Genomic DNA, 54,664 nt, shown 5'->3' on the forward strand with positions numbered 1-54,664 from the left:
CCCCGCCGGTCTGCCGCGCGGTCAGATTCATCCCGATGCCGGTCGCGAACTGGTGCGGTGGAACCGAACTCGCCGCCGCCGCGCCGAGTACGGTGAGGATCAGTCCGATGCCGCCACCGCCGAGGACTCCGGCGGGCACCCATGCCTGCCAGAATGCCGGGTCGGTGTTCCACACGTCGGTACTCATGTACAGCGTGGCTGCGGCGAACATGAGGGAGCCCGTAATGCCCAGCAACCGTTGATAATTCGCGGGTGCACGCCCGGCTGCCACAGCCGTGAACATGGAGACGATGGCGCCTACGGTCATCGCCGCCGCCGATTCGAGAATCGAGTAGTGCCACACAGCCGCGAGCCACAACGGTCCCGCCAGCAGCCAGGCAAACATGGTGGCACCGAACAGGAACGACGTCACGTTGGTGAGCGCGTACCGGCGATTTCGCCACAGTTCCACCGCGATGGCCGGGCTCCGATGGCGGCGCGATCGCAGCAGGGCCAGTGCCAGAAGTGTCGCCCCGGCTCCCGCGCACAGCAAGGTGCGCCATGAACTCCATCCCCACTGCTGGCCCTCGGTGACCGCTGCGACCACGGCGCCGATGCCCAGTGCCGTGGAGGCCGCTCCGAACCAGTCGGGCAGCCCCCGCTCACGTGGGCGGGTGCCGGCGCCGGAGACGGTGAGTCCGAGTCCGATGAGCACCGCGACAACCGGGACGTTGATGATGAAAACCGAACGCCACCCGAACCATTCGACGAGAGCGCCGCCGACTGCGGGACCGACGGCTGCGGCAAACCCGCCGGATGCGGTCCATGCCGCGATCGCGACGCCTATTCGCTCCGGCGCGGTGACACTCAGTACCAATCCGAGGCCGGCGGGGACCATGAGCGATGCAGTTGCCCCCTGCAGAAACCGCCCGGCGATGAGCCACCCGGCGTCCGGCGCGATTGCGCACAACAGCGAGGTGAGTGCGAATCCACCCATGGCGTACAGGAGTACGCGGCGCCGGCCAAGGGCATCGGCAAACCGGCCCGCCGGGGTGAGCAAAGCTGCGAATGCGACCGCGTAGCCGCTGACCACCCAGGTCAGCGTGGCTGTGGTGGTCGCGGTGAAGTCACGGGCGATGGCGGGGAAGGCGATGTTGACGACCGACAGGTCGAGGAATGCGACGAAGGCCGCACCGCAGGCGACGACCAGCGATCGTGTGGTTCGGCCGGCGATGGGGCCGGTGGACTGCGAGGTGGTGCCGGGCTCGGATATCTCGGTCATGGGATTCCCTCTCGGAATCAGGGACAGCGGTGCATGAGCCAAAACAGGACGAACGATCGTGCGTATTGTTGATAAAAGTACGACCGATCGTTCGACTTTGCAAGACCCCGATGTCACGATGGTGAGGTGGCCGAGCTCATGAACACGTCCGACCAGCGGCTGGTCAAGGGTGCACGTGCCCGCGCGACGATCGCGCGACACGCCGCCGACGTCGCCTCTGTCGAGGGCCTCACCGGTCTGAGCTTGGGCAGGCTGGCCGCGGACCTGGGCCTGAGCAAGAGCGGCGTCGCCACGTTGTTCGGCACCAAGGAGAACTTGCAGCTTGCCGCGGTCCAATCGGCCCGCGACGTCTTCATCGAGCACGTCGTGAAGCCTGCATTCGCCGAACCGGGCGGAATGCCGCGGCTGAAGGGATTCGTCGACAACTGGTTCGCCTACATCGAGGAGCCGGTTCTGGCGGGTGGCTGTTTCCGCGTCGCCACCACCGTCGAGTTCGACAGTCGCACCGGTCCGGTCCGCGATGCGGTCGACGCCGACCGCCGCGATTGGTTCGCCTTGCTGGAGAAGGAGATTCGCCGCGCCCAGGGGCAAGGCCATCTTGAAACGCGCGACGCCCACACAGTGGCCTTTGCGCTGGACGCCATTGTGGCCGCTGCCAACACGGGGGCCCGCATGGGTGATCAGTCGGCGATTCCGACCGCCCGGGCGATTGTCGACGGCCTCTTGGCTTGAGCGATCCGGTCTCTTCGGGGGTTGGCTTCTTTGCGACTGCGAGCGATGGCACGTCGGCCGGTGGACCAGCGGAAAGGTGGATACTGTTCCTTCTGCGGTAAGCATTGCGGTACCATCGTTCGCGGGATGTTGATGTGTTGCCCGGAGGTGAGGGGTTTCTGTGATAGGTAACCCTAATTTCCGGAATAGTGACCTTGACCTCACTCGATAGGGCATGCTATTCAAGTGCTCAGCACTGCAATGCAAGTGCTCAGCAATTGGCGGGAACGGACACAGCCCAACGTCCGGTTTCAACCGCGAACGTGAATGGCAGTGGCCAGTCATGCACTACGAGGGAGGCGTACCAAGTGAGTGACTTCGATTCGATCGACTTCTTCACCGACCAGTCGATAATTTCTGACCCGAATCCGTACTTCGACCATCTGCGGTCCAAGTGCCCGGTTCTGGTCGAGCCCCACCACGGGGTGGTGGCGGTGACCGGACACGACGAGGCGCTTGCTGTCTTCCGCGACACCGAGAACTTCTCGTCGTGCATCGCGGTCGGTGGGCCGTTTCCCGACCTGCCGTTCACCCCGGAGGGTGACGACATCAGTGATCTCATCGCGCAGCACCGCCCCGAGATGATCATGCACGAGCACATGGTCACGATGGACAATCCGGATCACAAGCTGTCCCGCGGCCTGCTGAACCGCCTGTTCACGCCCCGGCGTGTCAAGGAGAACGAAGAGTTCATGTGGCGGCTGGCCGACACGCAACTCGACGAATTCGTCAAGTCCGGTAGTACCGAGATCTTGAAGGACTATGCAAAACCGTTCGCGCTGTTGGTCATCGCGGATCTACTCGGTGTTCCCGAAGAAGATCACGACGAGTTCCGTGCCCGGCTGGGGTCGCCGCGTCCAGGTGCTGTGGTCGGCGCGCTCGACAAGGATGCACTCGAGCAGAATCCGCTCGAATGGCTCGACACGAAGTTCAGCAAATACATCGAGGATCGAAGGAGAGAGCCCCGCGGTGACGTACTGACCGCGCTGGCAGAGGCCAAGTATCCGGACGGTTCGACACCCGAGGTCATCGATGTGGTGCGGTCGGCGACATTTGTGTTCGCCGCCGGTCAGGAGACCACGGTCAAGTTGCTCAGCGCCGGGCTGCGTTTCCTGGCCGAGGACCCGGAGCTGCAGCAGCGTATCCGGGACGACCGTGAGCTCATCGGCAACTTCATCGAAGAAACCCTGCGATTGGAGGGCCCGGTCAAGTCGACGTTCCGGCTGGCCAAGAAGACCACCACCGTGGGCGACCTGGAGGTCAAGGCCGGAACCACCGTGATGCTCTGCGTCGGTGCGGTCAACCGTGACCCGTCACGATTCGACGACCCCCACGATTTGGACCTCGAACGCCACAACGTGAAGGAGCAGATGGCCTTCGGCCGCGGCATACACTCCTGCCCCGGGGGACCCCTTGCGAAGGTCGAAGGTCAGGTGTCGTTCAACCGGTTCCTCGATCGAATGGGCGATATTCGGATCAACGAGGAGAAGCACGGTCCGGCGGATGCTCGCGTCTTCAATTTCGAACCGACCTACATATTGCGCGGTCTGACCGAGTTGTACCTCGACTTCACCCCGCTCGACTGACGCGGCGATGACCGAACTGAAGAACGACGGCACCGTGAGCCGCGTAGCAGTCATCACCGGTGGCGCCTCTGGCATCGGATTGTCGGTGGCAACGCACCTGGCAGCGGCCGGACATCGAGTGGCGATTTTCGACCAGCACGGCGACGAAGCAGAAAAGGCCGCGCGGGAGCTGCGGACCAGCGGGGCCGAGGCGATGTCGGCGGAGGTCGACGTCACCGACCGGGCCGCGATCGATACCGCCCTCGGGCAGGTGCGGGATGCGTTCGGTCCCGTTCAGATCTTGGTGACCAGTGCCGGAATCGAGGCGCAGCTGCCCTTCACCGACATCACGGCGCAGGGGTGGGAACGGATGCTCGCGGTGAACCTCACCGGGACGTTCAATGCGGCACAGGCGGTCATACCGGATATGACCGCGGGCGGCTGGGGAAGGATCGTCACCATCTCGTCGTCCAGCGCCCAGGGCGGTGCTCCACAACGGGCGCACTACGTTGCTTCGAAAGGCGGCGTCATTGCCCTGACCAAAGCGCTGGCGTACGAGTACTCGCCGGAAGGGATCACCGTCAACACGATTCCGCCGTCGATCATCGACACACCCATGGCTCAGCAGGGAGTCCAGAACGGATACATCCCGGCGATCAGCGATCTTGCCGCGATGACACCGGTGCGGCGGGCGGGCCTGCCGGACGACGTCGGTGCGGCCGCAGCTTTCCTGTGTAGCGAGCAGGCGGGGTTCATCACCGGACAGACCATCGGCGTGAACGGCGGTTGGTACATCTGACGAGGATGTGCGGTCGGGGGAACTCGGTCGATCGTCGCAATTGGTGATCGGCATCAGTCATACGAAAAACTTGTCGCCTCATGATCGCAATCGGTAGAAGGGCTTGAGCCGGTTGCGATCAAGAGGGATCAAGGGGGAAGTAAGAGAAATGCAGCGTGAACGCTCGTCAACTGTTGTGAACCATCGTGTTCACACCACTGTCGCCGAAAGTTGTTGATGGCCATCATCGATCAGCCCTCAGCGACCGGATCCAAGGACACGGTGCACCGCGAACGGGGTACCGAACCAGCGGATCGGGCGCCGAAGCGATCTGCAGTAGGTGAGATCACCGGATGGATGCGCGGCTACGTCCGACGTCATCCCGTCGCCTCGCTCGAGACGGTCGGTGGCCAATGTGTCTTGGGACTGCGGGCAATCCAGTATCTGATCATCGACATCGTGCGATTGCGGTTTCCGTTTGTCGAGTTCATCCGTCAGTCTGCGTTCATGGCGTCGGCGTCCGCGATGCCGACCGTCTTTGTTGCAGTTCCGATCGGGATGACGCTGTCTATCCAATTCGCCTTGCTGGCAGGGCAAGTGGGTGCCACCTCGATGGCGGGTGCGGCCAGTGGCCTCGCGGTGATCCGTCAGGGGGCACCGATGGTTGCCGCGTTGTTGATGGCCTCGGCGGCAGGATCGGCGATCTGCGCAGATCTGGGGTCGCGAAAGATCCGCGATGAGATCGATGCGATGGAGGTGATGGGGCTCTCAGTGATCCAACGCCTGGTGGTGCCGCGGCTGGCGGCTGCGATCCTGGTGGGCGTCAGCCTCACCGGAATCGTCTGCTTCGTCGGCTTCTTCTCGGGCTACCTGTTCAACACGTTCGTGCAGAACGGGACCCCGGGTACGTTCGTTTCCACCTTTGCTTCCTTTGCCACGGTTGGCGACTTCTACCTGACGATGATCAAAGCGGTGGTCTTCGGCGCGATTGTCGCCATCGTGGCCTGCCACAAGGGTTTGAACACCCGGGGCGGCCCGGCCGGTGTCGCGAACGCGGTCAACGCGACCGTTGTCGCCTCGATCATCCTGCTCATGGTGGTGAACGTCGGCTTCACGCAGCTGTACGTTCTGCTTTTCCCGCGGACGGGGTTCTAAATGGCCTCGAAGTACTATCCGTCCGGGGCCCGCCCTTTCGTCAAGGCCGCAAATGCCCAGGGTGTCCTGGTCATGCGACTGGGCCACATGGTTGCCTTCCTCGTACGTGCGATGGTGTCGATTCCGTTGACGCTGCGTCACTACCGCAAGGAGTTCCTTCGGATTCTGTCTGATGTCACCTGGGGCAACGGCTCGATTGTTGTCGGCGGCGGCACCGCAGGGGTGATCATCGTGCTCGGTGCGGCGGCCGGTGCGCTGGTGGCGATCGAGGGCTATCAGGCGTTGCACCTGCTCGGCCTGGAACCGGCGACCGGAATGGTCGCATCGACCGCGGTCACCCGGGAACTGGCCCCGATCATGGCCTCGTTGGCGTTTGCCGCACAGGCCGGTTGCCGATTCACCGCACAACTCGGTGCAATGCGGATCTCAGAGGAGATCGACGCGATGGAGGCACTCGCCATCCGGCCGATCCCGTACCTGGTTACCACCCGGTTGCTGGCGTCGATCGTCGCCATCGTCCCGCTATACCTCGCCTGCCTGACGCTGAATTACGTGACTGTGCAACTGATCGTTGGCTTTTCGAGTGGAATGCCGGCCGGAACCTACGAGCACTACTTCCGGTTGGTGCTCGGCGGGACCGACGTCCTGTACTCGTTGATCAAGGCGATCATCTTCGTGATCGTCACCTCGACCATCCAGTGCTACTACGGGTTCTACGCTGCCGGCGGGCCCCAGGGTGTGGGCACGGCCGCCGGCCGGGCGATGCGGGCGAGTATCTCGGCGATGATCGTTCTGAACCTGCTGCTGACGATGGCCCTGTGGGGCGTCGGCACCGGCGCAAGGCTGGGTGGCTAGCGATGGCAGTCGAGTTCGACGCAGATCCGCGGGGCCACTCCAACATTCGGTTGTATCTGATCGGCATCGGCAGTCTGGTTGTGGTCGTGCTGCTCCTGGTGGCGTTGATGGCGAAGGTGAACGGCAAGTTCGACGACGTCATGAAGGCGACTGCCGTACTCGCCGATGTCGGAGACGGCTTGCCCAACAACTCTGACGTGAAGTATCGAGGGGTACTCGTCGGGTCGGTCACCGGGCTCGAACCGGGTCAAGCAGGAGGAATGAACCATGTCGATCTTGCGCTCGATCCCGGGTACGCCCGCGACATCCCCTCGACGGTGACCGCACGAGTGGTGCCCAGCAACGTCTTTGCCGTTTCTTCGATCCAACTGATCGACAACGGTGCGGCACCGCCGCTGACCGAGGGGGCAACCATCAACCAGGACGAGAGTGCCTCGACGATCCAATTGCAGACTGCGATGACCAAGCTCCGCGAGATCATCGCCGCGTCGGCCCGGGTCGGATCCGACGACACGGTGGGGCTTCTCGCCGTCGTGGCAGAGGCGACCGATCGTCACGGAGGCGAGATCGCCGATGCCGGAGCCGCACTCGACCGGATCACCAAGGAGATGGACGCGATCGTCGGCCCCGGTGATGGTCCGTCGACACTGAACTCACTCAGCGGCGCGGTGCGCGGGTTGAACGAGTCGGCACCCGAACTACTCGACGTGATGCACAGTGCGGTGGTTCCGATGAAGACGCTCGCCGAGAAGAACCAGGGATTGAATGCGTTGTTGGCAGGGGCGTCAACCACATTGGCCACTGCGAATACGGCATTGGTGAACAACACCGACACGATCATCGGGATCACCACCAAGCTGTCGCCGGTACTCGGTGTGCTGGCTGACGGTTCGCCGTCGTTCACCCAGATCACCAGCAGTCTCGCGTACATCTCCGACAAGTGGTTCGAGGAGTTCTGGCCCGTCGGTGCTCAGAACGGCACCGGAAAGTTCCTGTTCCAGTTCACCCCACGCCGGATGTTCACCCGTGCCGACTGCCCGCGGTACGGCGCGTTGGAAGGACCGAGTTGCCAGACCGCGCCGGCCGGTGACGGGATCTCGGTGATCCCGTCCCGCAACGGAACCGGCGGAGGCGCACAGAACTTCATGTCGGCGCCGATGGGCGGCAACGTCGGCTCGGTCGGCAGTGCTCAGGAGCAGGATGTGCTCGGCAATATAATCGGTGAAGAGCCGACCGCTGCATCGACCCTCTTGCTCGGTCCGCTCGCGCGCGGGACCGAGGTCAGCGTCGATCCGGGCGACGGGGGGCCGCAGTCATGAGCTATCGCAAACCCCTCATCGGGTTGATCATCTTCCTCGTCATCTCGATTGCGTTGACCTGGACGGTGTTCAACACCCTGCAGCGAAGCGTCGACGGTCCTTCGACGGCGTATTCAGCAGTATTCAGCGATGTTTCGGGCCTCGGTGTCGGAGACGACGTCCGGATGGCTGGTGTCCGGGTGGGCCGGGTCGATTCGATCGAGCTCGACGGACTGGTCGCGAAGGTCGGATTCCGGGTCGAATCAGATCAGAAGATCTACGGGAACACGAAGGCCTCCATCACGTACGAGAACATCATCGGCCAGCGCTACCTGGGGCTCTCACTCGGTGAGTTCGGTGATCCGTCGGTCATGGGCGGTGGCGAGATCCCACTGGAACGAACCGAGCCGTCGTTCAACATCTCGGTGTTGCTCAACGGATTCGAGCCACTGTTCAGCGTGCTGGATCCGAATCAGATCGACAACATCACCACCTCGATCATCCGGGCGTTGCAGGGTGACAACGGTTCGATCACCGCACTCGTCGCACAGACGTCTGATCTGGCGGAATCTTTTGCCGGCCCCGATCAGATCCTCGGCGACATCATCGGGAACCTCGACGGCATCGTCCGCACCTTCGCCGAGCAACGCGGCTCGGTCGACACGGTGATCACACAGTCGCAGGCGATGTTCACCCAGTTGTCGGATCGTCGCGAAGAACTCGTGACGTCGCTCGATTCGATCTCATCGGTGGTGGGCCGGGTCGCAACCCTCGCCAATGAGGCTGCGCCGGACATCAACCAGTTCCTCAACAGGCAGCCGGGTTTCGCCCAGCACTATATGGACAACCTCGACGCGTTCGCCTATCTCGGTTTCAACGTGCCGATTCTGCTGAAGGGGTTGGCCCGGGTCACCCAGGCCGGTGCATACATCGACACCTACCTGTGCACCCTGAACGTCACGTACATACCAGCGCTGAGCAATGTCATCCCGTCGATCGTCGATGCCGCCACTCCAGGTGGCAAGGCGAAGTACAGCCCGGCGTGCCAGTGAGGACATCATGCTGAAATCAATGGCTTCGAAGGCGGGACGGATCATCCGCCGGCCGGTGGAAAAGCACAACAAGGCCGTTCTGGGCGCGATCACCGTGGGCATCATCTTGGTCATGCTCATCGCTCTGCTACAGATCGCAAACGCGGGGATCGGCAAGACCGAATACGACGCCGACTTCGCGCAGGCCGCGGGCGTCAGTTCAGGTGATTCGATCACCGTGGCCGGGGTGCAGGTGGGAACTGTCAAGGCCACGCGTCTGGCGGGCGACCATGTGGTGCTCACCCTGGAGGTCGATGATGACGTGAAGCTCGGAGCCGACACCACCGCGTCGATCCAATTGACCACACTGCTCGGATCGCGGTATGTCGAACTCAAACCTGCCGGAGCGGGAAGCCTTCCGGACGGCCGGCTCAACTTGGCCCACACGCAGGTTCCCTACGATCTGCAACAGCTGATCGACAGTGCGACAACAACATTCGAGCAGGTCGACTTCGCGGATATCGGCGAGACGATGAGTACGCTGTCCGACCAACTCGAGGGTACGCCGGAGCTGATGCCGCAGGTGCTCACCAATGTGGAGAGCCTCTCGTCGATCATGGCAGACCGACGGTCGCAGGTCGGGTCGCTGCTCACCAGCACCAGGCAGCTCACCGATGTGATCCGCAAGCAGCAGGGCAATCTCGGGTCCCTGGTGGCCCAGGGACGAGAAGTGCTGCAGGAGATCAATACCCGCCGTTCGACGATCAACCAGTTATTCAGCGCGACAACGGAATTGGTGGACCAACTGAAGACGATCGTGGTCGATGACCGCCCGGCGATCGACGAGCTCATCGTGAACCTGACCGGAATGCTGCAGACTCTGTCGAGCAACGACGACCTGTTGCGCAATGCGCTGCAGATCCTGCCCGTGCCCATCCGGAACTTCGCCAACGTCTCCGGAACCGCGAACGAAGCCGACTTCACGTCGATCGCCGGTCCGTTCGTGGACTCCTGGATGTGCGCGGTCAGCGGTCGCGCCAATCAGTTGAATCTTCCTGAATATCTCAAGGACTGTAAATGAGGACCGGCAAGGGAATCGCCAAGGTCGCGATCATCGTGGTGCTGATCGCGGCGGTGTGCTTCGGTAGTGTCCGCGCGGCCACCGCGGCGGAGGGATCTATCAGGGTGACAGCGAATTTCGACAACTCCGTCGGTCTGTACGAGGGCAACTCGGTGTCGGTACTCGGCATGCCGGTGGGCAAGGTCGAGACGATCGCCGCGAAGGGAACCCACGTCGAGGTGGTGATGAAAATCGAGGGCGATGTCACGATCCCCGCGGACGTGAACGCGGTCACCGTCTCGACATCCATCCTCACCGATCGGCATGTTGAACTGTCACCGGCGTACACCGGCGGTCCGACGCTGAAGAACAATGATCAGATCGGAATGGACCGCACCAGGACCCCGGTCGAGTTCGACCGCTTGCTGGCGATGGCCGACGATCTAGCGGTCGAACTCCAGGGCGACGGCCAGGGAGCGGGTCCGGTGGGACAGCTCCTCGATGTCGGCGCGGCGATCACCGACGGCAACGGTGAGGATCTCCGGTCAGCTCTGACCCAGCTCGCCAATGCACTCCGGATGGGCGATGACGGTGGCGCCGAGACCAAGAACGCGATCACCGGGATCGTCGACAACCTGTCGGTACTGACCGAGGCGGCGGCCACCAACGACGGTCAGATCCGTGAGTTCGGCTCTGCGATCAGTCAGCTCAGTGCGATCCTTGCCGATCAGGATCTCGGTTCAGGTGACACCGGGTCGCAGATCAATCAGATCCTGGTGCAGGCGGAAGACCTGCTCCGTGACAATCAGGGCAATCTGAAAACGACTGTCACTGATGCCAATACGCTGATGACATCGCTGTCGGACTACCAACTGGAAGTTGGTGAGTTCCTTGACGTCACCCCCATGTTGCTGGACAACGTGTACAACATCATCGATCACGACAACAAGGTCGCCAGGGTGCACGCGCAGATCGAGAAGGTGTTCTTCGACGGCCAACTCTTGAAAGAAGTGTGCAACGTGCTGGGACTGCGCCAATTGGGTTGTGCGACCGGCACGTTGTCCGATTTCGGGCCAGATTTCGGGGTTTCGGCCATGCTCGAGGGCCTCGCAGGGGTGGCAGAATGACACGCCGCATCCGGATCGCGTTGGGCGGGCTCGTCCTTGCGGTGGCCATGGTGGGCACCGGTTGTTCGGTGGATCTCGAATCAGTGCCCCTGCCGGCGCGAAGTGTTGGCGGCGACACCTACACGGTGTATGCCACGTTCGAGAATGCGCTCAATCTCCCCAATCAGGCGAAGGTGAAACTCGCCGGCGCCGACATCGGCGAGGTCGAGCGCATGCGCGTTCAGGACTACACAGCCGTCGTCACCTTGAAGATCAGCGACAAAGCGACGCTGCCGGTCGGTACTCGTGCCGAATTGCGTTCGGCGACACCGCTCGGCGACATCTTCGTGGCCGTTCAGCCACCGGAGGACGCGCCCGCCGAGGGTCCGGTGCTGCAGAACGGTGATTCGATCGAGATCGAGCAGACCTCGGCGGCGGCGACCATCGAGGAGGTGTTGACCACCTCTTCACTACTCGTCAACGGTGGGGTGATCCGCAACCTGACAAAAGTGATCAATGGACTGGGAACGGCAGTGGGCGACAAAGGCGATCAACTCGGCGCCCTGATCGAGCAGTCGACCAGCCTGATCGGCAAGCTCTCGCAGCGGTCCACCGAGATCAGCAACACCCTCGACCAGACCAATCGGCTGGTGCTGACGTTGTCGGCGGGGCAGAGCACCATCACCGATGCGATCGCGGCGGCGGGACCGGCGTTGTCCGTCCTCAACGCGAATACGGGGCAGATCCTCGGGCTTGTCAAACAACTCGCCGACGTCACCACCCAGCTCGCCAAGTTCCCGTCGATCGCCGGTACGAATGATCGGGGAATGATTGCCGACCTCAACACCCTTGCCTCCGAACTCAATGCCGCGGCCACCAATCCCGAAGCAAGCCTCGACAAGGTGAACGCCCTGCTGGCACCGGTCATCAAGATCACCAACGGGACCGCGGCGCACCCGTTCGCCGATCTGGAAGACCTGTCGATCGGCGCGATCGCCGATCCGGGGCACACCGCTGACCCGGGTAGCAGGATCCCCACGCTGGAGACGGACGGCGCCAACGCGATCGGCACCCTGACCCATACGCTCGAACGGCTCAGAAGCCATCTGACGACGGGACCGGCCCGATGACCCAACAACTGGAATATGCCAGGGGACCGCTCGAGACGCCGGCCAAGCTGGTGGTCACCGGTGTGCGTAAAGGTGTAGACCACCGCCTCGGGATATCTGTCGTAGCGTTACTCGTTGTACTCGTCCTCGGCGTCACCTATCTGGTGTTCGGCGTGTTCCAGGCCGATCCGACCACCTCGAAGATCACGGTGCGCGTGAACCTTTCGCTGTCGGGTGGGTTGTTGCCCAATCAGGACGTGACGGTACGTGGCGTGCCCGTGGGCAAGGTCGATGCCGTGGAACTGTCCGACGATGGTGTGGTGGCCGTCGCGAAGATCGACGGTGGTGTCAAGATCCCCTCGGGTGGTGAGGTCCGGGTGGCCGGACTGTCGCCGGCGGGCGAGCAATACCTCGATTTCCGGCCCGCCACCGACGCGGGCCCGTATCTGACCGACGGTTCGGTGGTGGAGTCGGATCAGACCACAACCCCGGTGGCGATGGCAGACCTGCTGGGCGACCTGGACGGCATGCTCGCCCAGATCAGTCCGGAGAAGGTCGAGACGATCATCACCGAACTCGGCGTGGGGCCGGAAGGACCCGAGAAGCTCGAATCCATCATCACCGGGGGAACGTTCCTCATCTCGACACTCGATTCGGTTCTGCCGCAGACGGTCAGCCTGATCAACAACAGCCGGGTGGTGCTGGGCACATTGCGGGAAATGAGTCCCGGCCTACAGCGAACCTCGGAGAATCTGGCGGGGACCATGGACGGCATCGCGTCGATGGATGCCGGGTTCCGGACCTTCGTCGATCAGACCCCGGCAACACTTCAGGCAGTGGATTCCATCATCGCCGACAACTCGCCGACCATGGTTCAACTACTCGGAAACCTGACAACGGTCGCTCAGCTGACATACCTGCGGGTGCCTGCACTCACGGAGTTCTTCTTCCCGCAGGACCGCACCGGCTCTGCGCTCGACGCGATCTCGTCTGTCATGCGCGACGGCGGTATCTGGGCTGCGGTGAACATCTATCCGCGGAGCAGTTGTCAATATGACACCCCTCGCCGCCCACACTGGCAGGTCGATTTCCCGGAGCCGTATCTCTATGCCACGTATTGCACCGAAGACGATCCGGCGCAACTGATTCGTGGCGCCGCCAACGCCCCGCGCCCTGAAGGGGTGTCGGCGGGTCCTCCGCCAGGCGTCGATCCGTTGGCCACCGCGTCACCGACACCGATCGGACCGGAGTCGATTCCGTTGCCGTACGCCGGGCCGGTGTTGCCATCAGCGCCGTGACGACCGCAGACGACGACCACGACACAGCCAGTGGTCAACACGACATCAGCCGACAATCCCGAGGAGAAGAACGATGAGCAAGCTCAGCGGAACGATCACCTCCACTCCGGAAGAGAAGTGGGGCCTATTGGACGACACGGTGGACGCCGAGGCCATCGAACCCGACACGTCGGCAGTTGTTGCCACGTCTGTTGCCACGTCGAGTGATGCGCCCGAAGAGCCGACGGCCGCGAAGGCCTCGGCTGCGGCGGTCGCCCTCGAAAAGAGCAGTGCCGAGAAGAATCAGATGGTTGAAGAAGACCTTGCAGACGATCCGGTGGGACCAGAGGACAGCGGAGTCGACGGTGGCGCAGAGGACGGTGGCGCAAAGAGCGGTGGCGCAAAGGGTGGTCGCACAGATGACACGTCGGAGCCCAAGCCGGCCAAGGGCCGCTGGCGGAAGGGGCGGTCCGACGGGACTCCGGCGAACAAGGCCGAAGCGACAAGTGATTCGGGCGATGGGCGCCGTTCGTGGCGTGCGGTATTCACGATTCGGCGTGTTGCTGTGGGTGCGCTGGTTGTCGTCGCCATCGCCGCAATTGTTGTCGCCACGATCTTGGGTCTGAAGTTGAACGAGCAGAACAACATCGACACGGCCGCCGATGAAGCCCGGGCTGCCGCCGAGCAGTATGCGGTGACCTTGACCAGTGTCAGCTCGGATAATCTGGACCAGAACTTCGCGGCCGTGCTCGATGGCGCCACGGGAGAGTTCAAGGACATGTACTCGCAGTCGAGTGGGCAGCTGCGAGATCTTCTCGTCGAGAACCAGGCCAACGCGCAGGGCACGGTCATTGATTCAGGTATCAAATCGGCCACCACCTCCAAGGTCGAGGTGATGCTGTTCGTCGACCAGAGCGTCACCAACACCGCCACGCCGGACGCGCGCATCGACCGCAGTCGCGTCCTGATGACGATGGAGAAGATCGACGGACGCTGGCTAGCCTCCAAGGTCGACCTGCCCTGAGCTGACCAGCACCCGGAAACGCTCCGGTTATACGAAGACGCTCCACGTGTATGTGGAGCGTCTTCGTATAACCGGAGCGTTTGGGGGAGGAGCCTAGCTCCAGAGCGTCACATGAACTTTCGGCCGAAACCGGGTGACCCCCACGCCGGAGCCGCGGATCATCGCCTGCGTGCATCGGGGTGTCGTGATGAACCTCAACAGCTCCGTGACCGCGGGTTGGCGGGCCGGGGGAGGCAGCGTGAAAGCGCACCATTGGCGAGGCACCTGGAGTCCGGGCGCTTTGATCTGGACCAGGCGTCCCGCGGCGAGATCGGCGGCGACCGCAAACCCGATGGTCACGGTTACCCCGCCGGATCGGTGGACTTCTTCGAGCGCGGCGGCATCGCTCTGAAATATGCGTTGAGCGGACTCCTCGATCCTCATCTCCCGCAGCATCTTTGCCTCCGCACCGGTGGAACTTCCGGCGCTGGGCCCGAGCAGCCACGGCTGTTCGCGCAGCAGGGCGGGGGTGGGCTCCGCCGATGCGAGGGGGTTGTTCGACGCAGCGACAACGATGAGTTGGTAGTTGAGGAACGGTCGCACCGCGATGGTGGCGCCCGGTGAGGCGGCCTGCGGCCCCAGTGCGATGTCCACGGTCCGGGATTCGATGAGATTCTTGAACTCGGCGGTCGGATGGACGCTCAGCTCCACCGAGAGATCGTTGGCGCGGGCGGCGAACAGTTCGATGAGGCCCGGTGCCGAATGTTCGGCAAATGAACTCGATGCCGCGATGTTGAGCAGACGTCGACCGCGCGCGGCCTCGCCGACCTCGATCACGGTCTGTTGCTGCAGGCCGAGTATCTCGGTGGCCCGGGTCGCCAGCCGGAGCCCGCCGGGTGTGAATGCCAACCCGGCTGCGGTGGGCGAGAACAGTGGGTCGTCGAGTTCCTTGCGGAGTTGCGCGACGTGAGTGGACACCCCGGCGTCGGACATACCCAATTCCTGGGCCGCGCCGTGCACAGAACCATGCCGCACCACGGCGGAATAGGCTCGAAGCTGCGCGGGTGTCACATTCTGAGCCTACGTTGGAAGCCAGGCCCGATACGTCGATTCGCGAAGGGCCAAACTGCTTGGAGGAGTTTGAGAATGCAGGACGTGCTTGCCGATCTGATGCGTATCTGGCGGTCCGGTGAGACAGCCGGTGTCGGCACGGTCGTGCGGACGTTCCGGTCCGCGCCGAGGCCCGCGGGCGCGCTCATGGTGGTCGCGCCCGACGGTACGGTCAGCGGTTCGGTGTCGGGTGGATGCGTGGAGGGCGCGGTCTACGACCTGGCCGGCGAGGCCGCCCGCAGCGGCCGGCCGGCGTTGGAGCGCTATGGGGTCTCGGACGACGACGCGTTCGCGGTGGGACTGACATGCGGCGGCATCCTGGATGTTTTTGTCGAAGCGATCTCGCAGGAGACATTTCCTGAACTCGGCCAGATCGCCGACGACATCGCCGATCATCAACCCGTCGCGATCGCGACGGTGATCGAACACCCGGATGCCGAATGGGTGGGACGAAGGCTGGTGGTCCGGCCGGCCACGGTCGCCGGGCACCTCGGTTCGTCCCGCATGGACAGTGCTGTGGTCGATGATGCGCGAGGCCTGCTCGCAGCCGGGCGCAGTGAGGTCTTGCACTACGGTCCGGACGGACAACGCCGCGGCGACGGGATGACGGTGTTCGTTTCCAGTCACGCCCCGCGTCCCCGGATGTTGGTGTTCGGGGCGATCGATTTCGCCGCTGCCGTCGCGCAACAGGGATCGTTTCTCGGATACCGCGTGACCGTTTGCGACGCTCGTCCGGTCTTCGCCACGTCTGCCCGGTTTCCCACGGCTGACGAGGTCGTCGTCGACTGGCCACATCGCTACCTCGCTGCGCAGGTGGAGGCCGGTGCACTCGACGGTCGCACGATCATCTGCGTCCTGACGCACGACCCGAAGTTCGACGTCCCGCTGCTCGAGGTCGCACTCACGATGCCCGCAGTGGGATATGTCGGTGCGATGGGGTCGCGGCGCACGCACGACGACCGGGTCGAGCGGCTCCGCGCCGTGGGATTGACCGATGCCCAGATCTCCCGCCTGGCCAGCCCGATCGGGCTGGATCTGGGTGCTCGCACACCGGAGGAAACCGCGGTGTCGATCGCGGCCGAGATCATCGCCCGCCGGTGGGGTGGCGGCGGGCGGCCGCTGACCGACACCGACGGTCGGATCCACCACGAACAGGAGTCCTCTGCCGTCCAGAGTCCGGTGCTACCGGCAGCGAATTAAGTGATCCCTTAATTCGGTCTTGACCCTGGCGCCGGCCGGGGTCATTGTGATCACCTCCACGAGTGTGAGGTAGGTCACATGCAGGTTCCGGGACCCTTTGAGTACGAACGCGCCACGGGCGTCGCGCACGCCATCGGACTGCTCGACCGGCTCGGGGAGGAGGCGCGAGTGGTCGCCGGCGGGCACAGCCTGCTCCCGATGATGAAACTGCGCCTGGCCAACCCCGAGTACCTGATCGACATCAACAACCTCTCCGCCGAGCTCGGGTACGTCATCTGCGACCCCACGCTGGTCCGCATCGGGGCGATGGTCCGGCATCGCCAGGCACTCGAATCGGACGAGCTGGCGGCGGTCTGCCCGATCTTCCGGGACGCCGAACGGGTGATCGCCGACCCGGTGGTGCGGAACCGGGGCACGGTCGGCGGATCGCTCTGCCAGGCCGACCCGGCCGAAGACCTGACCACGGTGTGCAAGGTGCTCGGGGCGACATGTCAGGTGCGGGGACCGGGCGGTGACCGCGAGATCTCGATGGACGACTTCTTGGTGGGACCGTATGAGACCGCGATGGCGCCCAATGAGCTGCTGATCGAGGTGCGGATTCCGGTCCGGTTGGGAACCTCGAGTGCCTACGCGAAAGTGGAACGGCGAACCGGTGATTGGGCAGTGGCCGCTGCGGGTGCGTGCGTCACCATCGAAGGCGGGGTGATCGCGGCGGCCCGGGTCGGGCTGACTGCGGTGAACCCCGACGCAACCGGTCTCGGGGAGGTTGCTGCCGGGCTCGTCGGCAACTCACCGAGTGACGAGCTGTACGCCCAGGCCGGGCGCCTCGCATCGGCGGCATGTTCGCCGATGACCGACAGCCGTGGAACCGCGGCATACAAGCGGCATCTCGCCTCCGAGCTCACCGTGCGCACACTCCGCAAGGCCGTCGAACGAGTGATGGCCGAGACCACCCCGGAAGGGAACTGATCATGCAGGTGAATCTGACCGTCAACGGTGAGGCAGTCGAGGCCGACGTCGAGCCCCGTATGCTGCTGGTCCACTTCCTCCGGGATCAGCTGCGGCTGACCGGAACCCACTGGGGATGCGACACCAGCAACTGCGGCACCTGCGTGGTGGAGGTCGATGGCGAACCGGTGAAGTCGTGCACGATGCTGGCCGTCATGGCCGACGGGCGCTCGGTACGCACGGTCGAAGGCCTCGAAGTCGACGGCACGCTCGACCCCGTGCAAGAAGGTTTCATGCAGTGCCACGGCCTGCAGTGCGGGTTCTGCACACCCGGGATGATGATCACCGCCCGAGCGCTGCTCGACCGGAACCCGGACCCGGACGAGGACACCATCAGGGAAGCCATCTCGGGCCAGATCTGCCGATGCACCGGCTACACCACCATCGTGCGATCGATCCGCTGGGCAGCTGAGCACGGGGCCGACGCGGCAACCGAACCGAGCAGTCCGGCCACACCCACCTCGCCCGTCGGGAGTTCGTCATGACCACGGTCCATCCACGCCCAGAGGACACGGTCGACAACGACCACAAGCCCTGCGGGCACGGCAAGATGCTGCGCAAGGAAGATCCCAGGTTCATCCGGGGCCGCGGCACATTCGTCGACGACGTCACGCTGCCCGGAATGCTGCATCTGGCGATTCTGCGGTCGCCGGTGGCGCACGGACGCATCGTCGGCATCGACGCGACTGCCGCACTGGCCCATCCGAAGGTCAAGGCAGTGGTCACCGGTGCCGATCTGGCCGAGAAGGGCCTGGCCTGGATGCCCACCCTGTCCAACGACGTGCAGGCCGTTCTGGCCACCGACAAGGTCAGGTTCCAGGGACAGGAGGTGGCGTTTGTTGTTGCCGAGGATCGCTATTCGGCGCGCGACGCCCTGGAACTGATCGACGTCGACTACGACATCCTCGAGCCTGTTGTCGATGCGCGCCGGGCGCTTGCGGACGACGCCCCCGTCATCCGGACCGATCTGGAAGGCAAGACCGACAACCACTGCTTCGACTGGGAGACCGGCGATGCCGCCGCGACGGAGGCGGTGTTCGCACGCGCCGATGTGGTGGTGAAACAGGAGATGGTCTATCCGCGAGTGCATCCCGCACCGATGGAGACGTGCGGGGCTGTGGCCGATCTGGATCCGGTGTCGGGCAAGTTGACACTGTGGTCGACGAGCCAGGCACCGCACGCGCACCGCACGCTCTATGCGCTGGTGGCCGGGCTCCCCGAACACAAGATCCGGGTCATCGCACCCGACATCGGAGGCGGATTCGGCAACAAGGTGCCGATCTACCCCGGCTACGTGTGCGCGATCGTGGCGTCGCTGGTGTTGGGCAAGCCGGTGAAGTGGATGGAGGACCGCAGCGAAAACCTCACCAGCACAGGCTTTGCCCGCGACTACATCATGGTGGGGGAGATCGCCGCGACCAAGGAGGGGAAGATCCTCGCGATTCGGTCGAACGTGCTGGCCGACCACGGCGCCTTCAACGGCACGGCGGCGCCGGTGAAGTACCCGGCCGGATTCTTCGGCGTGTTCACCGGTAGTTACGACATCGAGGCGGCCTACGCAAAGATGACGGCGGTGTACACCAACAAGGCGCCCGGGGGTGTTGCCTACGCCTGTTCGTTCCGGATCACCGAGGCCGTGTACTTCGTGGAACGCCTTGTCGATTGCCTCGCGCAGGAACTGCACGCTGATCCGGCGCAGCTGCGTTTGCAGAATCTTCTTCGCCCCGAACAGTTTCCGTACAAGAGCAAAACCGGATGGCTGTACGACTCCGGTGACTACGAGAAGACGATGCGCTTGGCGATGGAGATGATCGGCTACGACGAGCTGCGGAAGGAGCAGAAGGACAAGCGGGCACGCGGAGAGCTGATGGGCATCGGGATGGCGTTCTTCACCGAGGCGGTCGGAGCCGGTCCGCGCAAGGACATGGACATTCTGGGTCTGGGAATGGCCGACGGATGTGAGCTGCGGGTCCACCCCACGGGCAAAGCCGTTGTGCGACTGTCGGTCCAGAGTCAAGGGCAAGGGCACGAGACCACCTTCGCCCAGATCGTCGCCGAAGAGCTGGGTATCCCACCGGACGACATCGATGTGGTGCACGGCGACACCGACCAGACGCCGTTCGGTCTGGGAACCTACGGCAGCCGGTCCACGCCGGTGTCGGGTGCGGCCGCGGCCCTGGTGGCCCGAAAAGTGCGCGACAAGGCGAAGATCATCGCATCCGGAATGCTCGAGGCCTCGGTGGCCGACCTGGAGTGGGAGAAGGGATCATTCCACGTCAAGGGTGACCCGTCCGCCTCGGTGACGATCTCCCAGATCGCGATGCGGGCACATGGCGCAGGTGACCTGCCGGAGGGCATCGAAGGCGGTCTCGATGCCCAGATCTGTTACAATCCAGAAAATCTCACCTACCCCTACGGTGCCTACTTCTGCGTTGTCGACATCGATCCCGGTACCGCGCAGGTGAAGGTGCGCCGGTTCCTGGCCGTGGATGATTGCGGCACGCGGATCAATCCGATGATCATCGAAGGTCAGGTCCACGGCGGTATCGCCGACGGTATCGGCATGGCGCTCATGGAGATCATCGAATTCGACGAGAGCGGGAACTGTCTCGGTGGGTCGCTGATGGACTACCTGATCCCGACGTCCCTGGAGGTGCCACATCTGGAGACCGGGTTCACGGTGACACCGTCACCCCATCATCCGATCGGTGCGAAGGGGATAGGCGAGTCGGCCACAGTCGGATCGCCGCCGGCAGTTGTCAACGCGGTCATCGATGCGCTGGCGCCGTACGGGGTTCGCCATGCGGACATGCCCCTGACGCCGTCCCGGGTGTGGGAGGCCATGCAGGGCCGGGCCACCCCGCCCATCTGAACGGAGAAGATCATGGCCGCAACGATCAGGGTGGATGAACGCGTCAAACAATTGATGTCCCGGCGTACTCCGTTTGTGCACGCAACAGTGGTGCGGGCTCAGCAGCCGACCTCGGCCCATGCCGGGGACGAGGCAATTCTGTTGTCCGACGGCACCATCGAAGGTTTTGTCGGGGGACAATGTGCGCAGAACTCGGTGCGCCGGGCCGCACTCGGCGCGCTGCAGGGCGGTGAGAGCGTCCTGTTGCGGGTGCTACCCGACGGTGACCTGCATTTCCCGGAGGCCGCCGGTGCATCGGTGGTGGTGAACCCCTGCCTGTCCGGCGGTGCCCTCGAGATCTTCCTCGAACCGCAGATTCCGAGTCCTCTGGTCCGAATCTGTGGGTCCGCACCGATAGCCCAGGCCCTGTCCCAGATGTGCGAACTCGTCGGTTTCGAAGTCGATCAGGGTGACACCGACCACGAACTGACCGACACCACCGCGGTGGTGATCGCGAGCCACGGTGGCGCGGAAGCCGAGATGATCCGCTCGGCCCTGGACGCCGGCGTGGACTACATCGGGCTGGTGGCCAGCCGGGTTCGGGGCGAGTCGGTGCTCGTGGGCGTCGCACCGACCACGGCCGAGCGACTCCGGATTCATACGCCGGTCGGCCTCGACATCGGTGCGAAGACCTCCTCGGAGATCGCGGTATCGATCGTCGCCGAACTCATCGCCGCCATCCGTGGGGGAGGTGTCGTCGCGGTGTCCCGCACCGCCGTCGCCACCCGTGAGGCGGTGGATCCGGTCTGCGGGATGACGGTGACCATCGGACCGGACACCGTGCACGCCAGGCAGGACGACGTCGATCACTGGTTCTGTTGCACGGGTTGTCGTGATGCGTATCTTTCGGAGATCGGAACCCCATGACGGCCGGTCATCGATCGGCGGTGGTACTCGCCGCCGGTGACTCGCGCCGCCTCGGTGTACCGAAACAGCTTCTGCCGTATCGGGAGACAACACTTCTCGGGGCAACGCTCGATATGGTCCGCAGCTGTGGGTTCGACCAGATCGTCGTGGCACTCGGCAAAAACGCCGAAGCGGTGCGCGACCGGGTCGATCTCGCCGGCGTCGACGCGGTTGAAGTCGAGGCCAGTTCTTCCGGCTGTGGATCTTCGCTGCGAACAGCTGTCGCAGCGGTGAACCCGCTCGCCGACGGTTTGGTTCTCTTTCTCGGTGATCAGCCCGGGATCGCGCCGACCACGGTCGGGCGCCTGATGTCTGCGGCGGAAGACGGACCGGGCGCAGCAGCGCAGATTGTGGTGACCCGATACCGAGGTCGGGCCGGACATCCGTTCTGGTTGGACCGCACTGTGTTTCCCGCGGTTACGCGGCTGGGTGACAAGGGTCTGTGGAAACTCATCGCCTCCGGGCGTTATCGCACCGCGACGGTCGAGGTCGACACCGCGGTCCCTCGGGATGTCGATACCTGGGATGACTACATCGATCTGCTGTCGGCAGCGCCGACATGATCGAGGCATTCACCGATGTCGCCGATGTGGTCCGCCGGTTCGACGAACACGACCATTTGCTGGACGTCGGCAGCGCCACGGCGTTCTACCTGGCCACCACGCTGGGCCGGCCATTGCTGCTCGAAGGTGAACCTGGCGTTGGGAAGACAACCGCAGCAAAGACTCTGGCCGCAGTGCTCGGGGCGCCGCTGGTTCGGTTGCAATGCTACGAAGGCCTGACCGCCAGCGAGGCCCTGTACGACTGGAACTACCAACGTCAGTTGCTGAGCATCAGGCTTGCCGAATCGCGCGGGACCGACATCTCCGAAGCCGACCTGTTCACCGACGACTTCTTGATCGACCGTCCGATCCTGCACTGTGTCCGGTATCGCGGCGAGATACCGCCGGTCCTGCTGATCGACGAAATAGACCGCGCCGACGACGAATTCGAGGCCCTGCTGCTGGAGTTCCTGGGAGAGGCGTCTGTCACGGTTCCAGAACTGGGCACGTTTGTCGCCAAGACACCGCCCATCGTGGTGTTGACCTCGAACCGAAGCCGTGACCTCCACGACGCGCTCCGCCGCCGATGCCTCTACCACTGGATCGATTTTCCGGAGCCGGCGCGTGCGGTGTCGATCGTCCGCCGCACGGTCCCGGGAGCCACCGCAGCACTGATCGACCAGGCGACACGATTCGTGTCCCAGGCCCGCGAACTCGACCTCGACAAGCCACCCGGGATCTCGGAGACGATCGACTGGCTGGCGGCACTCGTGGCCCTCGGTGTCGCCGACCTGGTCGCCGACGAGGCGTCGGCGGGACTCAGCGCGCTGGCCAAGACCCCCGACGACCGGGTTGTGGTCCGAGACGCGTTCGCGGACTTCGCCGGTGGCCGCAGCACCGCGTGAGAAGGGGATGCCAAACGTGACTGCTGCGACGGGGGGAGCGACCCCGATGCTGCGAGGCGTGGATCTCGCTGCGTTTGCCGTCGCGTTGGACGCCCGGATGCGTCGTGGCGGCGTCGGGGTCTCGGCCAGCGGACCGACCAAGTTCGTTGAAGCCCTGCGCCACCTGGCGCCCCGCACGAGACCCGAACTCTACTGGGCTGCTCGTCTGACCCTCGTCGACCGGGCCGACGACCTGATGCTGTTCGATGCCGTCTTCGATGCGGTGTTCGCCGATTCGGTCCTGGGCCTCGATCCGCCGGCCAGAGCGGCATCGGTTCCAGATGCGGGGCAATCGATTCCGGATCCAGGTGGGGCTCGGCCGGGCCCGTCTGACAGCGAGTCCGGTGGTCTGCCGTGGGCCACGCGACGTACTGCCGTGGGTGGGGTCGAACCGATCTCCGACGCGGTGCGACTGCCCGATCTGCTGCCGAGCCGCCTGGTGTCGCGGGCCGACGAGCCGTTCGAGTCCTTCGACAGCGACGACCTACGGACCGTCGGCGCCTGGCTGGAACACGCGGTGGCGCACTGGCCCCGGCGGACATCCCGGCGCCACGAATATGGCCGACGCGGCGCGGCCGTCGACTTCCGCGCGACGATGAACCGTTCCCGCCGAACCGGATTCGACGCCGCGGTCCTGATGCGCCGTCGGCCGCGCCGCCGCCGGCGGCGGGTGGTCCTCATCTGCGATGTCAGCGGATCCATGCAGCCGTACACAACGACCTACCTGCATTTGATGCGGGCCGCGGTCGACCGGCGTTCGATGATCCGGCCCGAGGTGTTCGCCTTTTCGACGTCAGTGACGAAGCTGACGGCGATCCTTGCGGGGCGGTCGCCGGAAGCCGCGGTTGCGAAGGCGAATGACAAGGTCGCAGACCGGTTCGGTGGGACTCGCGTCGGCCATAGCCTCGCCGAACTCGTGGGCTCGCCGGCGGGGCATTCGCTGAGGGGGTCGCTGGTCGTGATCGCCTCAGACGGGTGGGACAGCGACGACCCGGACGTTGTCACGCGCGCCATGGCGAGGATCGCCCGCCGCGCCTGGCGGGTGGTCTGGATCAATCCCCGTGCGGGCGAGCAGGATTACGAACCGAAGGCAGGTTCGATGGCCGCCGCGCTGCCGTATTGCGACGACTTCGTCCCGGGCCGCACGCTCGCGGATGTGCGTGACCTGTTGCTGCTGCTCGAACAGCTCGGCGATCCGCGAGCTAGCGGAAGGTCTTCGTGAGGAACTCGACGACGTTGCCGGTGTCGAGGCGCTTGCTGCTGTAACCCAGATATCCGTCCGGACGGATAACGAAGATCGAATGATCTTCGGCACCATATGTTTTGGCGAAGCTTCCGGAGTCGTCGTGGATGATGGGCAGGGTTGTCGCACCGATGGCGGGGGTGGCCGCGGCAACAAGGTAGACATCGAGCTCCCCATGTGCGGCCGTCTGTAGGACGGACACCGCGGATTCGAGGTCGACCAGTTCGGCCGAATCGACCGCCTCACTCAGGTAGATGATCGCGGTGTGCCGCAGGCGATCGAGCAGCGAGAACAACCGGAACGGGTCGGTCACGATGTCGCGGGACAGCCCGGTCGCATCCGGCGCCCGCACCCCGGGCTTGAGCAGCGCGCCCTCGGTGGCAGACCCGACGATCGGGCTGTCGGAATAGTCGATGAGCAGCTGGGCTTCTCGGAGCATCAGCTGCTCCGGGCTGCTGGAGCCGGTCTCGATGCCCTCCCGTGCGCTGCGAACGGTGCGTCCCACCACTTCTTCGCCGATCGGCCGACGTTCGGCGTCGTAGCTGGCGGTCAAACCTGCCGCTGCCTTGCCGTCGACCGCCAGAGCCAACTTCCAGGCAAGGTTGTGCGCATCCTGAACACCGGTATTCATGCCTTGCGCGCCGGTCGGAGGGTGAATGTGTGCGGCGTCGCCGGCCACGAACACCCGGCCGCGGCCGTAGGAGTCGACGATCCGGTGACTGATCCGGAAGACCGACGACCAACGCAGGTTTCGGGCGGTGGCCGGTTCCGGCGAGAGCCGGTCGATGACGGCCTGGATATGGGAGAGTTCGGGTTTCCGGTCGCCCTCGAATCCGTGCGCGATGGCGCCCGGTGCGGATGGTTTCGCCGAGGCCAGTTCTTCGGGCACGAGCATCGACATCCGGTAGCGGCCACGGCCGGGCAATGGAATGCAGACGAGCAGGTCGTCGGTGGTGCCCTCGGTCTGGTGCATCACCCGGACCCCGTACCCAGGCGGTTGTGCCCAGTCGACCTCGACGTCGCCGAGCATGTACTGCTCATCGAAGGCGGCGCCCTCGAACGTCAGTCCGAGAGTCTTACGGGTGATGCTGTGGGCGCCGTCGCAACCCACGAGGTACTGCGCGGTGACGATCTCCTCGCCGTCGGGACCGGCGAGTACCGCGGTGACCTCATCGTCGTCCTGGTCGAATCGGGACAGAGAGACTCCGCGCTCGATCGGGAGATCCAGGGTCGCGAGTCGTTCGCGGAGGATCCGTTCGGTGTCGTACTGAGGGATCGACGCGAACCTGAAGGGCACATCGGTGGGTAGGGAGAGGTCGATGCGGGACACCTCGGTGCCGTTCACATATACAACCTGGCCCCGCATCTCGGTCGATGCGTCGAGGACCTGACGCAGCACCCCCATCCCCTCGAAGATCTCGAGTGTGCGGGGCTGGACGCCGACGGCCTTGGCGTATTGCGGTGGCTCGAGGAGTGGATCGACGATGCGGCACCGGACCCCTCGACGTCTGAGTTCGATGGCTGCTGTCAGCCCGATCGGCCCGGCTCCGGCTATCAAAACGTCAGTGTCGACCACGCCTGCCCCACTCTCCTAGTGCCGTCTCTGCCCGAATTGTGCCAGTACAGAACCCCGCACTGCAGTGCATTCGGTCACATTCGCTTCTCGTCGCCGCAGGTGGGGCGCCTTCGCAAAACCAATTCGGTCGTCGGGGAATGAAATCGGACCGGGGTCCGGTTAGATCAGATGTAGCCCGGACCAACAACTTCTCAAGGAGCAACACATGAGCGCCACCACCATCACCACCACCAATCTGGAAACCGGCACCTGGACCATCGATCCGACGCACTCGGCCGTTGCCTTCTCTGTGCGCCACCTGATGGTGAGCAAGGTTCGTGGAAACTTCGACACCTTCTCGGGTGCCATCACGGTCGACGAGAACGGTGTCCCTTCGGTCACCGCCGAAATCGATGTCGCCTCCATCAACACCGGCAACGAAGGCCGCGACGGCCACATCCGCTCGGCAGACTTCTTCGAGGTCGAGAAGTACCCGACCGCGACCTTCACCTCGACCGCGGTCAAGGCCGACGGCGATGACTACCTGGTCGACGGCGACTTCAACCTCCACGGCGTCACTCGCCCGATCACCCTCAAGCTCGAGTTCAACGGTGTCAACCCCGGCATGGGCAACGGCCCGGTCGCCGGCTTCGAGGCCTCGGTTGTCATCAACCGCAAGGACTTCGGCATCAGCATCGACATGCCCCTGGAGACCGGCGGCAGTGTTGTCGGCGACAAGATCACCATCACCCTGGAGATCGAGGCCGGCAAGTCTGCCTGAGTCCTCGACTTCAGCAACGGCACACTGACTGCCTGATCGGTCGTTCCCAGACCCTGATCAGGTCAGGCGGCGGCCGCACAACCGGAAGATCCCGGATGTGCGGTCGCCGCTGTGCGTTCTGCCCCCTGCGTGTTCGGCCCTGTGCGCTCAGCGCGGACCGACACCGGTCATCAGCACATCGATGAGGGCTTCGATGAACTCCGGATCCACCGGTTCCCGCGTCAACAGCACGCGAGCGTAGATCGGGGCGTGGATCACTTCGAGAACCAGCGCATAGTCAGGTTCCGCACTGAAGTCGATCTCGCCGCGGTCTGCCGAGCGCCGGAAGATCGCTTGCAGCACTTCGATTCGGGTCTCGAGCATCCGGCGTTGCAGCTCTGTGAGCGGATCGATGTCGACCGGCATCGCGGCGATCCGCAGGAGGGTCTTCACCTGTGGACTGGTCAGGGCCGTGTGCAGATCTGTGGTCAGCGCGACCAGGTCGCTGCGCAGAGAGCCGGTGTCGGGTGTGGGGAACGTCGGGTCGAAATGATCGATCAACGCATCGGTGACCAGCTGTTCCTTCGTCTTCCACCGGCGATAAATCGATGTGACGTGGACACCCGCCCGGTCCGCAACCTGCGCGATGGTGAGGTTGTCGAAGCCGACGTTGAGCAGTTCGTTCAAGGCAGCGGACATCACGCCATCCCGGACAGCGGCGCCGCGGCGGTGGGACCGGACCCGCAACGTCGACTCGGGAATGGGGTCGGAAGACCCGGATTGTCGCACCCATCGACTCTAACGCAACTCGAGTTGCATTATGTATAGTGGCCCGTAACTTCGATCGACGTCTGGCTGCGACTGCGGCCCCGTGATCTGCGGTGAGAGTAGGTGGACATTGACCGTGCCTCCGGCCGGCCGACGTTCCCGGCTCGCGGACGCCTTCAGGCGCATTCGCAGCATCGACAACCGCATCGATCACTTTTTTGTCGACGTGCCCGATCCGAGCCTGGACGGTCCGGCCAGTCGTCGGCAGGTCGCCAATCGCTTTGTGATCCTGGCGGCGATCGGTATCGCGATCAGCAATCTCGCGGCCGCCTTCGAGACCGTGGTCATGATCCAGCTGGTGATGACCGGCGGCGAGTTGAGTTTCCCGGGTATGGTCGACGCGGCGAATATTCCGATCCTGATCTGCTCCGTTGTCATCGGTCTGCTGGTCGGGGCCGCGGTGGGGACCGCCGTGCTGTATCCGCAACTCACGTGGTTCGTGAAAACCGTTCCGGCATCCCCGGAGCGGCGCAGGTCGATTCAGATGATGCCCCTGCAGCAGGCTGGTACCGCGTTGCTCACGTGGGGAATCGGAGCGTTGATCTACATCCCGTTCGGGCTCGGTGGCACCGCGGTCGAGTTCGTCGTGTTCGGTTCGGCGTTTCTGATGGCGGGCACATCGGCTGCCTGCCTCACCTACCTCTTTGTCGAACGGGTGTCGAGGCCCCTCGTGGCGATCGCCTTGCGTGACGGCGTGCTGGTCCGATCCATCCTCGGCGTCCGCGAACGTCTGGTGGCGGTCTGGATCGTCTTCTGCGCCGTGCCGTTGGTGGGCCTGATCGCCATCAACGTCGGTCGACTCCCGGGCTGGATTCCCGGGAGCCACCACGTCGTCGACATCCCGACGGTGGTGCTCGCCGCGTTCGGGTTGATCGGTGGCATCCGGTCGACCGTGCTGGTGTCCAGGTCGATCACCGACCCGCTCGGTGAGATCCGTGGTGGTATGGAGCGGGTCAAGGCCGGGCAGGCGCATCCGATTCTCGAAGTCTATGACTCCTCCGAACTCGGAATCCTGCAGCAGGGCTTCAACGACATGGTGTCGGGGCTGGCGGAGCGTGAGCAGATCAGGGAGTTGTTCGAACGGCACGTCGGTGACGGTGTCGCGAAGTTGGCGCTCGAACAGGGCGCGGGTTTCCACGGCGAGAACACCTTTGTCGGCGTGATCTTCGTCGATGTCCAGGGGTCGACCATGCTGGCCGAACGGGAAGCGCCCGAAACCGTCGCGAGCCTGCTCAATGGGTTCTTCGCAATCGTTGCCGAGGTGGTCGACCGGCACAGCGGGTTCATCAACAAGTTCGAGGGCGACGCGGCACTGGCGATCTTCGGTGCACCGAGCGCGGTCTCCGACCCCGCCGGCGCCGCGCTGGCCGCCGCCCGTGACCTCTATGCCGAACTCGAAGTACTTCGGCCACTACGCTTTTCGATCGGAGTGTCGGCCGGGACCGTGTTCGCCGGCAATATCGGGGCCGTCAAACGCTACGAGTACACGGTGATCGGCGACGCGGTGAACGAGGCGGCGCGGTTGTCCGAGGCGGCGAAATCGGTTCGTGCACACGTCTTGGCGAGTGGTTCGGCGATCGACACGTCCGACGATGAGCACGGCCATTGGGATTCACTCGGCTCTCTCGTCTTGCGGGGTCGTGCGGTGCCGACGAAGCTTTATACGATTCCGGTTGATCGTGACCAGGGGAGTCGTAGCCTGAAGTCGTTGATCGGCACCGCATTGAAGATGCCGACATCGATGATGTCGGGCGTTGTCGGGGAAGGAACCCGGTCGCTGTTCGGAGTACGCGACCGGAGATAGCAATCACATCGATGCTCGAACGACGAGGGGTTAGGTAGAGACGATGACATGGACCACGGCGGACATCGGCGATCAGGGCGGTCGCACGTTCCTGATCACCGGAGCCAACAGCGGACTCGGTGAACAGACGGCGCTGGCACTGGGGGCGGCCGGTGCGAATGTGATCCTGGCCTGCCGAACCGTCGCAAAAGCGGAGCCTGTCGCCGCGCGGATCGGTTCCAATGCCACCATCACCGAACTCGATCTCGCCGACCTGAGCTCTGTTCGCGCCTGCGCCGAGCGGACCGGTCCCATCGACGTTCTGATCAACAACGCGGGTGTGATGGCAATACCGCAGGGACGCACGGTCGACGGCTTCGAATCCCAGATCGGCACCAACCACTTCGGGCACTTCGCCCTCACCGGTCTGCTCCTTCCCAAGATCTACGACCGGGTGGTCACGTTGTCATCTGCGATGCACCAGATCGGCAAGATCAACCTCGAGGACCCGAACTACCGGCAGCGCTCCTACTCGCGATGGCCCGCGTACGGACAGTCGAAACTGGCCAATCTGCAGTTCTCCTACGAACTCGCGCGGCGGCTGGGCGCGGCCGGTTCACCGGTGAAATCGATGGCCGCTCATCCCGGATACGCGGCCACCGAACTGCAGTCGCACACCGAATCGCTGTGGGATCGCTTGATGGGGGTGGGAAACCTCATGGCGCAGTCTGCTGCCGACGGTGCGCTGCCCAGTCTGTACGCCGCGACCTCGGATCAGGCGCGATCCGGTGGCTTCTATGGCCCGACCAAACTCGGTGGGATGCGCGGGGCGCCGGGGCCTGCCAGCGGCAACAAGCGATCACGTGACGAACTGGTGGCGGCGGGCCTGTGGGAATTGTCGGAGTCGTTGACCGGCGTGACCTATCCCTTTGACCCGGCCCAGTCGAACTGATGGGTGGACGGTAGGCGACATCCCGTTGCCGGCCGTGACTCGATCGGGCTCGTTGCTCGCGATCTCACTGCTGATCGAATCCCTGCGGTCAACACCTCACACCATCATGCAGATCGTCTTCGACTCGAGGTAGTTGTCGAGCCCGGGTGCGCCGTTCTCCACGCCCCAACCGGACTGCTTGTGACCACCTTTGGGTAGCTCAGGCGAGAAGTAGGAGTGGCAATTGATCCATACGGTTCCCGCCTTGACGTTCGCGGAGAGTCGATGGGCGGCACTGAAATCGCGTGTCCAGACGCTGGCGGCGAGCCCGTAGTCGGTGTCGTTGGCCCAGCTGAGTACCTCGTCGATGTCGTCGAACGCGGTGACCGCCACCACCGGTCCGAAGATCTCCTCCCGCATCAGCGCCATGTCCGGGCCGGCGCCGGTGATCACGGTCGGCCGGTAGAAGCTGCCCTCTCCGTCGACGACCGTGCCTCCGGAGACCACTTCGGCTCCACCGGCCACGCCGTCGTCCACGTACTCGGCGACCCGCGCCCGGTGCGCCCGGCTGACCAACGGACCGAGATCGCTGGCCGGGTCGAGTCCGTGGCCGAGCCGCATCGAAGAGGCTGTGGTCGCCAGACCGTCGACGAGATCCTGGTATGCGCCGCGCGCGACGTATACCCGTGAACCGGACACGCAGACCTGCCCCGCGTTGGCGAAGATGCCGCGGGCGACGCCGGGCACCGTGATCGACATGTCGGCGTCGTCGAGGACGATCACCGGCGACTTGCCGCCGAGTTCGAGCGTGAGCCGGGTGAGGTTTCTGCCACCGGCGTTCTCCACCAGCTTCTTACCGACCTCGGTGGACCCGGTGAAGGTTACCTTGTCGACTCCGGGATGCTGCGCCAGCGCTCGACCGACGTCACCGTCGCCGGTGACGATGTTGACCGCTCCTGCCGGGATACCCGCGGCGAGAATCAGTTCGCCGAGGCGGATCGCGGTCAGACTGGTCTCCTCAGCAGGTTTGAGCACCACGGTGCAACCGGCCGCGAGTGCGGGCGCCAGTTTCATCGCCGCCATCAGCAGCGGCGAGTTCCAGGGCACGATCGCCGCCACCACACCGACGGGTTCACGCACGGTGTGTGCCATCATCTTCCGGCCGGCCGGCTGGTAGGTGATCGACGGTGTGATGGTGGTTCCCGAGATCTTGTTCGCGTAGCCGGCGTAGTACCGGAACTGTTCTGCTGCAGAAGGAATCTCGGCGAAACGGGAGGTGGCCCACGTCTTGCCCTGGTCGAGTGTCTCGAGTTCGGCCAATTCGTCGGCATGCTCATCGATCAGATCAGCCAAGCGCCACAACAACTTGCCGCGCGCGGTGGGGGTGCATTGTGCCCACCGCCCGGTCAACGTCTCACGCGCCGACCGCACGGCCTGGTCGACGTCCACCTCTGAGGCGCAACCGATCTCGGCGAGCAGCGCGCCGGTGGCCGGGTCGCGGCTCTCGAAGATCCCGTTGCCGGTCGCCACCCAGTCACCGGCGATCAAGATTTTCTTGGGTGAGCTACTCAGGAACTCGGCGCTGTGGCGGGGAACTGTGATCGGGGTGTTCACGCGTCTGCTCCTCGGCGGCTGCGGGCGGGCGGAAAGGGCAGGGCTCCATAGCGCAGCCCCTTCGCTTTGAGCCAGCGTCGATAGGTGATGGACGAACCGTCTGCCCGGGTGGGGATTTCGTCTCGCGGGTTCAGCGGCAGCAAGAGGGGCCGTTGATTCTCGACGATGATGCGGTCCTGCAGGAAGATCGTCTGCTCGAAGTGGAGGAGGTCGGTGTGGTCGGTTTCCTGATCGACCAGGTACATCACCGGCTGTGCGCGGCACAGGGTTTGGGTGATCGGCTGGATGAACAGAGCGATCGCGTCCTGCCGGGTCGGGTCGGCCGGTGACACCCGGTAGAGCACCACCAGGTACGGGGCGGGGACCCGGTAGGACAGTCGCGCGTACGCGCCCTCGGAACTCGCACTGACCTGCGGCTGGAAGAACGTGCAGTTTGTGGCCCAGACCTCGTCGACGTCGCGGCGGATCTCCGATTCGTACTTGGCCACCTCGGTATTCGACTCGCCGCCGAGGATTCCTGGATGCACAAACGGGAAATGTGCCATGTCGAGGAAGTTCTCCACCACCCGGCCGGGTGAGGTGCGCATCGTGATCCATCCGCACGGTACGTACCGCCGATCCGGTTCCAGCGATTCGGGGAGGTCGAAGACGTCCCCGGCCGGGGTGCCGAGCGTGGTCCAGACGAATCCGTAGCGGAGACGGACCGGCAGCTCGACGTCGTCGGCGTGAACCAGCGGGACGTCCGGACCGTTGGCCACACAGGTCACTTCGACGCCGAGAAGTGGTGTCGTGATGGCACCGTGGTCCAGTTCGGTGAGGGCGCACACGGCATACCATTGGTCGAGAACCACCGGATCATCACATCGGCCATCGTCGCTGTGATCGTCAATCGTGGGCACCGAAGACTCCTTCCAGATCGTCGTGTCCGGCGAGCCAGTCCGACCGCCTTTTGAACAGGCCCGGCACCGAGGCGCGGGCGCGGGCGATGATGTCGGGCAGATCCTGCGAAATGAGCTGTCCGTCGCGTACCACGACCCGGCCGTCGATCATCGTCAGATCCACATCAGACCCGCGCACCGCATGGACCAGATTGTGCTGCAGGTTGAAATACGGACCTTCCGGGAAAAACGGTGTCATCCGCGGGGTGTCGGTACGGATCGCGATCAGATCGGCCTTCTTTCCGGGCTCCAACGACCCGATGTCGGCGTCCAGTCCGAGACCACGGGCACCGTTGATGGTGGCCATCTCGATCACCTTCCAGCTGTCGAGGGCGGCGGCATCCCCGCACGAGAGTTTTGCGAGCAGGGAAGCGGTTTTCATTTCCTCGAACATGTCGAGGTTGTTGTTCTCCTTCTCGCCGTCGGTACCGAGCCCGACGAGTACGCCGGCAGCGAGCAGGCGTTCGATGGGTGCCACCCCGCTGGCCAGTTTCATGTTGCTCACCGGATTGTGGACCACGGCGACACCACGCTGCGCGAGCAACGCGATCTCGCTGTCGTCGAGCCAGACCGCGTGCGCGAGCATGGTGCGGGGGACGTCGAAGAATCCGAGTCGATCGAGCGCCGTCATCGGTCGGCTACCGAATCGCCTGTCGAACTCGCCGATCTCGATCTCCGACTCGCTGCAGTGGGTGTAGAAACCGGTGTCGTAGTCGCGTGCCATGTCGATGGCCCGGCGCCGGCCGGCGGCATCGGCATAGAAGACGTGCTCGAGTCCCACCCAGACCGATACCCGTCCGTTCGCGGCACCGTGACTGCGCTGCAGCAGCTGTTCGTTGTCGTCGAGGGTGTCGAAGTAGTCGAAGTCGGGGTGTGCCCCCGTGTAATTGACTGTGACAAGCCGGTTTCCGACCCCGGTGGCGGCGACAACGCTGCCGTGCATGTGCCGCCACATGTCCACCACAGTTGTGGTGCCGGCCAGCACACTCTCGGCGTAGCAGAGCCAGGACGCCGCCTCCGCCTCGGCAGCGGACACCACCCGGTGCATGGGATCGATGTGCACGCGCAGCCATTCCCAGACCGGAAGCGACTCGGCCGTTCCGCGCAACAGCCCGGAGTGACTGTGCGCGTTGATGAGTCCGGGCATCAGCAGCCGTCCGGGCAGTGCGGTCACCTCGGCGCCGGGGTACGTAGCGGTGAGCCGGCCGGTGGATCCGACGGCGACGATCCGGTCACCGTCCACCAGGACCGCGCCATCGGGGATGACGGTGCGGGCGGCGTCGACGGTGACCACGGCGTCGGCAGTGAGAAGAGTGCTCATGCGGCGCGCCTTCCGGCGATCAGATCTGCGGCGCGCTCGGCGAGCGCGACCACGGGGGCGTTGGTGTTGCACGAAGGCAAAACGGGGATCACCGAGGCGTCCACCACACGTAGATTGTCGATGCCGTACACGCGCAGGTCGGGGTCGACCACGGCGGCGTCACCGGTACCCATGGCACAGGTGCCCGCGGTGTGGAAGAACGTCGAACAACTCATCCGCACGAACGCTGCGCGGTCGGCTCCGGTGAGTCGGCGATCCGGTGCGATCGGGCGGTCGATGAGCTCACGGTAGGCCGCGGTCTCGGCCAAATCCATGATGGTGTCGAGTCCGGCAACCAACGCGGTGAGATCACGGGGATCGGAGAGGTACCGCGGATCGATCTCCGGTGGGGTCGCCGGGTCGGCGGAGCGCAGGGTCAGCTGTCCGACGCTGTGCGAGCGCATCAGCCCGGGGGAGACCGCAAAGATGTGGTCGGAGCCCGAAAGACTGTACTTCGCCGCAACCTCGGGTGTTGCGTGTGGACCCTGGACGACAAATGCATGCAGGTCGGGGAGGAGCTGCTCCGGTGAACTACACCAGTTCAGGATGGCCCCGCCGCCGTTGTCGCGCACCGACCCCATCGGCCGGCGTGCGGCGAAGTTCACCCCCATCAGAAGTGGGTGGTCCTGCAGGTTCTGCCCCACACCCGCCAAGGCGCTCCGGACCCGGATCCCATGCGCGCCGAGCTGTTCGGGGTCGCCGATGCCCGCAAGCAGGAGCAGATGGGGACTCGAGATCGCGCCGGCCGCCAGGATCACTTCCCGGTCGGCGCGAACCACGGATCCGCCGATCTGGACGCCGATGCAGCGCGGACCATCGAAAACGAGGGCGTGGACATGTGTACTGGTCCGCACGGTGAGGTTGGGCCGCTGAGCCGCGGGGTCGAGATATGCGCGGGCCGTACTCATCCGCCGGCCGCCGGAGATCGTCAGATTCGCCAGGGACGCGCCGAGGACGTCATCGCCGTTCGAGTCGTCGAGGACCGGAAAGCCCAGTTCCGCCGCCGCACCCAGCAATGCCTCGGCGACCGGATGAGGATCTGCGGGTGTGGTGATGGTCAGTGGTCCTGCGCCGCCGCGCAATTCGGAAGCGCCGCCCTCCCAGTTCTCGCAGCGCCGGAAGTACGGGAGCATCGCCTCCCAGTTCCAACCCGGCGCGCCATTGTCCTCCCAGGTGTCATAGTCGCGCGGATGTCCCCGGTACCAGAGCATGGCGTTGATGCTGCTCGAGCCTCCGAGTACCCGCCCGCGGGGTATCGGGACCACGCGCCCGTCGAGGTCCGGGTTGGCCGCGTAGGTGTGACCCCAGTCGTGGTCTCCCGACAACAGTGACGCCCAGCCGGCCGGCTCGTCGATCTCGCGGAGCCCGACGTGACTCGGCCCGGATTCCACCAGCAAGACGGTGACGTCGGGATCTTCCGAGAGTCGCGCCGCCAGAACACATCCCGCCGACCCGCCGCCCACGACGATGTGGTCGAACGTCTCAGTTGTGTTCACTCGGCCCCATAATGGTGATCTGTTCGGTGGCCTCCACATGCCGGACGAAGATGTACTTGTCCTCCCGACCGTCGCTGTGTTTGCGTTTGATGCCGGATTCGACCACGCTCGAGACCTTCGCGACCAGTACGTAGGGCTCGTCCGCCGTCAGGCCGGCCGCGCAGTGCTGTTCGAACTCCTCGAGAGTGGTTGCGGTGTAGGAATGTTCGATACCCGCGCCGCGGGCGATCGCTGCGATGCTGACGATGCCCTTCGACGTGTGCGTTGGCGGGCCCCCGATCGACTGGTAGCACTCGTTGTCCCAGACCACGGTGAACAGATTTCGGGGACGTTCGTTGGCAAGGGTGGCGAGTATGCCGAGGTTGAACAGCATCCCACCGTCGGTGTCGAGGGAGATGATGCGGCGGTGCGGCAGACCGGTCGCGAGTCCGAATGCCTGTGGGGTCACACATCCGAGTTGCTGCTGAAACAGGCTGGCGCTGCGCATGTGCGGTGCGGCGGTGTACCACTCGTCGACGCTGGCGCCCAGCGAGACGATCACCAGTTCGTCCGACAGTTTGTCGGCGAGTACCTTCATGCAGTCGAATCGGGTCATGCGTGCGCTCGAGTCGTTCATCGGACCAGTCCTCCGCCCAGGGCAATTGCCGAATGATGGTATGCCGCATAAGACCACTCGAAGGCGTCGTGGATCGCCCGCTCGATCTGGTCTTCCTCCCGCACGATGCGGTAGGGGATCCGCAGTGCATCGAGGATGGGTTCCATCGTGATGCCGTGCGGGACGGCCCACCAGTTGTTCTCACCCAGTTCGCCGCGGTAACTCATGAGCATGATCACCGGTATCCCGGCGCCCAGGCCCATGCGGGCCAGTGGTTCCACCGAGGCGCGCAGCCCTGAGTTCTCCATGATCAGCGCAGCTCGTTTGCCCGAGAGGAAGATGCCGCCGCAGATGGCCGCTCCCTCACCCTCGTTGGTGACCTGGATCGTGCGGATGTCGGGGTCGGCGTCCAGAGCCGGATAGAGCTCCTTGAACAGGGAGTCGGGGAGATAACACACGGTGCTCACGCCGGCCTTCTTGAGGCCACGGATCACCGCATCTACTGCGTTTTGTTGCATGGCAAGCCTTTTCTTCTCGGATGTCAGGGGAATACGGGGATACCGGGCATCGCGACGAAACCGGGCAGTGACTGCATTCGGCGCAGCCACCATCGCAGCGCCGGATAACGTCCGCGGTCGATGCCGATGTCCCGGGTGAGGGCCGCGCCGGGGAAGAGCGCGATATCGGCGATGCCGGGATGTGGTCCGGTGACCCAGTGGTTGTCTGTTCGCGCAACCGTGAGATGGTCCTCGAGGTGTTGTACCGCGACCGTTGCCCGGGCGGCGGCCTCATCGAGGGGAGCGGTGCTGTACAGGGCCAGGTCACGCGCGGCGTTGATGGCATCGAATGTGTCGGCGCTGAAGTTGAGCCAATCGGTGAGTTGTACGTCGTCCATGGAATTGCCTGGCGCCCAGTGGGTATCGGGAGCGAACTCCGTCGCCAGATACCGCAGGGCCTCCTCGGCGCCGCGGACGGTGTGGTCGCCGTGGCGCAGGACGGGGACCTCGCCTACCGAACCGGACGTCACCGGATAGCAGTTCACGGGCACCTTGGTGTAGTCGATACCGAGCAACGCCAGCCCGAGTCGCACCTTGTAACAGTTGAGGTCGAGTTCGAAGTCGTCGAGCCGCAATTCCGTCACGATGCCACCGCCACGTGTGCGTTCATCTCGTCGCGGAACTCCTGCGCCCACAGGATGATCTGGCGCAGGAGGTCCGGTTCGGCACCCTCGACGCCGACGCAGATGTGTATCCCGGTTGTTGCCTCGTCGCAGACCTGGAGGCCGATGACGATGTCGGATCCGTCGACGGTGGTGTGGACGAGATTGTCGGCGTGTTGCAGGGTGTCCGTCCGGTTGCTGAGCCACTCCAGGATCTGGGGAGGCGTCGCGTTCACGTACACCGAGCAGGCCGGCGTCGCAGGGTATTCCGGCGGCATGTCCGCTGCCGGTTCGATCTCGCCCCTGGTGGTACCGGAGCGGCCGTCCACCCACACCATTCCGTAACGCTCGGCGGTGCGGTACCGGTCCGCGCGGACCGAACTCGGCGGATCGAGGTCGGGATGGGCGGGTATGTGGCGACATCCTCCCGTGGACCCGTATTCCCAACCGTGGTAAAGACATACGAGCCGATCCTCACGGACGAAACCCAGGCTCAACCGCATGCCTCGATGTGGGCAACGATCGTCCCAGGCGTGGACGAGTCCATCGCTTCCCCGCCACAGCGCGATGGCGTGGCCCTGCAGCATTGTGTCCGTCGACGAACCGGAGGGCACGTCGCGGCTCAATGCCACCGGGGCCCAACCCGAGGCACCGGCGCGGTGGGATGAGAGCATCTCGGTGGTTCCTTTCTCTTGCGGGCCGGCCTTCGTCACCTCCGCCTCCACGTCGAGCACCTCGGAGCGCGCGATGATGAAGTCGCAGAAGGCAACCCGCATCAGATCCCCGCTCAGGATCAGGGTTGCCACAGTGTGACCACTCAGATCATGTCGAGGATCTTGGTGGTGAACAGCTGGTCCGCGGTCACATCGATCCCGTTCGCGGACAGTGTCGCGATGTTTTTCTCGATCAGTGCCGGCGGCAGGGTGAGCAGTCCGCCGGCGTCGGTGTCGGGTGTCACCATGATCTGCGGCAGGGTCTGTGACTCGAGCAACTGCTGTGCGCGGTCGAAGCCCTGATCTTTGCCGAAGACGTTGAGTGTCAGGTTGGTGCCGAGTGTGGGATCGGCCACGTTCGCCTCCCAGCCGAGTCGTTCGGCGCGAAGGAATCCGGCGAGCATCTCGGGATTCGAATCGACGGTCTCGGTTTTGGCGAAGTAGACACCGGAGAAGACGGCGTAGCCGAAGTCCGCGAACAGAAAGGTGTTTGTGGCAATACCTTTGGTCTCGAGTTGTGTGGGCTCGTTGATGACGAAGACCACCTGGCCGTCTACTTCCTTGTTCACCACGGGCGCGGGATCGAACTGCACGGGGACGACTTCGATGCTGTCCGGGTCGATGTTGTTGATCTGCAGCAACAGGTTGAACGACGTCTCGTTGAGCGCAGCGACCCCGATCTTCTTACCGATCATCTCCTGGGGAGAATTGATGGGTGTTTCGGCGAGGGACAGAATGCAGAAGGGACTCTTCTGGAATCGTGTGCCGAAGACCTTGAGGTCGGCGCCCTGCGTGATCGCGTTGGCCACCACATCGGCGTTGCTGCCACCAACAGCAGCCTTGCCGGACATCACCACGGTGTCAGGGCTGACATTGGGCCCGCCGTTGAGGAATCCGACCTTGAGTTTGTTGTTCGTGTACAGACCTGTGTCCGAGGCGATCCAGCTGCCGGAATGTTCGGTGGTCGGCAACCAGCTGAGCTGGTAGTCGATGGTGGTGGTGCCGTCGGCTGCCACCGATGTCGAGGATCCCGAGCAGGCTGTGAGCAGTGTGGGTCCGCCGAGAGCGATGGCTCCGAGGCCGAGACCGCCCTTGAGTAGACTCCGTCGGGACAGCGAAAATCCTGAGTGGGACATGGTTTCTCCTTGTGGTGAAGACGCGTGACGGGGCAGAGTACGTGCGGTAGGTGCCGTGGAGTTCGTGGCGAGACCGGGACGTCGGTGTCAGGTCAGGACGGCTTTTTGCATACGGGTGGCGATACGCCGATGTTCGCGCAACATGTCGGGAAGAACGGCCGAGATCGGTTGTCCTTCGTCGACAACGACTTTGCCGTTCACAACGGTTGTCCAGGCGCGGCCGGGACCGCAGCGGAGCAATGCCTCAACGGGATCGGACAGCGCACCGGCCAGGGATACCGGGTCGAGGTGCCAGGCCACCAGGTCCGCGACAGAGCCCACCGTGAGCTGTCCCAGTTCGTCGTCCCAACCGAGGCACCGTGCCGAGCCGACGGTGGCGATGTCGAGAGCGTTGCGGGCGGTCATCGCAGTCGGTCCGCCTTGGAACCTAGCCAGCAGCAGCGCTGTTCGAGCTTCCAGCCACATCGAGGCGTGGTCGGTGGAGGCCGATCCGTCACAACCGAGGCCGACGGCCACGCCGTGCTCGCGAAGCGTCTGGACTCTGGCGGTGCCGCCGCCGATCAACATGTTGGAACTCGGGCAGTGGGCCACGCCGACGCCTGCCGTAGCGAGTCGTCGGGCCTCGACGTCGCTCGGAAAAATGAAGTGCGCCACCCACGATCGCGGTCCGGCCCAGCCCACATCCTCGAAGTGCTCGACCGGCGTACGGCCGTACTTCTCGAGGCAGAAGGTGTGCTCATCGGTGTCCTCGGCGAGGTGGGTATGCATGCGGACATCATGTTTTTCGGCCAGCTCGGCGGTCGCACGCATGAGAGTGTCGTCGACGGAGAAGGGGGAGCACGGCGCGAGGCCGATCCGGATCATCGCTCCGGGTTTCGGGTCGTGGTACCGCTTGACCAGGCGTTCGGAATCCTCGAGTATCACATCTGCGGTCTGCGTGACGCTGTCCGGCGGAAGTCCGCCGTCCTTGACGGACAACGACATCGAACCACGCGTCGGATAGAACCGGAAGCCGATGTCATCGGCTGCGCGGATCTGGGCGTCGATCAGATTTGGACGTGGATGAACGTAGAGGTGGTCCGTGGAGGTGGTACAACCGCCGAGCAGCAGCTCGGTGAGCCCGATGTACGTCGAGACGTACACCGCCTCCTCATCGAGCATCGACCAGATGGGATAGAGACCGGTCAGCCAGTCGAACAGGGATCCGTTCACCACCGGACCATAGGAGCGAGTCAGATTCTGATAGATGTGATGGTGGGTGTTGATCAGGCCTGGAGTCACCAATCGGCCACCGAGAGAGCGGGTTTCGGCTGCCTCCGGCTCCGTTCCTGCAGTTCCGACGGCGGCTACGCGTCCATCCGAGACCGCGAGCCAGGCATTACTGGTCTCACTACCCGGCTCGAGCATGAGGTGGCCGATGTCGCGAAAAAGCGTGTCGTACATTCAATCCTCCAGTGGGACAGACAACTTTCGTCTGTGGTGGCCCTCGCGCCCACCACTGGAGGTGAATGTCCTCTTCTGGAGGGGAGCTCCAGATCGTGTCCGGCAAGCCGGGCGGACTGTTCCGGCTCGATCGTTCTCCGCCGGTAGCTCCTGAAGTTACGGTTGCCGTTTGTCTGGGACGAAACGGCGATGTTAACGCTGCGTAACCGGCACCGCCGCCGACCGTGCCGAACCGACCGCCGACAGTGCCAAAGATGCATGGCTGCATGCAATTTCGGCACGCTCGGCCGTGTTTAGAGCACGCTCGGCGGGGATTCGGGCACGGTCGGCGGGGATTTGGGCCCGCTCGGTGGGCTACCAGACCCCTGGGGGACGGAACTGCACACTCACGCGCGGGCCGACACCGGTGGTCTTGGGGACCGCGTGCTGCCAGGTGCGCTGACAGCTGCCGCCCATCACCAGTAGGTCGCCGTGGCCGAGCGTGAATCGCAGTGACTGACCCCCGCCGACCGGGCGGAGGGTCAGTGGCCGCGGTGAGCCGAGTGAGAGGATCGCGACCATGGTGTCCTCGGATTTGCCCCGGCCGATCGTGTCACCGTGCCAGGCGACACTGTCATTTCCGTTGCGGTACAAGCACAATCCAGCCGATGCGAACCCCTCCGGCAGCTCCGCGCGGTAGTAGTCGGTGAGGGCGTCGCGGCAGGTGTCGACCAGCGGGTGCGGGGTGTCGCCGGCATCGAGGTAGTGGCGGACCAGCCGCGGCACCTCGAGGACGCGGTCGTACATCTGCCTCTTCTCGGCGCGCCACGGAACATCGGCGCTCAGTCGGTCGAAGAGCTCGTCGGCACCGGTGACCCAACCCGGTCGCAGGTCGACCCAGGCGCCATCGGTGAGCTCGCGGCGGACCGTACGACCCGCCAGCGGATTCAGCGCGGCGGGGGTGGACGTGTCGCCGAGGTCCTCGAACAGCGACACCTGACGTCCGGGACTCATGGGTCGACCATAGCGTGACTAGAACACATGTGCGATTGATCTGTCGTCCTGTACTCTATAGCGCAACACAGTTTACGAACCCATTACCATCCGTGCCGGTCGGTGCGGTGGTAGCGACCCGCATCACCAGCAGAAAGAGCCATGGCCAGCGCACCGCGCACTGATAAACCCTTCGACAACGACCCGACGACCGTAGCGGGGTCGACCCCGCGTTGACACTCGTGTCCATCGGTTTCGGTGTACTTGTAATCCTCCTCATCACCGCGCTCACCGGCTATTTTGTTGCCCAAGAGTTCGCATATATGTCGGTCGACCGGTCGCGTCTGAAGGCGCGCGCCGAGGCCGGTGACCGGGGAGCCGCTCGAGCGCTCGCCGTCACCCGGCGCACGTCGTTCATGCTTTCCGGGGCTCAGCTTGGAATCACCGTCACCGGTCTGCTCGTCGGCTACGTCGCCGAACCCCTCCTCGGCAAAGGCCTCGGTGAGTTGCTCGGCGGTGTGGGCATCCCGACCGCTGCCGGAATCGCGATCGGTGCGATCATCGCCGTCGGCTTCTCGACCCTGGTGCAGATGCTGTTCGGTGAACTGTTCCCGAAGAACCTCGCCATCGCACGCCCCGAGCCCGTTGCCCGATGGCTCGCCATGTCGACAACGCTGTATCTGCGCCTGTTCGGCTGGCTGATCTGGTTGTTCGACCAGTCATCGAACCTCCTGCTGCGGGCGCTGCGTATCGAGCCGGTGCACGACGTCGAACACTCGGCGACCGCGCGCGATCTCGAGCACATCGTCGCCCACTCGCGCGACGCCGGAGAACTGCCTCCCGAGTTGTCGACCTTGCTCGACCGGATTCTCGACTTCCCGACTCGTACAGCCGAACACGCGATGATCCCGCGGTCGATGGTGGGGACGGTGCATGCCGACCTCCCCGCGGCCGACGTGGTGGCGCTGATGGGTACCGGGCACACCCGGTACCCGGTGATCGGCGCGACGTCCGATGACTTGCTGGGTGTGATCCACCTGCACGACCTGCTCGCGGACTCGACCTCTGGTACCGCGTTGTCCCGCGCGCGCCCTGCAGTGGTGGTACCGACGACCCTGCCGCTGCCGCAGGTACTTGCCAACATGACCGAGAACTCCGATTCGATGGCTCTGATCGTCGACGAATACGGTGGATTCGCCGGAGTCATCACCGTCGAGGACATCGCGGAGGAGTTGGTCGGTGAGATCGCCGATGAGCACGACCCCGACGGCAACGCCGATGTGGAGGGCAACGCCGAAGAGGGCTGGACGATGCCCGGTGGGATGCACGTGGACGAGGTCGAGCGCATCGTCGGGTACCGGTTGCCCGACGGTGACTTCGAAACGCTGGCCGGAGCGGTGGTCGCCGAGTACGAAGGCCTGCCCGACGTGGGAGATCGCGTCGAGATCGAGCTCCAGCCGGACCCCGCCGATCTGGTCAGCGATGACCGGGTTCCGGTGCGCAGGCTGGTCACCGAAGTGACGTCGATCGACAAGCATGTGCCTGCACTGCTTTTCGTGACGCTGTCGGTTGACGAAGGGATCCGGCGATGAGCAACCCGTGGGTCGTCCTGATCGTCACCGTCGCGTTGATCGCGGCGTCGGCGTTTTTTGTCGCCGTGGAGTTCGCGCTGATCGCAGCCCGCCGACATCGGCTGGAGGATGCCGCGCCGGACAGCCGTTCAGCCCGGGCGGCGTTGCGGAGCTCGTCTGAGCTGTCGGTCCTGCTGGCCGGCTCGCAACTGGGTATCACGGTCTGCACCCTGGCCTTGGGTGCGGTGACCAAACCGGCCGTCCATCACTGGCTCACCCCGATGTTCGACGACTGGGGTGCCCCGTTGTGGCTTGCCGATGTCCTGGGATTCGTGCTCGCCCTGGTTATCGTCACCTTCCTGCATCTCGTGGTCGGGGAGATGGCCCCGAAGTCCTGGGCGATCGCGCACCCGGAGAAGTCCGCAACCATGCTGGCCTTGCCGATGCGGGCATTCATGTGGCTCACCCGACCGCTGCTGGTGACCCTGAACGCGATGGCGAACTGGCTCCTGGTCAAGGTCGGGGTGCGGCCGGTGGATCAAGTTGACACCGGCCAGGATCCGGACGCGCTTCGGCACCTCGTGGAACACTCGGCGACGATGGGAACCCTCGACGAGCGGTATCGCGGCCAGTTGGCCGTAGCCCTCGAACTCGAGAACCTGACGGTCGGTGAGCTGGTGAAACTGGACACCGAACCGAGCTCCATCGATGTCGGCGCGACCGCCGTCGATATCCGCGCGGCCGGGGCAGTCACCGGACATCTGCGCCTGCTCGTCAGCGGCAGCGCCGGAATCGAAGGCGTGGTACATGTTCGGGACAGCCTGACCGTGCCGTCGGCCACCACCGCGCGTGAATTGATGCGGCCGGCGCTGACGCTCGACACGGCTACCCCGGTCTATGAGGCGTTACAGACGATGCGGGAAACCCGAAGCCATCTGGCTGTGATCACCGACGGTGCTCAGCCCTGCGGACTGCTGACCCTCAGCGAGGTCGTGGAGAAGCTGCTGCCCGCGGAGGCAACAGGCTGATGGAGCCGGCGGTTCACGGCGTCATGAGCAGCAAGGTGCGCCCCAGGCTTCGGCGGGATTCGATGGTGGTGTGGGCCGTCGCGGCGTCGGCAAGCGCATAGGTCTGGCCCACCTGGACCCGGAGATCGCCGGAGGCGGCGATCTGTATGACCCGGTGCAGAAGCGATTGTCCGCCGGTGTACGGATCGGCATTCAGCTGACTCAGTGCCGTGGCGGACACGTCCGCGCCACTGCCGCCGAGATCGGCGAAAGTTCCTGCTGCCGAGCCGTACCCGATGAAGCGGCCGCCAGGGCGGAGCGTCGCCGCGGCGATTCCTCCGACGGATCCACCGGTCCCGTCGAACACCATGTCGACGCCGTTCCCGGTGATCTGCCGGACCTGTTCCGGCCAGTCGTCGGTGGTGTACCGCACCGCGTCCGTCGCGCCGAGTGCGGTGGACAACTCTGCTTTCGCCGCGCTGCTCACGCCCGCGATCACCTCGGCACCGGCCCTCGTGGACAGCTGCGTCAGCAGCGTTCCCAATCCGCCGGCGGCCGCGGTGATCAGCACCCGCTCCCCAGGTCGGATCTGGGCGCCTTCAAAGGCCGCCAGGGCAGTACGGCCATCGTGAACCAGGGCCGTGGCCACATCGAGTGCGAGTTCGTCGGGAACCGGTACCACCGTGCCGGCGTCGGCGAGAGCGAACTCGGCGTAGCCGCCGATCGGTAGACCGCGGCCGATTCCGCTCGCGGCGGTCCGGCTGATCACCCGTCGACCGAGCAATGAGATGCCCTCGTCGTCGGCGACCCCGACAACGGTTCCACCGACCCCGCCGCCCGGGACGTAGGGCAAGGGCAACGTGAAGTAGTCGGTGCCCCAGCCGCTGCGCAGGCGGACGTCGAGGAACATCACGTCCGCGACAGCCACCTCGATCAGGACCTGCCCCGGCTTCGGCGACGGGATGGGGGCGTCGACGAGTCGGAGTACCTGCGGATCTCCGAATTCCCGGACCTCGATCGCTCGCATCGTCTGCCGGTCATGCACCGCGGTTGCGTTCATGGGACCACCGTAGAACTTCAAGGTGACATGAAGTCAACCCCGAACCGCTGTCCGGGCGATGGTCAGGCCAGAGCGCGCAATCGCTGTGCGGCCTGCTCGATGACGTTGTCGCGCTTGGCAAATGCGAACCGGACCAGGTGGCTCCACTGGTCCTGATGATCGACGAACGCGCTCACCGGAACTGCGGCGACGCCGATCCGGCCGGGCAGATCGCGGCAGAACGCCGCACCGTCGTGATAGCCGAGCGGACGGGGATCGGCGCAGACGAAGTAGGTGCCCTCGCTGCGGTGCACGTCGAACCCGACATCGGTCAGGGCGCTGGTGATGAGATCGCGGCTGCGTTCCAGCCGCGCCGCGGACTCGCGAACCCAGTCCATCTCGGTATCGAGCGCGAGGGCGACCGCCGGCTGGAACGGTCCGCTGCCGACGTAGCTCATGAACTGCTTGGCGGCGCGGGCTGCGGCAACGAGTTCCGCAGGCCCACTGATCCATCCGACCTTCCACCCGGTGCAGTTGAAGGTCTTGCCGGCCGACGAGACACGCAGCGTGCGCTCCTTCATGCCCGGTAGGGTTGCCAGCGGCGTGTGCGTGCGATTGTCGAACAGCAGGTGCTCGTAGACCTCGTCGGTCAGCACCAGCACGTCGTTGCTGATGCAGGCGGCCGCGATGGCGTTCAGATCATCGTCGGAAAGAACTGTGCCGGTGGGGTTGTGCGGGGTGTTGACGATGACGAGGGCGGTGTCGGAGGTGATCGCGCGGTTCAACGCGTCACGGTCGAGGGTGAAACCGTCGCCGTCCGCAGCGAGCGGAACCGTGACCCGGTGAGCGCCCGCCATCGCCGTGGCCGCGGCGTAGCAGTCGTAGTACGGTTCGATCATCACCACGTCGGAACCTGGTTCGACCAGGCCCACAACTGCGCCGGCGATCGCCTCGGTGGCACCGACCGTGATCAGGACCTCGGTGTCCGGGTCGTACTGCAGCCCGTAGTGGTGGAGTTGATGCCGAGCGACGGCTGCCCGCAGTTCCGGGATACCCGGGCCCGGAGGGTACTGGTTGTGTCCGGTGGCAATCGCGTCCTGAGCGGCCATGAGCATGGCCTGCGGGCCATCGGTGTCGGGGAAGCCCTGCCCGAGATTGATGGCATCATGCTGGACCGCGAGCTGGGACATCTCGGCGAAGATCGTGGACGAGAACGGTTGTAGCCGTTTGACGATGCGCATGTCTGAAGCCCTCCTGAAGATCTCCGGTGCCCGCAGCCGTCCACGCTACAGCGGCCACCAGGGGCGTCTGCGTTTCATCTCGGAGCCGCAGTGTTCAGCGGATAGGCTCTGAACCTCAGAGTCGTCAGCCGCCAGGAGGCATCGCGTGTCAGATCATGGTCCGTACCCAGGGGCTCCGGGGCCGGGTGGTCCCGGTGGCGACAACCCGTATGGGCAGCAGAATCCCGGCCCGATGTATCCGCAGCAACCCGGCCAGGCCTACCCGCAACAACCGGGTCCGGTCTATCCTCAGCAGCCAGGACAGCCATATCCCCAGCAACCCGGTCAGCCATATCCCCAGCAGCCAGGTCCGGTCTACCCGCAGCCAGGTGCCCAGCCTTATGGCGCGGTCCCGCAATACGGCGCTAGTCCGTATGGCAACTACCAGCAACCCCCGAATCGCAACAAACGCACGCTGTGGGTGGTTCTCGGAGTGGTCGCGGCGGTACTGGTCGCCGGGGTCATCGCCGTGGTGGCGCTGGCGGTTGTCCTCGCCGAAGACATCGACGACGTCGAAGCCGGCGACTGCGTCAGGGTCACCGGCGCCAATACCGACGTGGACTTCGAGATCGTCGACTGCGACACCACATCTCCGCTGAACTTCATCGTCGCCGAGAAACTCGGATCGGCATCGGACTCCTGTGGGGGAGAGCAGTATTCCGAGCTCACCGAACAAGGCGAAGACGCGACAAAGCTGTGCCTGGTGCCCAACTTCCAGGAAGGCAGCTGCTACGAGGTCCCGCTGCTGTCTCTGACCGGGATGAAAGAGGTTCCCTGCGGCGATGTCGGGAGCAGCCAGATCAACACAGTGGTGAAGGTCATCACCAGGGTCGAGTCGACCACCGTTCCGGGCTGTCCGGACGCGATCACGTTCGACCGACCCGAACCCATCGGATTCTGTCTGGCCAGCCCCACCGAGTGATCGGCCGGGCAATCAGCCGATCGCGGGGCCGAGCAGGTCATCGGCGTCGGTGATCCGGTAGGCGTAACCCTGCTCGGCCAGGAACCGCTGCCGGTGGGCGGCGTAGTCGGCATCGACGGTGTCGCGGGACACCACCGAGTAGAAGTGCGCCTGTCCACCATCGGCCTTCGGCCGCAGGAGCCGGCCCAGACGCTGGGCCTCTTCCTGTCGGGAGCCAAACGTTCCCGAGACCTGGACCGCGACGGACGCCTCGGGTAGATCGATGGAGAAGTTGGCGACCTTCGAAACGACGAGCGTCTGGATCTCACCGGTGCGGAACTGCGCGAACAACTCTTCGCGCTCCTTGTTCTTCGTGGATCCCTTGATCACCGGGGCGTCGAGGGCCGCGCCGAGTTCATCGAGCTGATCGAGATAGGCACCGATGATCAGCGTCTGAGAGTCCTTGTGCTGCTCCAGGATCGACTTCACGACGTTGATCTTGGTGTGCGCGGTGGAGCACAGTTTGTACTTCTCTTCGGGCTCGGCGACCGCGTATTCGAGGCGTTCGTTGTCGGTGAGGGTCACACGCACCTCGATGCATTCGGCCGGTGCGATCCAGCCCTGCGCCTCGATGTCCTTCCACGGGGCGTCGTACCGTTTGGGCCCGATGAGGCTGAACACATCGCCCTCTCGGCCGTCTTCGCGGACCAGGGTCGCGGTGAGACCGAGCCGGCGCCGTGACTGCAGGTCGGCGGTCATCCGGAACACCGGAGCGGGCAGAAGGTGGACCTCGTCGTAGATGATCAGGCCCCAGTCCCGCGAATCGAACAGGTCGAGATTGCGGTACTCGCCCTTCGACTTACGGGTCATCACCTGGTACGTCGCGATGGTGACCGGGCGGATCTCCTTGCGCTCGCCGGAGTACTCGCCGATCTCTTCTTCCGTGAGGGATGTGCGGGCGATCAGCTCGCGCTTCCACTGCCGTCCGGCGACGGTGTTGGTGACCAGGATCAGTGTGGTGGCCTGCGCGGTTGCCATCGCGGCGGCCCCGACCATCGTCTTTCCCGCCCCGCATGGCAGAACAACCACACCCGATCCGCCGGCCCAGAACGACTCGGCGGCGAGCTGCTGGTAGTCGCGGAGCTCCCAACCGTTCTGGTCGAGCTCGATGGCATGGGCCTCGCCATCGACGTAACCGGCAAGGTCCTCGGCCGGCCAGCCGACCTTGAGGAGGATCTGTTTGAGACGTCCGCGCTCGGACGGATGCACGATTACGGTGTCGTCGTCGACCCGGGCGCCGAGCATCGGGGCGACCTTCTTGTTCCGCATGATCTCGACAAGTACGGCCCGGTCGAAGCTGACCAGTGTCAGTCCATGGACCGGACTCTTGACCAGTTGCAGCCGCCCGAAGCGGCCCATGGTGTCGACAACGTCCATGAGCAGCGGCTGCGGCACTGCGTACCGCGAGTACGTGACCAGCGCATCAACCACCTGCTCGGCGTCGTGTCCGGCAGCCCGGGCATTCCACAACGCCAGCGGTGTCACCCGGTAGGTGTGCACATGTTCGGGTGCACGTTCGAGTTCGGCGAACGGCGCGATGGCTGCCCGCGCCTCGGCCGCGAGGGGGTGGTCAACCTCGAGTAGCAGGGTTTTGTCGGATTGCACGATCAGGGGTCCGTCGGTCACAAGGATTCATTGTCCTCAGAACCGGGCACACCCGCCACGTCGGGCACGTTTTGATCGAGAAACGGACAACTGGCATCCTGCGGATGTGACCGACAAATGATTGGCCGCCGAGAATCCGGCGACCGGCTGCTTGGAAGGGAGCATGTTTGTGCAGACCGATTCTATGGCGAGGGAAGCATCGTCCCAGACCATCTCACCTGCGAGATCCGGGACTGCGGTAGGCCGCGATGTCGACGTATATCGAACTCGTGGCACCGGGGTCAGCAGTATCGAACCCCGGCCGCATCCCACCGTCTGGGGTGATGGAGATCGCGGTCCGCTGTCCCCCGGAGCGCTGAGCGGATATGAGGGCCGCGGCTACCACCTTGCCGAGGGGGCACTGACCTCGGAGGACATCGACGCGTGCCGCGATGAGCTGGCGCACCTGACACTCCGACTCGGTGATGACAACCGGATCATCCGAGAGCGTTCGGATGGCTCGATACGGTCGATCTTCGACGTGCACAAACTCAGCGATGTGGTCGCTGAGATCTGCTCGAGGCCGCAGATCGTGGATGTCGCACGGCAGATCCTCGACGACGAGGTCTACATCCATCAGAGCCGGATCAACTTCAAGCCGGGTTTCGCCGGTGGGCCGTTCTATTGGCATTCCGATTTCGAGACCTGGCACGCGGAAGACGGCATGCCGGCACCGCGCGCCCTGAGCGTCTCGCTCGCGCTGACTCCGAACCGCAGCGACAACGGTGCGTTGATGATCGTTCCCGGCTCCCACAAGCACTTCATGAGCTGTGCCGGGAAGACCCCGGACGGTTATCACGCGGAGTCCCTGGCGTCGTATCGGCCGCCTGTGGGCACACCTGATGAAGCGCAGGTGACACAGATGGCCGAAAAGTACGGCATCGACACGGTGACCGGGCCGGCGGGTTCGGTGCTGTACTTCGACTCGAACTGCCTTCATGCCTCTGCCGGGAACATCACGCCGTTCCCGCGGAGCAACCTGTTTGTGGTCTTCAACAGCCGCGCGAATGCGTTGGTCAGGCCATTCGCATCCGCGTCCCCGCGACCGCAATACCTGGCCAACGAAGTGATGGATCCGCAGCGCCAGCAGGTCCGGTGGCAGAACGCCTCTGTCGGACGTAGCTGATACCGTTTGAATGGGCGTTCGATGGTCACTCTCGTGCTGCTTCGGGAAGTCTCGGAACCTGTTGCGCGGCAGTTTGATTGGTTCCCGAGAGGGGGTTGCGAGCGTCTGTTCGATCCGGTAGCCTGGACACAGTTGACCGAATGGATATGACGAGTCGCGTTACACCACCTTCCCCCAGAGAATTGGTCAGCTTTCCTGCTGTTTTTCTGCCTGGAGGGTGTTCTGTGTTGCGTCTTCTCGATGTGGTCGACGCTCTGGTCGACCTGGTCATCCCCGATGATCCTGGTGATCTGCTGGCCATGACCAAAGACCTGATCACCGTGCGTAACGCGGCTGAGCATCAGCTTGCGGTGTGTGCGGCGGTGATCGATCAATCAGGTATCGCGCGTAAAGCGGGGTCGACGACAGCAAAGTTGTTGCAGGCCAACGGCGCTGCGCCGGGTGCGGCGTATCGGTGGATCCGCATCGGTTCAGGATTATCTGGTTTGGATCGTACCGCGGGGTATTCGCGGGACGGGTTCGTGTCCTGCGAACATGTGGACGCGGTGGTGAAGGGTGTTGGGCACATCGTCGACCGGTCCGAGAGTCCGGTGACCGATGGGCAGCGGGTGGAGTTCGAGCGGACACTGTTGAGCCACGCCATCTCTGGGTCACCACCGTCGGAGATCAGTGCGGTCGCACGCGCGGTGGGGAACGAGGTCGCCCACGAGTCCGGCGGCCTGCCGCCGGCCGAAGACCGCTCATCGAACAGTCTGGACTATGCCGTCAATCCCGAGGGTCGCTGCGTCGGCAGGTTCGACGTGGATGCGGTGATCGGTGAAAAACTGTTCTCCGCCTTGGATTCCTGGTCCAAACCCCGCCCCGAACCCGACGGCAGCGACGATGCCCGCACCCCCACCCAGCGCCGCGCTGATGCGCTGCATCAACTATTGGATTGCGGTGGTGGCGGGCAGGACGTGGTGTCGGCGCCGCGGACCGAGGTGTTTGTGACCGTGCCCGCCGATCATCCAGAGGCGTCGTTGTTGCGGTGGATGGGGCCGATCACCGCAGCAACTGCCGAAGTGTTGGCGTGTGATTCGTCGATCACCTCGGTCACCCTCGACGGTGAACAAGTGCCGATTGATCTGAGTCCGCCCAAGAGATTGTTCACCGGGCTGGTGCGTAAAGCGATCATTGTCCGCGATGAGTGTTGTGTGAAGTGCGGCGACTCGGTGACCTGGGTCGATTGTCACCACATCGTGCACTTCGCCGACGGCGGAGCCACCACCCTGGACAACGGGTGTTTGCTGTGCCGCACCTGCCACATGGCGGTGCATAACACCGATTGGGACGTGATCATGGGATCCGACGGACATCCCTGGCTGATCCCACCCGCCGACATCGACCCGCAGCGAAGACCACTACCGGCCTACAACCGGCGAACCCTCACCCTCGCAGCCTGATTCGATCCGACCAATTCACCGATAAGACCAGATCTTCCCTGCCGCACCCGACCTCTCGGTCGGGACCGCGCACGAAAATTGACAACTCCACAGTGTGAAAGTCGTGGTGCTGCCGCCCAGACGGGCTGCGGCGGCAGCACCACTCGGCGCTACAGACCCCGGCCTCAGTTCGCCACTTGCGTCCATCGGTACGGTGAAGTCTGTGTGCGGATCAGAGACTCTGTCGGTAGAAGAGGCGCAAGCTGTTCGTTCGGTGTGGCAGGAGCTCGATCTGCCTGGTCTCATCGACGTGCACACCCACTTCATGCCCAAGCCGGTCATGGACAAGGTGTGGGCGTACTTCGATTCGGTGGGACCGCTGGTCGGGCGCGAATGGCCCATCACCTACCGGGCCGATGAAGATCAGCGGATCGAGACCCTGCGAGAGTTCGGGGTCCGGGCGTTCACGTCGATGATCTATCCGCACAAACCGGACATGGGTGCCTGGCTCAACAGCTGGTCCGCCGAATTCTCGGCGCGCACCCCGGACTGCCTGCACACTGCCACGTTCTACCCGGAGGAATCGGCGCCGCAGTACGTTGCCGATGCCATCGAATCCGGTGCCGCGGTGTTCAAGTCGCATATCCAGGTGGGCGACTACAGTCCGGTCGACCCGCTACTCGACGATGTCTGGGGCACCATCTCGGACGCCGCGACGCCTGTGGTGATCCACTGCGGGTCCGGTCCGGCCCCGGGCACGTATACCGGCCCAGAACCCATCGCCCGACTACTGCAACGCTTTCCGCGCCTGCCACTGATCATCGCCCACATGGGCATGCCCGAATACGACGACTTCCTCGAACTCGCCGGCAAGTACGGCAACGTCCACCTCGACACGACCATGGCGTTCACCGCCTTTGCCGAAGAAGGTGCCCCGTTCCCGCAAGGTTCGAAGCAGAAGCTGATCGACCTGGGCGATCGCATTCTGTGGGGCAGCGACTTTCCGAACATCCCGTACACCTATACGAGTGCGCTGACGGCTGTCGACGGCCTCGGACTCGGAGACGACTGGGTACGTGGCGTGCTGCATCACAACGCCGCACGGCTGTTCGGTATCGAAACGCCCGAGCACGTGGCCTAACTCTGACGCGCTGCCTGCGCCGCGATCCGGGCCTGAACCTCAGGACGTCGCAGCGGTGGGACCGTCTTGGGTGGCTGCCGCCGGGGTGGCAGGGCCTGCAGCAACTCCGTGGTCGCGGCCGTGACCCGTTCGACGGCGAGCTCGAACGCCTCGATACTCGCCGCCGACGGCTTCTGCACGCCGCTCACCTTGCGCACGTACTGTCGCGCCGCCGCTTCGATCTCAACTGCCGACGCGGGCGGCTCCAGCCCTCGGAGCTCGGTTATGTTGCGGCACATGGGCTCAACTCCTCAACTGTGATTCTCGATCATTCTGCGATCTTCACTACCGCCTTGCCCAAGATCTTGCCGCCCGCCAGATCTTCGAGGGCCTGCGGCAGATCGGCCAATGGGTAGGTCCGGTTCACGGGTGGGCGCATGCCGGCAGCGACCATCGCTGTGAGGTCTTTGTGCAGCTCGGCAGGCAGGCCCGGATGGGTTCGCACGTATTCGCCCCACGCCGCGCCGACCACGGAGATGTTGCGGAACAGGACCCGGTTCAGCTTCACGGTCGGGATCCCGCCCGCGGCAAAACCGATCACGACAAACCGGCCGTCAGGGGCCACCTGGCGCAACGCCTCGTCGAACACCTCACCGCCGACCGGATCGATCAGGACGTCCACGCCGTTTCCGGTGAGTTCCTTGATTTTCGTGGCCCAGCCATCTTCGAGCTGAACGACCTCGTCGGCGCCCACACTCTTCAGCAACTCCTCGGCACCCTTGCGGTGCACGATCGCGATGACCTTCGCTCCCATCGCCTTTGCCACCTGGATGGTGGCGACACCGACACCACCGGCACTGCCGAGCACACCGACGGTCTCACCTGGTTGCAGGTTCGCCCGCGTCTTCAATGCAAAGATCGCTGTCTGCAGGTTGATGCCCATCGCGGCGCCTTCGTCGAAGGTCAATTCCGGCGGGATCGGAAGCAGCTGCTCGTCGGTGGCGACCACCTGTTCGGCAAATCCACCCACGACCGACATGACCTGTACCCGATCACCAACGGAGTAGGCGGAACCGTCCGGCGCCTGAGCCACCACGCCGGCCACCTCGGTGCCGGGGGTGAACGGAGTCGGAATCCGCAGCTGGTATTTGCCCTGACTCATCAGCAGATCGGGAAAGCAAATTCCGCACGACTTCACGTCGATGAGCAGCTGATTGTCCGCGGGCACTGGGTCGGGAACCTCCGTCAGGGTCAACCCGCTCGGACCGGTCTCTTCGTTGAGTATCTGAGCCTTCATAACGCCCAACCCTACGCGGGGACGCCGATAGGATCACTGATATGACCTCTGTACCCAAGACGCACAATGATCAGCCCAGCGAGCTCCAACTACAGGTGGCCAAGGACGCCCCCGGTTTCATGGAGATCGATGAGGCGATTGCCCTGTATCGGGTTGCGCAGCAGTATCTGTCAGCGCCTGATGCGGTGGGAATCGGCGTCGAGATCGGTACCTACTGCGGAAAGTCCACCGTGTTCCTCGGCGCCGCCGCACAGCCCCTCGGCGCGACGATCACCACCATCGACCATCACCGCGGTTCCGAAGAACACCAGCCCGGCTGGGAGTATCACGACACCACGCTGGTCGACCCTCACACCGGGACGCTCGACACCTCCGCCCGATTCCGCAGGACGATCTGGGATGCCGGACTCGAAGGCACCGTGATCGGTCTTCTCGCGACGTCCACGGCAGCGGCCCGTATCTGGGGCCGCCCGGCCGACTTCGTGTTCATCGACGGTGGGCACAGCAGCGAGGCCGCACAGAACGATCTGGCCGGATGGGCGCCCTGGGTCCGCCTCGGCGGCGCCCTGCTGATCCACGACGTATTCCCCGATCCGGCCGACGGGGGACGTCCGCCGTTCGAGATCTACGAAAAGGCCTTGGCAACAGGACAGTTCACCGAGGTCGGCGTCCAGGGATCACTACGGGTGCTGCGGCGCGACGCCGGGGTGCCGGGCGAACCACTGTTCTGACCAGCGCCGGATCTTGATCGACGACGGACGCCGGCCACCGCCGATCGGCGG

At 64.5% G+C, this 54,664-nt stretch carries 49 protein-coding genes and 1 pseudogene; 30 read left to right on the forward strand and 20 right to left on the reverse strand.

The features are described from left to right. On the reverse strand, window positions 1-1,261 hold a 1,261-nt coding region (locus VIQ49_RS08095; RefSeq protein ID WP_331882972.1), incomplete at its 3' end, for an MFS transporter. Between the two features lie 138 nt (window positions 1,262-1,399). Here VIQ49_RS08095 and VIQ49_RS08100 point away from each other — a divergent pair. From VIQ49_RS08100 to VIQ49_RS28920, 12 genes and pseudogenes are all read left to right on the forward strand, one after another. Beyond that, window positions 1,400-1,993 (forward strand): TetR/AcrR family transcriptional regulator, encoded by a 594-nt coding sequence (locus VIQ49_RS08100; RefSeq protein ID WP_331882975.1) that lies wholly within the window; start codon window positions 1,400-1,402, stop codon window positions 1,991-1,993. A 347-nt stretch (window positions 1,994-2,340) separates the two neighbouring features. Beyond that, window positions 2,341-3,618 (forward strand): cytochrome P450, encoded by a 1,278-nt coding sequence (locus VIQ49_RS08105; RefSeq protein WP_331882977.1) that lies wholly within the window; start codon window positions 2,341-2,343, stop codon window positions 3,616-3,618. Between the two features lie 7 nt (window positions 3,619-3,625). Next, a complete protein-coding gene (locus tag VIQ49_RS08110) occupies window positions 3,626-4,396 on the forward strand; it encodes an SDR family NAD(P)-dependent oxidoreductase (RefSeq protein ID WP_331882980.1) in 771 nt (256 codons plus the stop codon). A 216-nt stretch (window positions 4,397-4,612) separates the two neighbouring features. Next, the gene (locus tag VIQ49_RS08115) at window positions 4,613-5,530 is read left to right on the forward strand and encodes an MlaE family ABC transporter permease (protein ID WP_414731600.1); all 918 of its coding nucleotides are present in this window, start codon (window positions 4,613-4,615) and stop codon (window positions 5,528-5,530) included. Continuing rightward, a complete protein-coding gene (locus VIQ49_RS08120; RefSeq protein ID WP_331882983.1) occupies window positions 5,531-6,385 on the forward strand; it encodes an ABC transporter permease in 855 nt (284 codons plus the stop codon). A 2-nt stretch (window positions 6,386-6,387) separates the two neighbouring features. Further along, the gene (locus VIQ49_RS08125; protein ID WP_331882985.1) at window positions 6,388-7,704 is read left to right on the forward strand and encodes an MlaD family protein; all 1,317 of its coding nucleotides are present in this window, start codon (window positions 6,388-6,390) and stop codon (window positions 7,702-7,704) included. Further along, window positions 7,701-8,735: an MlaD family protein gene (locus tag VIQ49_RS08130; RefSeq protein ID WP_331882987.1), complete on the forward strand. Its 1,035-nt coding sequence runs from the start codon at window positions 7,701-7,703 to the stop codon at window positions 8,733-8,735. The genes VIQ49_RS08125 and VIQ49_RS08130 overlap by 4 nt, the downstream gene beginning before the upstream one ends. 19 nt (window positions 8,736-8,754) lie before the next feature. After that, window positions 8,755-9,795, forward strand: a complete 1,041-nt coding sequence (locus VIQ49_RS08135; protein WP_331882989.1) for an MlaD family protein — start codon at window positions 8,755-8,757, stop codon at window positions 9,793-9,795. Beyond that, a complete protein-coding gene (locus VIQ49_RS08140) occupies window positions 9,792-10,901 on the forward strand; it encodes an MCE family protein (RefSeq protein WP_331882991.1) in 1,110 nt (369 codons plus the stop codon). Before VIQ49_RS08135 ends, VIQ49_RS08140 begins: the two co-directional genes overlap by 4 nt. After that, window positions 10,898-12,010: an MCE family protein gene (locus VIQ49_RS08145; RefSeq protein ID WP_331882994.1), complete on the forward strand. Its 1,113-nt coding sequence runs from the start codon at window positions 10,898-10,900 to the stop codon at window positions 12,008-12,010. Before VIQ49_RS08140 ends, VIQ49_RS08145 begins: the two co-directional genes overlap by 4 nt. Continuing rightward, complete coding sequence (locus tag VIQ49_RS08150; RefSeq protein WP_331882996.1) at window positions 12,007-13,287, forward strand: MCE family protein; 1,281 nt, start codon at window positions 12,007-12,009, stop codon at window positions 13,285-13,287. Before VIQ49_RS08145 ends, VIQ49_RS08150 begins: the two co-directional genes overlap by 4 nt. A 646-nt stretch (window positions 13,288-13,933) precedes the next feature. After that, a pseudogene (locus tag VIQ49_RS28920) lies at window positions 13,934-14,290 on the forward strand (hypothetical protein); the annotation flags it as partial. A 93-nt stretch (window positions 14,291-14,383) separates the two neighbouring features. Here VIQ49_RS28920 and VIQ49_RS08160 read toward each other — a convergent pair. Beyond that, complete coding sequence (locus tag VIQ49_RS08160; RefSeq protein WP_331883001.1) at window positions 14,384-15,340, reverse strand: LysR family transcriptional regulator; 957 nt, start codon at window positions 15,338-15,340, stop codon at window positions 14,384-14,386. Window positions 15,341-15,415: 75 nt separating this feature from the next. Between VIQ49_RS08160 and VIQ49_RS08165 the strand changes: the two genes are divergently transcribed. The 8 genes from VIQ49_RS08165 (at window position 15,416) to VIQ49_RS08200 (ending at window position 24,112) form a co-directional block, all read left to right on the forward strand. Next, window positions 15,416-16,579: an XdhC/CoxI family protein gene (locus VIQ49_RS08165; RefSeq protein ID WP_331883004.1), complete on the forward strand. Its 1,164-nt coding sequence runs from the start codon at window positions 15,416-15,418 to the stop codon at window positions 16,577-16,579. Between the two features lie 78 nt (window positions 16,580-16,657). Beyond that, window positions 16,658-17,548: a xanthine dehydrogenase family protein subunit M gene (locus VIQ49_RS08170; RefSeq protein WP_331883006.1), complete on the forward strand. Its 891-nt coding sequence runs from the start codon at window positions 16,658-16,660 to the stop codon at window positions 17,546-17,548. Between the two features lie 2 nt (window positions 17,549-17,550). Continuing rightward, complete coding sequence (locus tag VIQ49_RS08175) at window positions 17,551-18,072, forward strand: (2Fe-2S)-binding protein (RefSeq protein ID WP_331883008.1); 522 nt, start codon at window positions 17,551-17,553, stop codon at window positions 18,070-18,072. Continuing rightward, entirely contained in the window at window positions 18,069-20,459 is a 2,391-nt protein-coding gene (locus tag VIQ49_RS08180; protein ID WP_331883011.1) for an aerobic carbon-monoxide dehydrogenase large subunit, read from the forward strand. The genes VIQ49_RS08175 and VIQ49_RS08180 overlap by 4 nt, the downstream gene beginning before the upstream one ends. A 24-nt stretch (window positions 20,460-20,483) precedes the next feature. Continuing rightward, window positions 20,484-21,365, forward strand: coding sequence for an XdhC family protein (locus VIQ49_RS08185; protein ID WP_331883090.1), 882 nt, complete (start codon window positions 20,484-20,486; stop codon window positions 21,363-21,365). Continuing rightward, window positions 21,362-21,967 carry a nucleotidyltransferase family protein gene (locus VIQ49_RS08190; protein ID WP_331883013.1) on the forward strand — a complete coding sequence of 202 codons (606 nt, stop codon included), beginning with the start codon at window positions 21,362-21,364 and terminating at the stop codon, window positions 21,965-21,967. The genes VIQ49_RS08185 and VIQ49_RS08190 overlap by 4 nt, the downstream gene beginning before the upstream one ends. Continuing rightward, complete coding sequence (locus VIQ49_RS08195; protein WP_331883015.1) at window positions 21,964-22,851, forward strand: MoxR family ATPase; 888 nt, start codon at window positions 21,964-21,966, stop codon at window positions 22,849-22,851. Before VIQ49_RS08190 ends, VIQ49_RS08195 begins: the two co-directional genes overlap by 4 nt. Window positions 22,852-22,897: 46 nt before the next feature. Beyond that, window positions 22,898-24,112, forward strand: coding sequence for a vWA domain-containing protein (locus tag VIQ49_RS08200; protein ID WP_331883092.1), 1,215 nt, complete (start codon window positions 22,898-22,900; stop codon window positions 24,110-24,112). Here VIQ49_RS08200 and VIQ49_RS08205 read toward each other — a convergent pair. Continuing rightward, window positions 24,093-25,709: an FAD-dependent monooxygenase gene (locus tag VIQ49_RS08205; protein ID WP_331883018.1), complete on the reverse strand. Its 1,617-nt coding sequence runs from the start codon at window positions 25,707-25,709 to the stop codon at window positions 24,093-24,095. The two genes, VIQ49_RS08200 and VIQ49_RS08205, sit on opposite strands and share 20 nt — an antisense overlap. A gap of 205 nt (window positions 25,710-25,914) precedes the next feature. Here VIQ49_RS08205 and VIQ49_RS08210 point away from each other — a divergent pair, with 205 nt between their 5' ends. Continuing rightward, window positions 25,915-26,469, forward strand: a complete 555-nt coding sequence (locus tag VIQ49_RS08210) for a YceI family protein (protein ID WP_331883020.1) — start codon at window positions 25,915-25,917, stop codon at window positions 26,467-26,469. 147 nt (window positions 26,470-26,616) lie between these two features. Here the strand turns inward: VIQ49_RS08210 and VIQ49_RS08215 are convergent, their stop codons facing one another. Beyond that, a complete protein-coding gene (locus VIQ49_RS08215) occupies window positions 26,617-27,237 on the reverse strand; it encodes a TetR/AcrR family transcriptional regulator (RefSeq protein ID WP_331883023.1) in 621 nt (206 codons plus the stop codon). A 115-nt stretch (window positions 27,238-27,352) separates the two neighbouring features. On the opposite strand from VIQ49_RS08215, the gene VIQ49_RS08220 reads away from it, so the two are divergent. Both VIQ49_RS08220 and VIQ49_RS08225 read left to right on the forward strand, forming a co-directional pair. Beyond that, complete coding sequence (locus VIQ49_RS08220) at window positions 27,353-29,080, forward strand: adenylate/guanylate cyclase domain-containing protein (protein ID WP_331883095.1); 1,728 nt, start codon at window positions 27,353-27,355, stop codon at window positions 29,078-29,080. Between the two features lie 43 nt (window positions 29,081-29,123). Then, on the forward strand, window positions 29,124-30,011 hold the full coding sequence (locus tag VIQ49_RS08225) for an oxidoreductase (protein ID WP_331883026.1): 888 nt from the start codon (window positions 29,124-29,126) through the stop codon (window positions 30,009-30,011). 96 nt (window positions 30,012-30,107) lie between these two features. Here VIQ49_RS08225 and VIQ49_RS08230 read toward each other — a convergent pair whose 3' ends face one another. The 11 genes from VIQ49_RS08230 to VIQ49_RS08280 all read right to left on the reverse strand — a co-directional run bounded on the left by VIQ49_RS08230 (window position 30,108) and on the right by VIQ49_RS08280 (window position 41,437). Then, window positions 30,108-31,604: an aldehyde dehydrogenase family protein gene (locus tag VIQ49_RS08230; RefSeq protein WP_331883028.1), complete on the reverse strand. Its 1,497-nt coding sequence runs from the start codon at window positions 31,602-31,604 to the stop codon at window positions 30,108-30,110. Then, entirely contained in the window at window positions 31,601-32,503 is a 903-nt protein-coding gene (locus tag VIQ49_RS08235; protein ID WP_331883031.1) for an aromatic ring-hydroxylating dioxygenase subunit alpha, read from the reverse strand. Before VIQ49_RS08235 ends, VIQ49_RS08230 begins: the two co-directional genes overlap by 4 nt. After that, entirely contained in the window at window positions 32,490-33,863 is a 1,374-nt protein-coding gene (locus tag VIQ49_RS08240; protein WP_331883034.1) for an amidohydrolase, read from the reverse strand. The genes VIQ49_RS08235 and VIQ49_RS08240 overlap by 14 nt, the downstream gene beginning before the upstream one ends. Continuing rightward, the gene (locus tag VIQ49_RS08245) at window positions 33,860-35,398 is read right to left on the reverse strand and encodes a GMC family oxidoreductase (RefSeq protein WP_331883036.1); all 1,539 of its coding nucleotides are present in this window, start codon (window positions 35,396-35,398) and stop codon (window positions 33,860-33,862) included. The genes VIQ49_RS08240 and VIQ49_RS08245 overlap by 4 nt, the downstream gene beginning before the upstream one ends. After that, window positions 35,385-36,014, reverse strand: coding sequence for a thiamine pyrophosphate-dependent enzyme (locus VIQ49_RS08250; RefSeq protein ID WP_331883039.1), 630 nt, complete (start codon window positions 36,012-36,014; stop codon window positions 35,385-35,387). Before VIQ49_RS08250 ends, VIQ49_RS08245 begins: the two co-directional genes overlap by 14 nt. After that, window positions 36,011-36,511: a thiamine pyrophosphate-binding protein gene (locus VIQ49_RS08255; protein ID WP_331883042.1), complete on the reverse strand. Its 501-nt coding sequence runs from the start codon at window positions 36,509-36,511 to the stop codon at window positions 36,011-36,013. The genes VIQ49_RS08250 and VIQ49_RS08255 overlap by 4 nt, the downstream gene beginning before the upstream one ends. A gap of 23 nt (window positions 36,512-36,534) precedes the next feature. Next, window positions 36,535-37,134: a glutathione S-transferase family protein gene (locus VIQ49_RS08260; protein WP_331883046.1), complete on the reverse strand. Its 600-nt coding sequence runs from the start codon at window positions 37,132-37,134 to the stop codon at window positions 36,535-36,537. Continuing rightward, complete coding sequence (locus VIQ49_RS08265) at window positions 37,131-37,958, reverse strand: Rieske (2Fe-2S) protein (RefSeq protein WP_331883049.1); 828 nt, start codon at window positions 37,956-37,958, stop codon at window positions 37,131-37,133. The genes VIQ49_RS08260 and VIQ49_RS08265 overlap by 4 nt, the downstream gene beginning before the upstream one ends. Window positions 37,959-37,969: 11 nt before the next feature. Further along, the gene (locus tag VIQ49_RS08270; RefSeq protein ID WP_331883052.1) at window positions 37,970-39,001 is read right to left on the reverse strand and encodes an ABC transporter substrate-binding protein; all 1,032 of its coding nucleotides are present in this window, start codon (window positions 38,999-39,001) and stop codon (window positions 37,970-37,972) included. An 87-nt stretch (window positions 39,002-39,088) separates the two neighbouring features. Continuing rightward, window positions 39,089-40,444 carry an 8-oxoguanine deaminase gene (locus VIQ49_RS08275; protein WP_331883055.1) on the reverse strand — a complete coding sequence of 452 codons (1,356 nt, stop codon included), beginning with the start codon at window positions 40,442-40,444 and terminating at the stop codon, window positions 39,089-39,091. A 354-nt stretch (window positions 40,445-40,798) separates the two neighbouring features. Next, window positions 40,799-41,437: an alpha-ketoglutarate-dependent dioxygenase AlkB gene (locus tag VIQ49_RS08280; RefSeq protein ID WP_331883057.1), complete on the reverse strand. Its 639-nt coding sequence runs from the start codon at window positions 41,435-41,437 to the stop codon at window positions 40,799-40,801. A gap of 212 nt (window positions 41,438-41,649) precedes the next feature. Here VIQ49_RS08280 and VIQ49_RS08285 point away from each other — a divergent pair, with 212 nt between their 5' ends. Beyond that, complete coding sequence (locus VIQ49_RS08285) at window positions 41,650-43,008, forward strand: hemolysin family protein (protein WP_331883060.1); 1,359 nt, start codon at window positions 41,650-41,652, stop codon at window positions 43,006-43,008. Next, on the forward strand, window positions 43,005-44,015 hold the full coding sequence (locus tag VIQ49_RS08290) for a hemolysin family protein (RefSeq protein WP_331883063.1): 1,011 nt from the start codon (window positions 43,005-43,007) through the stop codon (window positions 44,013-44,015). The genes VIQ49_RS08285 and VIQ49_RS08290 overlap by 4 nt, the downstream gene beginning before the upstream one ends. Before the next feature lie 13 nt (window positions 44,016-44,028). Here the strand turns inward: VIQ49_RS08290 and VIQ49_RS08295 are convergent, their stop codons facing one another. Both VIQ49_RS08295 and VIQ49_RS08300 read right to left on the reverse strand, forming a co-directional pair. Continuing rightward, window positions 44,029-45,054, reverse strand: coding sequence for a zinc-binding dehydrogenase (locus VIQ49_RS08295; RefSeq protein ID WP_331883065.1), 1,026 nt, complete (start codon window positions 45,052-45,054; stop codon window positions 44,029-44,031). A 62-nt stretch (window positions 45,055-45,116) separates the two neighbouring features. Continuing rightward, window positions 45,117-46,274, reverse strand: a complete 1,158-nt coding sequence (locus VIQ49_RS08300; protein WP_331883068.1) for a pyridoxal phosphate-dependent aminotransferase — start codon at window positions 46,272-46,274, stop codon at window positions 45,117-45,119. A 145-nt stretch (window positions 46,275-46,419) separates the two neighbouring features. Between VIQ49_RS08300 and VIQ49_RS08305 the strand changes: the two genes are divergently transcribed. Next, a complete protein-coding gene (locus VIQ49_RS08305) occupies window positions 46,420-47,235 on the forward strand; it encodes an LppU/SCO3897 family protein (protein WP_331883071.1) in 816 nt (271 codons plus the stop codon). Window positions 47,236-47,247: 12 nt separating this feature from the next. Here the strand turns inward: VIQ49_RS08305 and VIQ49_RS08310 are convergent, their stop codons facing one another. Further along, window positions 47,248-48,900 carry a DNA repair helicase XPB gene (locus VIQ49_RS08310; RefSeq protein ID WP_331883074.1) on the reverse strand — a complete coding sequence of 551 codons (1,653 nt, stop codon included), beginning with the start codon at window positions 48,898-48,900 and terminating at the stop codon, window positions 47,248-47,250. 163 nt (window positions 48,901-49,063) lie between these two features. Here VIQ49_RS08310 and VIQ49_RS08315 point away from each other — a divergent pair, with 163 nt between their 5' ends. The 3 genes from VIQ49_RS08315 to VIQ49_RS08325 all read left to right on the forward strand — a co-directional run bounded on the left by VIQ49_RS08315 (window position 49,064) and on the right by VIQ49_RS08325 (window position 52,606). Continuing rightward, entirely contained in the window at window positions 49,064-50,044 is a 981-nt protein-coding gene (locus VIQ49_RS08315) for a phytanoyl-CoA dioxygenase family protein (RefSeq protein WP_331883097.1), read from the forward strand. 224 nt (window positions 50,045-50,268) lie between these two features. Next, window positions 50,269-51,486 (forward strand): HNH endonuclease signature motif containing protein, encoded by a 1,218-nt coding sequence (locus VIQ49_RS08320; RefSeq protein ID WP_331883076.1) that lies wholly within the window; start codon window positions 50,269-50,271, stop codon window positions 51,484-51,486. Between the two features lie 202 nt (window positions 51,487-51,688). Next, a complete protein-coding gene (locus tag VIQ49_RS08325) occupies window positions 51,689-52,606 on the forward strand; it encodes an amidohydrolase family protein (protein ID WP_331883078.1) in 918 nt (305 codons plus the stop codon). Here VIQ49_RS08325 and VIQ49_RS08330 read toward each other — a convergent pair. Continuing rightward, window positions 52,603-52,884: a DUF2277 domain-containing protein gene (locus VIQ49_RS08330; RefSeq protein ID WP_331883080.1), complete on the reverse strand. Its 282-nt coding sequence runs from the start codon at window positions 52,882-52,884 to the stop codon at window positions 52,603-52,605. The two genes, VIQ49_RS08325 and VIQ49_RS08330, sit on opposite strands and share 4 nt — an antisense overlap. Before the next feature lie 29 nt (window positions 52,885-52,913). Further along, window positions 52,914-53,882 carry an NADPH:quinone oxidoreductase family protein gene (locus VIQ49_RS08335; RefSeq protein WP_331883082.1) on the reverse strand — a complete coding sequence of 323 codons (969 nt, stop codon included), beginning with the start codon at window positions 53,880-53,882 and terminating at the stop codon, window positions 52,914-52,916. 41 nt (window positions 53,883-53,923) lie between these two features. Here VIQ49_RS08335 and VIQ49_RS08340 point away from each other — a divergent pair, with 41 nt between their 5' ends. After that, window positions 53,924-54,613: a class I SAM-dependent methyltransferase gene (locus VIQ49_RS08340; protein WP_331883085.1), complete on the forward strand. Its 690-nt coding sequence runs from the start codon at window positions 53,924-53,926 to the stop codon at window positions 54,611-54,613. The last annotated feature ends 51 nt before the right edge of the window (window positions 54,614-54,664 follow it).

Source organism: Williamsia sp., assembly GCF_036566845.1.
Taxonomy (GTDB): Bacteria; Actinomycetota; Actinomycetes; order Mycobacteriales; family Mycobacteriaceae; genus Williamsia.

Excerpts from the sequence above, each read along its gene's own strand:
- VIQ49_RS08100 (WP_331882975.1), top strand. The coding sequence starts at position 1,400 with ATGAACACGTCCGACCAGCGGCTGGTCAAGGGTGCACGTGCCCGCGCG.
- VIQ49_RS08110 (WP_331882980.1), top strand. The coding sequence starts at position 3,626 with ATGACCGAACTGAAGAACGACGGCACCGTGAGCCGCGTAGCAGTCATC.
- VIQ49_RS08115 (WP_414731600.1), top strand. The coding sequence starts at position 4,613 with ATGGCCATCATCGATCAGCCCTCAGCGACCGGATCCAAGGACACGGTG.
- VIQ49_RS08120 (WP_331882983.1), top strand. The coding sequence starts at position 5,531 with ATGGCCTCGAAGTACTATCCGTCCGGGGCCCGCCCTTTCGTCAAGGCC.
- VIQ49_RS08125 (WP_331882985.1), top strand. The coding sequence starts at position 6,388 with ATGGCAGTCGAGTTCGACGCAGATCCGCGGGGCCACTCCAACATTCGG.
- VIQ49_RS08130 (WP_331882987.1), top strand. The coding sequence starts at position 7,701 with ATGAGCTATCGCAAACCCCTCATCGGGTTGATCATCTTCCTCGTCATC.
- VIQ49_RS08135 (WP_331882989.1), top strand. The coding sequence starts at position 8,755 with ATGGCTTCGAAGGCGGGACGGATCATCCGCCGGCCGGTGGAAAAGCAC.
- VIQ49_RS08140 (WP_331882991.1), top strand. The coding sequence starts at position 9,792 with ATGAGGACCGGCAAGGGAATCGCCAAGGTCGCGATCATCGTGGTGCTG.
- VIQ49_RS08145 (WP_331882994.1), top strand. The coding sequence starts at position 10,898 with ATGACACGCCGCATCCGGATCGCGTTGGGCGGGCTCGTCCTTGCGGTG.
- VIQ49_RS08150 (WP_331882996.1), top strand. The coding sequence starts at position 12,007 with ATGACCCAACAACTGGAATATGCCAGGGGACCGCTCGAGACGCCGGCC.
- VIQ49_RS08165 (WP_331883004.1), top strand. The coding sequence starts at position 15,416 with ATGCAGGACGTGCTTGCCGATCTGATGCGTATCTGGCGGTCCGGTGAG.
- VIQ49_RS08170 (WP_331883006.1), top strand. The coding sequence starts at position 16,658 with ATGCAGGTTCCGGGACCCTTTGAGTACGAACGCGCCACGGGCGTCGCG.
- VIQ49_RS08175 (WP_331883008.1), top strand. The coding sequence starts at position 17,551 with ATGCAGGTGAATCTGACCGTCAACGGTGAGGCAGTCGAGGCCGACGTC.
- VIQ49_RS08180 (WP_331883011.1), top strand. The coding sequence starts at position 18,069 with ATGACCACGGTCCATCCACGCCCAGAGGACACGGTCGACAACGACCAC.
- VIQ49_RS08190 (WP_331883013.1), top strand. The coding sequence starts at position 21,362 with ATGACGGCCGGTCATCGATCGGCGGTGGTACTCGCCGCCGGTGACTCG.
- VIQ49_RS08195 (WP_331883015.1), top strand. The coding sequence starts at position 21,964 with ATGATCGAGGCATTCACCGATGTCGCCGATGTGGTCCGCCGGTTCGAC.
- VIQ49_RS08200 (WP_331883092.1), top strand. The coding sequence starts at position 22,898 with ATGCTGCGAGGCGTGGATCTCGCTGCGTTTGCCGTCGCGTTGGACGCC.
- VIQ49_RS08210 (WP_331883020.1), top strand. The coding sequence starts at position 25,915 with ATGAGCGCCACCACCATCACCACCACCAATCTGGAAACCGGCACCTGG.
- VIQ49_RS08225 (WP_331883026.1), top strand. The coding sequence starts at position 29,124 with ATGACATGGACCACGGCGGACATCGGCGATCAGGGCGGTCGCACGTTC.
- VIQ49_RS08240 (WP_331883034.1), bottom strand. The coding sequence starts at position 33,863 with ATGAGCACTCTTCTCACTGCCGACGCCGTGGTCACCGTCGACGCCGCC.
- VIQ49_RS08250 (WP_331883039.1), bottom strand. The coding sequence starts at position 36,014 with ATGAACGACTCGAGCGCACGCATGACCCGATTCGACTGCATGAAGGTA.
- VIQ49_RS08255 (WP_331883042.1), bottom strand. The coding sequence starts at position 36,511 with ATGCAACAAAACGCAGTAGATGCGGTGATCCGTGGCCTCAAGAAGGCC.
- VIQ49_RS08270 (WP_331883052.1), bottom strand. The coding sequence starts at position 39,001 with ATGTCCCACTCAGGATTTTCGCTGTCCCGACGGAGTCTACTCAAGGGC.
- VIQ49_RS08275 (WP_331883055.1), bottom strand. The coding sequence starts at position 40,444 with ATGTACGACACGCTTTTTCGCGACATCGGCCACCTCATGCTCGAGCCG.
- VIQ49_RS08280 (WP_331883057.1), bottom strand. The coding sequence starts at position 41,437 with ATGAGTCCCGGACGTCAGGTGTCGCTGTTCGAGGACCTCGGCGACACG.
- VIQ49_RS08290 (WP_331883063.1), top strand. The coding sequence starts at position 43,005 with ATGAGCAACCCGTGGGTCGTCCTGATCGTCACCGTCGCGTTGATCGCG.
- VIQ49_RS08295 (WP_331883065.1), bottom strand. The coding sequence starts at position 45,054 with ATGAACGCAACCGCGGTGCATGACCGGCAGACGATGCGAGCGATCGAG.
- VIQ49_RS08300 (WP_331883068.1), bottom strand. The coding sequence starts at position 46,274 with ATGCGCATCGTCAAACGGCTACAACCGTTCTCGTCCACGATCTTCGCC.
- VIQ49_RS08315 (WP_331883097.1), top strand. The coding sequence starts at position 49,064 with ATGGCGAGGGAAGCATCGTCCCAGACCATCTCACCTGCGAGATCCGGG.
- VIQ49_RS08330 (WP_331883080.1), bottom strand. The coding sequence starts at position 52,884 with ATGTGCCGCAACATAACCGAGCTCCGAGGGCTGGAGCCGCCCGCGTCG.
- VIQ49_RS08335 (WP_331883082.1), bottom strand. The coding sequence starts at position 53,882 with ATGAAGGCTCAGATACTCAACGAAGAGACCGGTCCGAGCGGGTTGACC.
- VIQ49_RS08340 (WP_331883085.1), top strand. The coding sequence starts at position 53,924 with ATGACCTCTGTACCCAAGACGCACAATGATCAGCCCAGCGAGCTCCAA.